Here is a 57,671-nt window from a genome sequence, read left to right as displayed (position 1 = left end):
AACTGCATAGTTATGACAGACGAACTGCATAGTTATGACAGGCTAACTGCGTAAGGTGACAGTCGGCGGAGCATAAGCTTTCTGCAATCCCCTACCCCATTAATATCTCTACCATTTGTCTTGCGGCATTGTCGGGTGCCGACTCGTTGCCAAGTCGTCGCCAGACTTCGGCATAACCTTCCTTTATGGCTTTGCGCTGAGGACTGTCGGCTATGATGGCATCGATCTCGCGTCGCACGTTTTCCTCGCGGTAGTCGGCGGCCACAAGCTCTTTCACCACCTCACGGTCGGCGATGAGGTTGACAAGCGAGACATACTTGACCTTCAGGAGGAAACGGCGGAGGAATGAGATGAGGCGGGAAAGAGGCGTGGCATAGCACACCACCTGCGGAACGTCGAATAGGGCCGTCTCAAGAGTTGCCGTACCGCTTGTGACAAGGGCGGCATGGGAGTTCTGGAGCAACGGATAGGTCTGGTCATAGACTATCTCTACCTTCCGGTTGCCAAAGAACTGGTTATAGTAGTCGTGCGGCACGCTCGGCGCTCCCGCCACCACGAGTTGGAAACGGTCGGCAAGATGGTCGGTAGCCTTCAGCATCAGAGGAAGATTGTCCTTTATCTCATGTAGTCGTGAGCCCGCGAGGATGGCGATGACCGGTTTGCCAAACGTGGGGAACTGCCCGTCGTAGGATGCCTTGAAGCGTCGCACCTCGTCGGCCGTGGGGTTGCCCACATAGTGTATGGGATAATGGTGTTTCTGTTCGAAGAACGGCACTTCGAAAGGCAGAATGGAGAAGAGTTGGTCGATGTCGCGTTTGATGTTTTTTATGCGATACTCCTTCCATGCCCATATCTTCGGCGAGATATAGTAAAACACCGGTATCGAGGTGTGCTGTTTCAGATATTTCGCTATCTTGAGGTTAAAGCCAGGATAATCGACGAGAACGACCACATCGGGTTTCCATTCCACGATGTCGCGCTTGCACAACTCCATATTGCGCAGTATGGTAGGCAGATGGAGCAATACGGGAATGAAACCCATAAAAGCGAGGTCGCGGTAGTGTCTTACGAGCGTGCCGCCTTCCTTAGCCATCATGTCGCCGCCAAAGAAGCGGAACACGGCATGAGGGTCGTGGGTCTTAATGCTATGCATGAGACACGAGGCATGAAGGTCGCCACTGGCTTCGCCTACGATAAGGTAATATCTCATAGGTTCCAGTCTTTAATATGTCCTATCATTTCGTGTGCTGTGACATCTATGGTGGTTGGTGTGATGGCCACATAACCATGAGAGAGTGCCCAATTGTCGGTATCGTCAGCATCAGGTTCGTCGTTAGTATATCCTCCAGTCATCCAATAGTAGTCATAACCATAAGGATGCGTGCATTTTACCGTTTCGTTGCCCCACGAGCCAAAAGCCATTCTGCACACCTTTACGCCCTTGAATCCGTCGGGGACGACGGGGAAGTTGACGTTGAGGCACACGCCCTTAGGCAGTCCTTCCTGTAGTACATGTCTTGTAATGGATTTTACATAGTCGGCAAGAGGCGTGAAGTCAGCCTCGGGGCTATGGTCGCAGATGGAGAACGCCACCGATGGGATATACTTCATGCACCCTTCTCGGGTGACGCCCATAGTGCCGGAGTAATGGCTGTTAACAGAGGCATTGTCGCCATGGTTGATGCCGCCGATGACCATATCTGGCCGCCGTCCGCCGCAGAGGTTTTCGAGAGCCATCTTCACGCAATCGACGGGAGTGCCGGTACACGACCACACGGTCACGCCTTCGCGCTGTCGTCTTAGTTTGAGGCGCAGAGGGTCGGTGGCAGAGAAGGCGCACGAGAATCCGCTGCGTGCCGATTCGGGGGCGCACACGATGATCTCGCCCAAGTCGCCCACCATATCGATGAGAGCCGCCAACCCCTTGGAATGATAGCCGTCATCGTTAGAAATTAATATCAAAGGCTTGCTGTTTTCCATAAAAAATGTTCTTTTGGCTGCAAAAGTACTAAAAAAATGAGTTATTTCGGCATTTTTTCGTCAAAAATGTGTATCTTTGCACGATAAAACGTGTGAATAGCGCCCGCACATGTGGGTGCGACCACAATTTAGAAGAAGAAAAATGGGAAAAATAATCGCATTAGCAAACCAGAAAGGCGGAGTGGGAAAGACCACCACCACCATCAATCTTGCAGCATCGTTAGCCACACTCGAGAAAACCGTGCTCGTGGTTGATGCCGACCCTCAGGCCAATGCCTCCAGCGGACTCGGCGTTGACATAAAGCAGATAGACTGCTCGCTGTACGAGTGTATCATCGACCATGCCGACGTGCGCGATGCCGTATATACGACAGACATTGAAGGGCTGGACATCATACCGAGCCACATCGACCTTGTCGGGGCGGAGATCGAGATGCTGCAGATAGAAAACAGGGAGAAGGTGTTGAAAAACATGCTTCAGCCCATACGCGACGACTACGACTACATACTCATCGACTGCAGTCCCTCGTTAGGCCTCATCACCGTCAACTCGCTCACAGCAGCCGACTCGGTGATCATCCCCGTGCAGTGTGAGTATTTTGCCTTAGAGGGCATCAGCAAGCTGCTCAACACGATAAAGATAATCAAAAACAAGCTCAATCCTGCACTGGAGATTGAGGGATTCCTGCTCACTATGTACGACTCGCGCCTGCGACTTGCCAACCAGATTTACGACGAGGTGAAACGCCACTTCCAGGAACTGGTGTTCAAGACCGTGATACAGCGCAACGTGAAGCTCAGCGAGAGTCCCAGCCACGGTCTGCCCGTGATACTCTACGACGCCGACTCCACTGGAAGCAAAAACCACTTGGCGCTGGCGAAGGAGATAATAAATAAGTGTTAACTATTTAACTCCCAACGACCAGAGGGAGCGACAACTCATTAACTCCTAAAAGTACAGCTACTGAGAGTTGAATACATGCGAAACATAAATTGAAGTACCATATGGCAGTACATAAAAGATACGACAGAAACGTCCTTGGACGAGGACTCGACGACATAGGCAATGGCCGTGGTCTCGATGCACTCATCGACACCGGTGAGGTGAGAACACAGGGGTCGTCGAATCTTAACGAGATACCATTGTCGCAGATATCTCCCAATCCCAACCAGCCACGTCGCGAGTTTGACGAAGAAGCCCTACAGGAACTCGCCAACAGCATACGCGAGGTGGGCATCATACAGCCTATCACGCTAAGACAGGTGGAAGACGGGAAATATCAGATCATAGCAGGCGAGAGACGCTGGAGAGCATCGCAGCTCGCCGGCCTGAGTTCTGTGCCGGCATATATACGCACCGTACAGGACGAGAACGTCATGGAGATGGCTCTCGTGGAAAACATACAACGCGAAGACCTCAACGCCATAGAGATAGCCTTGGCGTACGAGCATCTCGCAGAGACCACTGGCATGACACAAGAGAAAATCTCTGAAAGGGTCGGCAAGAGCCGCGCAGCCGTGACCAACTACCTGAGGTTGCTGAAACTGCCCGCACAGGTGCAGATGGCACTGAAAAACCGTGAGATAGACATGGGACATGCCCGCGCATTGCTCTCGATAGAGTCGCCCAGCGTACAGATAAAGCTGTTTAAGGAGATACAGAAATACAGCTACTCGGTACGAAAGGTGGAAGAGATGGTAAAGATGATAAACAGTGGCGACGACGTGCCGACGGCAAAGAAAGCAGTGACGGCGAAGGCGCAACTGCCAGAGGAGTTTAATGTGTTGAAAGACAGACTGTCTGCCTTATTTCAAGCGCCAGTTCAGATGACCTGCAACCAAAGGGGGAAGGGAAAGATAAGCATCGCCTTTGCCAACGAGGAAGAGCTGGAACGCATAATGAATGCAATAGACAGTATAGCAAACAGATGAAAAAAGAGACAATAAAAACCATGGATGCAAGACGGCTGTGTGGCAGGTGGATGGCGGCTATAGCCTTCTCCCTACTCTACTTCACGGGAATGGAGGCACAGAATATGTCCGACAGCATCGCAGTTGACAGTATCCGTCGCGAGATGGGCATTGGACAAAAGACCATCGACAAAGGCACGAAGGCCGTCGCCGAACTGCCCCTGATGCTCAACGACACCACCGTGGCGGGAAAGAAGAGAAAGGTGAAACGCGACTGGACCACCTGGAGCCCCGATCCGCAAAAAGCACTCTGGATGGCACTCGTCATACCCGGCGGAGGACAGATCTACAACCGCAAATACTGGAAGCTGCCGCTCGTCTATGGAGGCTTTATGGGCTGTCTCTATGCCATGAGCTGGAACAACATGATGTACAAGGACTATTCGCAGGCCTATCTCGACATCATGGATGCCGACCCAAACACACAGAGCTACAACCGCTTCCTCCATTTCGGCATGACCATCAACAGTTCTAATGAGGAGCGATACAAGAAGATATTCAAAAGCCGAAAAGACAAGTACCGCCGATGGCGCGACATGAGTTTCTTCTGTCTCATCGGCGTATATGCGCTCTCGGTGATCGACGCCTATGTCGATGCCGAGCTGTCACAGTTTGACATCTCCGACGACCTCTCGCTCAGGGTGGAGCCGACGGTGATAAACAACGGCAATGCGAACAATATCCTCGACGGAGCGTCGATAGGAGTGAATCTCGGACTGAGGTTCTGAAAACATTTAGATAATAAAGAAAAAAAACATAAATGAAGAAAAAGACAATACTGATGACTATCGCCCTCTTCTTAGCATCACAGGGAATAAGAGCCCAGGTGGTGAACGAAGAGGACTATGAAGAAGAAAATGAGATTACGGTAACTGACAGTCAGGGAGAAGAAGAGGTGATAGAGTTCCCTGAGGCAATGGCTTTCGAACTCGACAGTCTGCTCAACCACTACATGTCGAAAAACTACCTCACCGAAGACAACGACTGCAGAATGAAGGACGTGAACCCCGTATTCGAAAAGGAAGTGTATATAGAGAGACTCAGACGACTGCCGTCGGTCATCGAACTTCCATACAACGAGGTGGTACAGAAATTCATCGACCGCTATAGCGGACGTCTGCGCCACTCCGTTAGCTATATGCTGGGGGCTTCAAACTTCTATATGCCCATATTTGAAGAAGCATTGGAGACCTATGGACTGCCTCTCGAACTGAAGTACCTGCCCGTCATAGAGTCGGCACTCAACCCCACGGCAGTGTCGAGAGTGGGGGCGACAGGACTGTGGCAGTTTATGCTCACCACCGGAAAGCAATACGGCCTGAACGTCAACTCCCTCGTAGATGAGCGACGCGACCCGCTCAAGTCGTCGTATGCCGCTGCGCACTACCTCAGCGACCTCTATAAGATATATGGCGACTGGAGCCTCGTCATCGCGGCATACAACTGCGGACCCGACAATATCAACAAAGCCATACACAGGGCCAAGGGCGTGAAAGACTATTGGCAGATCTATCCCTACCTGCCCAAGGAGACAAGAGGCTACGTGCCTGCCTTTATAGCCGCCAACTATATCATGAACTACTATTGCGAACATAATATCTGTCCGATGGTGACACGACTGCCGGCAAAGACCGACACCGTGATGATAAACAAAAACCTACATCTCGAACAGGTAGCAGCCGTTTGCAATATCGATATCGAACAACTCAGGGCTCTCAACCCCTCATACCGTAGGGACATCGTACCAGGACTCACAGCACTCTCACCACTGCGACTGCCACAGACAGAGGTGGGACGGTTTATTGACCGCGAGGACTCGGTATATAACCACCGCGCCGACGAACTCTTCACACGCCGCGCCTTGGTGGCCGTCAACGACGACACACCCTCATACACATTCTCTAAACGCTCATCGAAAAAGAGTTCGAAGAAAAGCAGACGCTCGAGTGGAGGAAAGACCGTGACCATCAGACAAGGACAGACTCTCTCGGAGATAGCAAAGAAAAACCACACCACCGTAGCAAAGTTGAGGAGGCTCAACGGCATCAAGGGCACAAACATACGTGCAGGAAAGAAACTGAGAGTAAGATAGAATATTGTAATATATATTAATAAGGTATAGTTATGGATGACGAGCAGAAAAAAAGAGAGGAACTCGACGAGAAACTCATAGGCGATGCATACCAGCGCCTATTGGACACATACAGCGCGTCGAGACACCGACAAAAGGTAGATATCATAACAAAGGCGTTCAACTTCGCAAAACAAGCCCACAAGGGAGTGAGACGACTGTCGGGCGAACCTTATATCCTCCACCCCATCGCTGTGGCACAGATAGCATGCGAAGAGGTGGGACTCGGCTCGACAAGCATCTGCGCCGCACTGCTCCACGACGTGGTTGAGGACACCGACTACACTACCGAGGACATAGAAAACATCTTCGGCACGAAGATTGCGCAGATCGTAGATGGACTCACAAAAATCAGCGGAGGCATCTTCGGCGAACAGGCATCGGCACAGGCGGAGAACTTCAAGAAACTACTGCTCACCATGAGCGACGACATACGCGTCATTCTCATAAAGATCTGCGACCGTCTGCACAACATGCGTACACTGGCCAGTCAGCCGGCAAGCAAACAGTATAAGATAGCCGGTGAGACACTGTATATCTACGCTCCGCTCGCCAACCGTTTGGGACTGAACAAGATAAAGACCGAGTTGGAAGACCTTAGCTTCAAATACGAACATCCTGACGAGTATGCCGCCATAGAACGCAAACTACAGTCAACACAGACGTCACGACACGAACTCTTCGACCTCTTCACTTCACCCATCGAACAGGCACTCGACAAGATGGGAGTGAAATATGTCATCAAAGAGCGCGTCAAAAGTCCGTTCTCCATTTGGAACAAGATGCAGAACAAGCACGTCTCGTTTGAGGAGATATACGACATCCTCGCCGTGCGCATCATCTTCACGCCAAAGCATCGCGAAGACGAGATAAACGAGTGTTTCAATATATATGTAGCTATTAGTCAGATATATAAAGCACATCCCGACCGACTGCGCGACTGGCTCAACCACCCGAAGGCAAACGGATACCAGGCACTGCACGTCACACTGATGTCAAAACAAGGCCGATGGATAGAGGTACAGATACGCTCTGACAAGATGGACGAGATAGCCGAACAGGGATTTGCAGCACACTGGAAATACAAGGAAGGAGGAGAGATAGAGTTTACTGAAGACGAAGGTGAACTCAACGAGTGGCTGCACACCATCAAGGAGATACTCGACGACCCACAGCCCGACGCCATGGACTTCCTCGACGCCATAAAGCTCAACCTCTTCGCGTCGGAGATCTTCGTGTTCACACCTAAGGGAGAGATAAAGACCATGCCGGCAGGATGCACTGCACTCGACTTCGCCTTCTCCATCCACACCTTCCTCGGAAGCCACTGCATAGGAGCAAAGGTAAACCATAAGCTTGTGCCGCTGAGCCATAAGCTACAGAGCGGCGACCAGATAGAGATACTTACCTCGAAGTCGCAACACGTACAGCCCTCATGGATTAACTTCGTATCTACCGCCAAGGCAAAGGCGAAGATACAGGCCATACTGCGTCGCGACGGACGCGAGATACAGAAACGCGGCGAAGAAGAGCTGCGCACATTCTTCAAGAGTAATGACATCGAATATACGGCATCAGCCGCCGACCAGCTCGCCACATTCCACGACATCGCGAAACGCGAGGACTTCTTCCAGGCCATAGGAGAAAAACGAGTCATCCTCGGAGAGAGAGAGATCGACATACTCAGCGGGAAGAAGAAGGAGCACACCGGCGGACGATGGAGGCGATTCGTGCCTTTCCTCATGAACAATACCAAGGTAAAGCAAAACGAAAACGAGGAGAAACAGACGTTGCTCGTGGTGACCGACAAGCTCAACCGCAAGAAGCCCATCTTTATCACCGACGACAATATAACACAGTATAAGTTCATGCACTGCTGTCATCCCATTCCGGGCGACGACGTGTTGGGATTTATCGACAACAAGAAGCAGATAGAGATACACAAACGAGCCTGTCCCGTAGCAGCAAGGCTGAAGTCGAGTTTCGGCAACCGCATCCTAGACGCGAAGTGGGACATGCACAAGACACTCTTCTTCGATGCCACAGTGCAGATGAAAGGCATCGACCGCATCGGACTGCTCAACGAGGTGACCAACGTCATCTCACGCCAGATGAACGTCAATATCCATACGGTCAATATCACCTGCGACGACGACATCTTTGACGGAAAATTCGAGATTCGAGTCCACGACCGTGAAGACGTGAGAGTGATAATCGATAATCTCAAGAAAGTCTCCGGACTGCAGGAAGTAAGTCAGATTATGTAAATGAAGAGTTAAGAATGAAACAGATAATTATTTCCCTCCTGACATTGCTGTCACTGACAGCCACTGCCGCAAGCAAATACGACAATCCTGACACACTCGTCGTGGCACGCGACGGAACGGGAGAGTTCCGCAATATCGATGATGCCATAGAGGTGTGCAGAGCATTTATGGACTATCATAAGGTGATATTCGTCAAACGAGGCACCTACAAGGAGAAACTCGTCGTGCCCTCTTGGCTCACCAATATAGAAATATGCGGCGAGGATGTTGAGAACACCATCATCACATGGGACGACCATGCCAACATCAAGACACAAGAACGCCCAAGCGGTATGGGCACATTCCGCACTTACACCATAAAGGTGGAAGGAAGCCATATCACATTCAAGAATATCACGATAGAAAATAACTCCGCCCGACTGGGACAGGCCGTGGCACTGCATACCGAAGGCGACTGCCTCACGTTTGTCAACTGCCGTCTGCTCGGTCATCAAGATACGGTATATACCGGTGTGGCAGGTGCACGACAGTATTTTCACCATTGTTATATAGAAGGTACCACCGACTTTATCTTCGGACCCGGAACGGCATGGTTTGAACAGTGTACCATACATAGCAAGGCCAACTCCTATATCACCGCCGCCTCCACACCAGCCGACCAGCCCTACGGCTATGTCTTCCATGCCTGTCGGCTCACTGCCGACGAAGGCATCGACAAGGTATTCCTCGGACGCCCGTGGCGCGACTATGGCTACACGCTTTTTATGGAATGCGAACTCGGAGCGCATATTGTTCCACAAGGATGGCATCACTGGCAGAAAAACCGCGAAGAGACCGCCCGCTATCTCGAATATAACAACACCGGAGCGGGAGCCGACACCACTAAGAGGGTGGAATGGAGTCGTCAACTAAGCAAAAAAGAAGTTAAGAATATCACTTTAGAAGAGGTTTTCGGTGGGAACAAGCCCCCTTTTATGCAAAAAAATAAAGTTTTTTAAGCAAAAAACAAAAATTTTCCGAAAAAAACTTGATAAATATCAAACTATTGCTTAACTTTGCAGCCGGAATAGAACAAACTCCATATTGCTAAAACGAATAATAAATTTTTTATATACTAACTAAATAAAGACAAACGTATGAAACAACAGTTAAGAAGAGCCTCAATGGCTCTGGTAATGACGATGGTTTGTTTCCTCGCATTTGCGCAAAAAACAATCACCGGTACGGTAAAAGACTCCAGTGGAGAAGCCGTCATCGGTGCGAGTGTCCTTGAAAAAGGTACGCAAAATGGCGTCGTGACAGACTTCGACGGTAATTTCACCATCAAGGTTTCGGGCAAGAACCCGATCGTAGTGTCTTACATCGGTATGAAGACACAGACCGTCACGGTGGGAAACAAAACAAAACTCGACATCACTCTCGAGGACGAGGCAACAAGCCTTAACGACCTCGTGGTGATCGGTTACGGTACTGTACGCAAAAAGGACCTCACCGGTTCGGTTGCTACCGTAAACAACAAAGCTCTTGCAGAAGTGCCTGTGGCTTCGGCTTCAGAAGCTCTCACCGGTAAGATGGCCGGTGTGCAGGTGACCACTACTGAAGGTTCGCCTGACGCTGAGGTGAAGATCCGTGTGCGTGGTGGCGGTTCTATCACACAGAGCAACGATCCTCTCTACATCGTTGACGGATTCCCAGTGGAAACCATCTCCGACATCCCCGCTACCGACATCGAGGACATCACCGTCCTTAAGGACGCTTCTTCTACTGCTATCTACGGTTCGCGTGGTGCTAACGGTGTTATCCTCGTTACGACAAAGAGCGGTAAGAGCGGTAAGGTGAACGTGAGCTACAACGCTTACTACAGCTGGAAGAAGATCGCAAACACCTTCGACGTGCTCGACACCTACGACTACGCAAAATGGCAGTATGAGCTCGCCCTGTTGAAGAACGAGAACGACCTCGGCTCTTACACACAGTACTTCGGAGAGTATCAGGATCTCGACCTCTACAAGGACATCGAGGGCAACGACTGGCAGGACGTGATGTACGGCCGCACAGGTAACACCTTCAACCACAACGTGAATATCACCGGCGGTACTGACCAGGTGAAGTATGCCTTCAGCTATGCCCACATGAACGACAAGGCCATCCTTCTCGGTTCAAGCTACAAGCGCGACAACTTCAGCCTCAAGCTGAACACCAAGCCTACAAAGCGCACTACTCTCGACTTCCAGGCTCGTTACTCTGACACAGACGTATATGGTGGTGGTGCTCAGGATGCTGCCGGTGCTTACGACACCGACCGCCGTCTGAAGTACTCTGTAATCTACACCCCGATTCCTCTCGCAAACCTCGACGCCTCTGCCGGTGCTGCCGACGACGACCTCGGTAACCTCTACAACCCTGTTGAGGCACAGCGCGACAACGACATGGAGCGCGAGAAGAAGACTCTTAACATTGCCGGTTCGTTCGGATGGGAAGTTATTGACAACCTCCGTCTCAAGACCGAGTTTGGTTATGACGACTACAACCAATATGACAAGAAGTTCTTCGGTCTTACCACATATTATGTAAAGAACGTACCTGCAGGTGAAAACCAGAACATGCCGGCCATCCGTCTTATCGACACCAACCGTCATCGTTTCCGTAACACCAATACCATCAGCTACGACTTCAAGAAGCTTCTCAAGAGCGAAGACCACAGCCTTAACGTCCTCGCCGGTCACGAGTACATAATCACCAAGAAGCGTGTCAACACCAACGAGGCTCACGGCTTCCCAGTTGACTTCGATGCAGCTACTGCATGGAAGCTCACCTCTCAGGGCACTCCTTATCAGATCGACGACGTTTACAGTGCAGACGACAAGCTCCTCTCTTTCTTTGGCCGCGCCAACTATAACTACAAGGACAAGTATCTGCTTAGCGCCACATTCCGTGCCGACGCATCTTCAAAGTTTGCAGCCGGTAACCGTTGGGGGTACTTCCCTTCAGCAGCCGTAGCATGGCGTATCTCTTCTGAGCCTTTCATGAAGGGAACCAAGAAGTGGCTCGACGACTTGAAGCTCCGCTTCTCTTACGGTACTGCCGGTAATAACAACATCCCTGTTGGCCAGCTCTCGCAGACATATGAGCTCAAGACTTCTACCTGGGTGAATGGCTTCACCAGCTTCTGGGCTCCATCGAAGACTATGGCAAACCCAGACCTGAAGTGGGAGACCACCATCACACGTAACGTTGGTCTCGACTTTACACTCTTCGGCGGCAAGTTGAGCGGTAGCGTTGAGGCTTACCTCAATACAACCAAGGACCTTCTGATTGCCTTCCCTGTAGGTGGTACAGGATATGACAACCAGTATCGTAACATGGGTGAGACAGAGAACAAGGGTCTTGAAATCACAGCCACATGGCACGCTATCAACAAGAAGAATGTCGGTCTTGACATCAATGGTAACATTGGTTTCAATAAGAATAAGATCAAGGACCTCGGTGCTATGGAAGACTTCGGTTGGAACAGCCGCTGGGCTTCTACCGAAATCGGTCAGGACTACTGGCTCGCTGTTGGCCAGCCTGTAGGACAGATTCGTGGCTACCAGTGCGCAGGCCGCTACGAGGTTAGCGACTTCGAACGCTACGACGACAAGACCGGCAAGTGGATCCTGAAGGAAGGTGTTGCCGATGCTACTCCAGTTATCGGAACAGTACGCCCAGGATCGCTTAAGATTGTTGATCAGCCGGGTGAAGACGGTAAGGGCAACGGCACTATCGGTGAGGAAGACAATGTCATCATTGGCGATGTCAACCCAGATTTCTCAGGAGGTTTCGGAATCAATGCCCGTGCTTACGGCTTCGACCTTTCAGCACAGTTCAACTTCTCTGTAGGCAACGAGATATATAATGCCAACAAGATTGAGTTCACATCTACAGGTAAGTATCAGTATCGTAACATGATCACCGAGATGGCTGACGGCAAGCGCTGGACCAACCTCAATGCCGACGGTACACTCTGCAACGACCCTGTTCAGCTCGCCGAGATGAACAAGAACACCACCATGTGGTCGCCTTACATGAGCAAGATGGTGCTTACAGACTGGGCTATCGAGGATGCTTCGTTCCTCCGTCTGAACACACTCTCTCTTGGCTATACACTGCCGGCTGCCATCACCAAGAAGGCAGGTATCAACAGCCTCCGCTTCTACGTAACAGCATACAACGTGTTTACCATCACCGACTACTCAGGTGTTGACCCAGAGTCTGACTGTATCCGCACCACTTCGCTCACACCATGTGTTGACTACTCAGGTTATCCACGCAGCCGCTCATTCGTAGTAGGTATGAACTTGAACTTCTAATATATATAAATAAGGTACATATTATGAACAAATATATAAAATCATCAGTTTTGGCTATGTCTCTTGCCGCTGTGGTAAGCTCATGCGACATGGATGCGCCAACGATATCCACCTTGGATGAGTCATCGGTGTTCTCCACCTACTCTCTTGCCGAAGCTGAGGTGATGTCCATCCACATTTCTTTCGGCGAGACCAACTCTTACCGTGGTCGATTCCTGCCTTACTATGGACTTAACACCGACCTCGAGACCGGTAGTGGTACATATCCTTCACTCAAGGACCAGGCAACAGATAAGCAGGGCTTGTGGAATTACTCAACACTGCCCACCAACGGTCAGATGAATACCGACAACAATGCCTATGCAAAGTTCTATGAAGGCATTGAGCGTGCAAACCTCGCTATCGAAGGCATACGCAAGAATGGCAATATAGAGCAGAACAAGGATATGGCTCACCTCCTCGGCGAGGCTCTTACCCTTCGTGCCGTGGTTTACAACGACCTCGTGAAGGCATGGGGCGACGTGCCTGCCCGCTTCGAGCCAAACAATCCTACCAACGTTTATCTGCCACGTACCAGCAAGGACACAATCTACAAGCATCTTCTTGCTGACCTCGCTGAGGCTGAGAAGTATTGCTACTGGCCAAAGGAAAGCTCCATCACCAAGACGACAGAGCGTGTGAGCAAGTCTTTCGTCAAGGCTCTTCGCGCACGTATCGCTCTCTACGCCTGTGGTTATGCTCTCCGCAGCAACGGCTACACACGCTCTTCTGACCCTGAACTCACTCAGGACAAGATGATGCAGATTGTGAAGGACGAGTGTATTGACATCATCAACCAGGGCTGCAACAAGCTCGGCGACTTCAAGTCAAACTTCGTGAAGCTCTGTCAGGACAACGTCACAGCCGGCGACGAGTCTCTTTGGGAGATTCCGTTCTCTGACGGTCGTGGACGTGTGCTCTACACATGGGGTGTTAAGCACAATGCCAAGGACCAATATACTCAGCAGGCTCAGGGTGGTGTAAACGGCCCGATGCCTTACCTCTACTACGACTACGATGTTGACGACATCCGCCGCGATATCACCTGCGTACCTTACGACTGGAGCAAGGAACTCACCGAGGGCAAGTCTCACCAGCAGCTCCGCGCCATCAACAAGTGGTGCTTCGGCAAGCTCCGCTACGAGTGGATGAAGCGTATCGTCACATCTACCAACGACGACGGTGTGAACTGGCAGTACATGCGTCTTGCCGACGTTTATCTCATGGCTGCTGAGGCTGTCAACTATCTCGACGGACCTTCTTCAGCTTGGCAGTATATGAAGCCGGTGCTCGACCGTGCCCTTCCTGCTGAAAAGGTTGCTGCTCTTCAGGCAAAATATACCGCAAGCAAGGAGGCATTCCAGGCTGGTATCGTTGAGCAGCGTGCTTTTGAGTTTGCAGGCGAGGCTCTCCGCAAGGCAGACCTCGTGCGCTGGGGTATCATCGACGAGAAGATGGCCGAGGCAAAGCAGAAGCTTACTGACCTCGCAAACCGTCAGGGTGCATACGCCGACCTGCCAGAGAAGATCTACTGGAAGCTCGCCGACAATGGTGAGGACATCCTCATCTACGGTCTTAACCACGGCGACACCGACGACCAGGGATCTAACCTCAAGGAAGACGGTTACGCTGCAAAAGACTGGTTTGTGGCAAGCAAGGACGGCTCAAACATCATTACCGACGACTATATAGAAGGTATATACGTCAAGAAGCCAAGTCTCAACTACTTCTGGCCTATCTGGCAGACCTTCATCGACAAGAGCAATGGTATGCTCAACAACGATGGCAACCTCGGCCAGCTTTAATCCACGTTGAACAATAATCAATAACAAGAAAGATTATCATGAACAAAAAACTTATATATACAATGATGTTAGGGTTGGGTTCGCTCGCCCTTACATCTTGTGGCGACGCTTCTGAAGAACTCACCAGCGTACTGCTTGGCCGCGACTTCGCTCCTATCGGACTTGAGGCAAAGAGTGCCACAGAAAACAGCATCACTCTCGAATGGACAAAGTCGCACGATGACGTGACTTACACCATCGAGATATTCCAGGACGACAGCCTCACCTTCGAGGGAAGCCCAAGTAACACCTGGACTGACATTGAGTATGCAAAGGTAAAGGTGACAGGTCTCATATATGACACCAAGTATTCAGCTCGTGTGATGACCGTAGATAATAACGACGCAAGCCGCAACTCAAAGTGGAGCACCGTGTTCTTCCGCACGTCAGCCCAGCAGATATTCAACTCTGTCTCTGAGAGCGACATCGCCGACCGTAGCGTCATCCTCACATGGCCTGCCGGCGAAACTGCCACAGCTGTTCGAGTTTATTCTGACGAAGCACTCGTGAAGGAGCAGGCTCTCACTGCCGACGAAGTGGCTGCAGGCAAGGTGATCGTTGACGGACTCACTCCCGAGACAGCCTACACCGTTCGCCTCTACAACGGCGAGAAGCAGCGTGGTTCAAAATCGTTTACTACCATCGCCGACCTCAACGGCGCTACCCTTGTACGTCCGGGCGACGACCTCCGTACCATGATCGAGGCAGCTGAGGATGGAGAGGTGTTTGCTCTCTTCGGTGGCAAGTATGGATTCCCCGACTCTGAGGAAGAGGGTAAGACAAGTGCCGCCAAGGTTACGAAGAGCATCGTCATTAAGGGTATCTATCCGACAAACATCCCTGTTATCCAGGGTCGTTTCGAGATCTACGACGGTGCATCTCTTGAAATCAACCAGGTGATCATCGATGGTTCTACCAACTCAACCACCGACCAGGCATTCAACTTCAAGACAGCCGACGTGACATATCCACAGCTCCTCGTCCAGAACTCTGAGGTTTGCAACTTCGGCAAGGGTGTTTACTACCTCAATGTTGCTGCTACAGTCAGCAAGCTCGAGTTCAACAACACCCTCATCCATGGTATTGAGTGCGACGGTGGCGATATGTTCGACTGCCGCAAGGGCCGTATCGACGCTCTGAACTTCATCAACTGTACCATGTACAACAGCTGTGCAGCACGCGACTTCATCCGCTACGACGATGCTTCTTCGCTCGGCGGCTCACCTGTAGTCACTGTTGACGGTTGTACCATCGACGGCTGTGCCAACGGCGGCAAGCGTCTGCTCTATGTACGCTACAAGGGCAACTCTATCGTTTGGAAGAACAACCTCGTCACCAACACAGGTGCCGTATGGAGCAACCAGGCGAAGACTGGCGTTCCTGAGTTCCAGAACAACGCATACTTCAACTGCTCTAAGCTCAACGTCCTCGACGGTGCGGACGGTGGCAAGACCAACCTCTTCATCGACGAGCTGGGCAAGCCTGTTGACGATCCTAAATATAAGGATGCCGCCAACGGCGACTTCACCATTGGCAACGAAGATGTCAGCAAGCTCAAAGTTGGCGCTTCACGCTGGTATAAGTAAGACATAGTTTGTCTTTCGATAGTATAAAAACCGATAGCGGGTGGCATCGTGAGATGTTGCTCGCTATTTTTTTAGTGAGCAAGGCTATTTGTTTACGTAAAGGTTTACGTTTCTTTTTCTATAATTGTCATTGAAAAGTTTGTTGAAGTGCAAAACTTTTAGTAACTTCGCATCGGATAATATATAAAATCATCATTTATGAGAAGAGTTCTCGTTTCTTTTATATTTCTTGTTTGCTGCGTGGTGACCAACGCCCAGCAGTTTCGTCAGGAGTTTGGTTCTCCCAGGAAGACATTCGTTGAGGTAGTGGCAGTGCCTGACCATAGCGACAGTCATTACACAGAAGGGCAGCCTGCCACCTTACGTATTTATGCTCGCGAGGGAGGAGTGCCGCTCAATGGTGTCACCGTGAAGTATAAGGTTGGACCGGAGATGCTTCTGCCGGCCAACGCTGACTCCACCGTCTTTGTTGGAGGCGAGGCGGTAATACGTATGGGCACGATGGCTGAGCCAGGATTCCTCGCTTGTCAGTATGAGTTTATGGCAGGAGGGAAGCTACAGCGCGACCTCGTGAAAGTGGCGTATTCGCCAGAATCCATCCGTTCGTTTACAGTCATGCCGAAAGACTTCAGCAAGTTTTGGCAGCGTGCGCTGCGCGAAGCCCGTAAGGTGGAGCTCTCTCCTGAGTATTTTGACGTGCCTGACGCCACTGACGACAAGATAGAGACCAAGCTCGTCAGACTGCATGTAGGCAAAGAGAAGTGGATCTATGGCTATCTCTCCCGTCCGTTAGACGGCAAACAGCATCCCGTGGTGCTTGTTCCGCCAGGAGCGGGAAGTCAGAAGATCTATCCTTCCGACTATTTCCCAAAGGCAGGCATGACATATCTGAAGGTCGAGATCCACGACAACGACCAGCGTCTGCCTGACGATGAGTACAATAGTATGCGTGCAGGGAAATGCGCGGGATATATGCGTCGTGGAATGGCTTCCAAGGACACTTACTATTATAAAGATGTGTATGTAGGATGTGCCCGCGCCGTTGACTTCCTCTGTTCGCTACCCGACTGGGACGGCAAGAACGTCATCGTCACAGGAGGTTCGCAAGGCGGCGCTCTGTCAGTCATCACGGCCGCTCTCAACGAGAAGGTCACCATTTGCGCCCCGTTCTATCCGGCACTGAGCGACCTCACTGGTTTTCTTCATGACAGGGCGGGCGGTTGGCCGAAGTTTTTCTCGGGTACTTATGCTGACGGAGTCGTCGATATTCCAGTAGAGCAGGCGTTGGAAACTCTCCCTTATTTTGATGTGGTCAATTTCGCGCGCACGCTGCGTGTCCCCACCTTTATGAGTTGGGGGTACAGCGATGACACCTGTTCGCCTACGTCTATCTGGTCTGTATGGAATGAGATCGCCGCTCCCAAGCAGTTTGACATCACCCCAAGCAGCGGCCATTGGCGTTTCCCTAACAGTCAGGACAAATGTTTCAAGTGGATGATGTCCAATCTCGAATAAGAGGCCGCTTTGTTCATCTTCATGAGTTAACAGCCCTTGCTTGCTAAAGTAGAGTATATCACCTTTTTCTGAAACTATTCTAAAAAATATTAGAATTCTTGGTTGGACAAAAATAATGTTGTACTTTTGCAGACAATAAAAAATGAGCGATAATATGAAGAAGATGATACTTTCAGCCCTATTGGCACTATCGGTCAATATGGCTATGGCACAGGGCGATGTTCTGCAGACTGCAACGATGAAACGCGACCTTACGGCAAAGGTCAACGAACAGGTGTATTTCCCCGAGACAGTGCCACCTGGAAACTACAGCGGAATAACATGGCTTGGAGGCAGCCTCTATGCCGTCGTTAGCGACAAGTCGAAGCGCGACGGATTCTTTATCTTCCACATAAATATCGACCCCGACACCGGACAGATCTCACATGCCTATTCCAACGAGTTTCGTGGCGAGGACTATGCCTGCCGCGACAACGAGGGCATAGCCTTTGTGGCACAAGACTCCACCATATTTATCAGTGGCGAGACTGGTAACAGAATTCTTGAATACCGTCTCGACAATGGTCATCGTACAGGACGTGAGCTCGCCGTGCCCGACAGTTTCCGGCAGTCGAGACCAAACCTCGGCTTCGAGTCTCTCTCTTACAATCCTGTCACACGCAGGTTTTGGACTGTCAGTGAGAGCGTGTTGCCTATGGACGGAGAGGCATGCACCCAGAAGAACAAGAAGCAGAACAACCTACGCCTTCTCTGTTTTGACGAGAACCTGAAGTTTGTAGCTGAGTACCCTTATCTGATGGACTATCCTGTACTGAAGTCGAAAACGGCAAATGGATATGCCATGGGGGTGGCAGACGTATGTGCCCTTGACGACGGCCGAGTCATAGTGCTTGAACGCGAACTCTATGTACCGAAGATGAAGTTAGGGTCGTTTGTAAACTGTAAGCTGTATGTGGTCGATCCTTCTGAGGAAGGCTATTCGGTGGCTTTGCACAAGAAGTTGTTGACTCAGTTTAAGACCGTCATCAAGGGAGTGAAGAACGACTTTGCCAACTATGAGGGTATGTGTCTCGGTCCGAAGCTCAACGACGGTTCGCAGGTGCTTGTGATGATATGCGACTCACAAGACCAGAAAGCCAATGTCTTGCACGACTATCTGCGCACGGTGATCATCAAGTGAGTGATGGTTCAGAGGAGGCTATATCTACCAAGCTGCCGTTGCTCTTGGTGCGCATCTCGTTAAGTTGCAGAAGCATCAGCAGCTGTTCATGTGGCAGACGGCCCTGTTTAATGAGTTTCTTGTTGTATTTCCACCAGTTGAGCAGTCCCCGGTTTTCAACCTTCTTCTTGTCGGGCAGTTGATGATGCTCGGCTATGTAGGCTTTGAGAAGGTCGTAGTTCTGTTGCCATCGTAAAGCGTTTTTCATATAGATATTCTTTAACTTCTTTAACCTCCTTAACTTCTTTAACTTCTTTAACTTCCTTAACTTCTTTAACTTCTTTAACTTCCATTACTGAAAGGTAAGGATATTATTATTTCGTCACCAATGTGTCTTGGTACTAAAAACGAGAGGTAGGTCATTTGACCTACCTCTCGTGCGTATTGTATTGACGGGATTATTATGCCCAAGGATTCTCTGTTGGGTATGGCAGTGACTTTGGCTGGTTGTAAGCGATGTCCTGAATGCCGAGATACTTGAACACCTCGAAGAGAGTCTTGCCAATGTGAGAGAAGGCAACAGCTCCGTGGTGAGGATAACCCTTCTGGATGAGCACGTGGCGATAGAAGCGGCCCATTTCTGGGATAGCGAAGATACCGATACCGCCGAACGAGCGTGTAGGAACGTCGAGGACCTCACCCTCAGCGATGTAAGAGCGGAGGTTGCCTTGAGAGTCGCACTGCAAACGATAGAATGTGATGTCGCTGGCAGCGATATCACCTTCGAGAGTACCGCGTGTGAAGTCTGGTTCGCCGCCGTTCTCCAGCAGACGGTTCTGGATAAGCTGATACTTGATCTTACGGTTAGAGCACATCTTGCACTGTGGAGTGTTACCGCAGTGGAAGCCCATGAAGGTGTCGGTGAGCTTATAGCCGTACTTGCCGATGATATCCTCGTCGTAGATGTACTTTGGTACAGAGTTGTTGATGTCGAGCAGAGTGACGGTGTCGTCGCTTGCGCACATACCGATATACTCAGAAAGGGCGCCATAGATGTCAACCTCGCAAGCTACTGGGATGCCGCGGCTTACGAGACGGCTGTTGACGTAGCAAGGCTCGAAGCCGAACTGACTTGGGAATGCAGGCCAGCACTTGTCGGCGAATGCCACATACTGGCGAGAGCCCTTGTGCTCCTCTGCCCAGTCGAGCAGTGTAAGTTCGAACTGTGCCATGCGGCGGCTGAGAGAAGGATAGTAGCAGCCTTCGCCCATTTCCTTTGCCATATCCTCGCAAACAGCATCGATGCGTGGGTCGTTCTCGTGCTTCTTGTAAGCTACGAGCAGGTCGAGCTCAGAGTTCTCCTCTACCTCTACACCGAGTTCATACAAGCCCTTGATAGGAGCGTTGCAGGCGAAGAAGTCCTGTGGACGTGGACCGAAGGTAATGATCTTCAGCCCCTTCAGACCAAGGATGACGCGTGCTACTGGCACGAACTCAGCCATCATCTGAGCCACTTCCTCTGCTGTACCTACAGGATACTCAGGGATATAACCCTTAAGGTGGCGCATGCCGAGGTTGTAAGAGCAGTTGAGCATACCGCAATAAGCGTCGCCACGGCCATTGATCATGTCGCCGTCGCCTTCTGCAGCTGCAACAAACATGCAAGGACCATCGAAGTTCTTTGCGATAAGGGTTTCTGGAGTCTCAGGACCGAAGTTGCCAAGGAATACAACGAGAGCGTTGCAGCCAGCCTCTTTCACTTCAGCTACAGCCTTGAGCATGTCTTTCTCGTTTTCTACTGTAGTCTGGCAGTTAAAAAGCTCACCCTTGTAAGCCTTCACGATATTCTCGCGACGCTGTGTTGACAGAGCGATTGGGAAACAGTCACGGCTAACGGCGATGAGGCCGAGCTTCACTTGTGGAATGTTAGTACTTTGCATAATAAAGTTATTTGTTTATATTAATATTATAATTTGGTCACTATATCAGTTTTGTGCAGCAAAGGTAAGCATTTGTTGCGAAATGACCAAATCTTTTTGTGGTTTTTCTGTCATTTTTTTAATAAAATAAAGATTTATGGCTGTATTATTGATAATATAAGAGAAAAAATTTGGAGGAATAAAAGAAATATCCTATATTTGCAGTCGAAAGACAACATGTATGGTAAAGAGTTCTGTAAGATTATTGATAAGCCTGATAATGGCATTTGGCTTTGCTGACGCTGCTTTGGCTCAGGCAAAGAATGTAGTTGTATCCTTCGATCGTCAAGGCGAAGGAGTGGATGACGCACAGCTTTATGTACAGCCGATGACTGTAGGCGGCGATGTGAAGGCTGTGGAGATGTCTCGTGACGGACAGAAGTTCACGGCTACTGTTGAACCCTCACCCGATGGACTATATAACCTGGTTTATATTTGCAATCGCCTACAGACCATCGTACCTTTCTATGCCGATGGCAGCGGGAATAGTCTTAACCTCGGACTGACGTTCGACGGCACTATTCCTATGGCTAAAGACAATACCGACAACGAGGCTCTCTCAGCGATGGGAATGTATGTGGCGTCTGCCGACAGGATGCTGTGGGAGAAGCGCCCATCGTCAAAGGAGATGATTGCCAGTATGATAAAGGGATATAAGCATGCTGCCGATTCAATCAAGTCGATCTACGACTGCAATGAGGTGGTGACGCAATATATCAATATCTGGGGCTATACCGCCACATATAATGCCTTTGTATCGCTGCCAAATATTCTCGGCGTGCGCCCTGACTCTCTGCCTCTGAAGGCACACGAGGTGATGGAGCGCCCATACAAGGTGATTGATTCGCCCATGGCAGCCCTCTTCCCCATCACTCCCACGCTGATAGCCAACTTCCTGCCTCGCGGGGCTTCGCTTGAGGCAAGCATCGACTCGCTCTACGGCAACTATCGCTGTAGAGATATTATTAATAAGGTGGGAGCCAACGTGATGGAGAAATACCTCAGTCGGTTTGACTATCAGAACAACTACGACCGTGGCTTAGCGGAGTTAACTGCCGTCACAGAAAAATATAATCTCGACCGCAAGTATCTCAGCACGTTCGTCGCCAACCGCTCCACCATCAAGGGAAGTCCGTTCCCGACAGATGTGGTGCTGAAGGATAAGGACGGCAAGAGGATGGACTTCTCGCAGTTGCGCGGCAAATATGTGTATATCGACCTATGGGCATCGTGGTGTGTACCCTGTTGCCGCGAGGTGCCTCACCTGCAAAAGTTAGAAAAGGAACTGGAGAACAAGGACGTGGTATTCCTCTCCATTTCGATAGATCAGAAGGTGGAGGCTTGGAAAAAGAAGATGGCCGACCTGCAGGTGCATGGCAACCAATGGCACGACAGTGAGGGCACATTAGGCAAGGCTCTCAACGTGAAAGGCATCCCGTTTTTCCTCATCTACGACAAGGAAGGGAAACTCTATATGTACAACGCACCGCGTCCAAGTATGGGACTCGCCCTGAAGGAACTGCTTGAGGGGCTGAAATAAATTGTCTGCCATCGCAACGCATCGGTAACGCCGACGGCATCTATGGAATGCCAATATCTGCCGTTGTTGGGTCTTACCTCGTGTAAGACCGCCAGCCTCAAAGGCATCGAAATCCCATGCCTCAATGGCATTGAAACATGAATAATAATCAAACCAATTATCATAGGAGAGAATAACATGAAGAAAATTTACTCGTTAAGTATTGTATTATGCCTGATGCTGATAGGCACTGTCGGCGCGAAGGCACAGGTGGCATCAATGGCCGACCTTTTCGGAAAGTATAAGTTCACCGCCGACGTGGAAGTGACAGATGCAGGCAAGGCTTCTGAGGCTCATTTCGTCAAGGACGGCGAAGTGGTGATCACCAAAGATGCAGCCAAAATCTTTGAAGCACAGATAACAGGCTTCGCCGTGAACAATGCTACGGAGGCCATGAAGGTGAGCAATATCAACACCGAGACATGCAAATTCCAGGTAAAGAACCCCAGTGGTAACAGCTACGGCGCAATGGGTGGACTGTACTATTCGGACATCAATGGTACATATCCTTTCGGTGAAACACAAATAGAGTCGCTCGTCTTTGTTTATGACCCTAAGACAAAGGCTATGACCTGCAATGACTTCTCGCTCGTAGGCAACTGCAACTATGAAGCAAGCACATGCGAGATATTCGCGAAATATACTAATGTAAGGCTCACACTCATAGAGGCTGAGACCATCAACATCCCTGATATCAGCGGCGACTGGAAGGTGACGGGAGCTGGTGACTACGGCACTATGGAAGGCTCTGTCCTCCCTGACAATTACATGCTCACCCTTGTGCAGGATGGCAGCGCCGAGGCTTATAAGGCTACCGTGACCATCGAAGGCATCAGCCCATTCACTCTCGATGCCACCTTCGACGGCAACACCCTGGCCATACCGTTTGACAATGTGCTCATCGACGAGGCTAAGGCATACTATCTCGCAGACTTAAACGGCAACCTCACAGGTAAGTTTACATTCACCTATTCTTCAGAGAAGGCAATGCCCTCTGGCTCTGCACTCGTGATCATCACCAAGGCAGGCGAGGAACCAGCAACCGTACAGTGGTGGATGAACGGTAGCGCAAAGAAGCAGACCGATGCTCCTGAGTTCTCATGGGCCGGCAAGTTTAAGATGACAGTAGCCGACATGCTCGACTTCACAGAAGGCGCTGATCCGTTCCCCGCAGAGTCCGACTTCGAGATAACGTATTACGATGCCATCGACGCTTACTATCTTACATCAATAGTAGGATGCAATGTGGGTAATGTAAACAATGGCGGTCTTAAACTTACTATCTCTGACGAAGACCCGACCGTGGCTGAGATTTCGCTCACCGGTCCTTATGGAGCCGCTTATCTGAAGTCAAGCGATGACAATACTGTTTGGTACAAGATGGTGGATGCCAATGGTGGTCAGACTCCTCTTACCCTCAAGCGTAACGACGACGGCACGTTCACTCTGTCCAACTTCTTTATCTTCAAGGGAGCTTATGGAGTAGAAAACACACCTGTTGCAGGCATGCAAGACATCACCATCTCTACAGTAGCTCCTGTGGAACTGACATGGGACGGCGCATACCAGGCAACAGCCACCGTCACAAAATATGTTGACGGCGACTATCCAGAGACCTTCCCAATCGTCATCGAGCCTGCAGGCGACTACGGACAGTTTATCACTACCTTCATCACCGAGGACGCAAATGCTGCAAACTATGGCGGCATCCGCTTCACTCCTTCAGAGGAAGATGCCGACAAGGCAGAGATGGCAACTGACAAGTATGTCAAGACGGTGGAACCGGGTGCGAAATACTGGAAGATATACGACATGAACGGCTCTACCTCTCCACTCAGCATCACACGTAATGCCGACGGCACACTGAGCATCGCGTCGTTCAGTCTCTTTGAGATAACATACGACAGCAATTGGAACGAGGTGAAGAAGTGTCTTGCTCTTTATGAGAATGTGACTGCAACAAAGAGCTCTACAGGCATTGACCACATCGCCGTCAGTGACAAGGCACAGGGTGTGAAGATGTACGACCTCCAGGGACGCTGTCTCAGCGGCAAGGCGCTTAATGGCGGTATGAAGAACCGCATCGTCATCGTGAAGACCGCCGACGGAGCTAAGAAAATGATTGCACAATAATTTTTTCAGAGAGAATATAATTAGTTAACGAGGAGTTCTCTACGGTTGTCAGCCATGATCGTAGGGAGCTCTTCTTGGTTTAAGAACAAAATGAATAGTAAAAAAATGACAAGGAAAGACACTCGACACACTGTGGCAAAGGCCCTTTTCCTCGCTGCACTCACCGTGACAGGAGGAGGATGGGCGCCTGTCATGGCACAGGAAGCCACCCAACAGGGCGTAAAGGCTAAGGACGTCGTTGTCGTGGAAGGCGTAGTGCTCGAAAAGGCTACTGGCGAGATACTGCCAGGCGCCAGCATTGCCATCTACGTAAAGGACAAGCTGCTGACGGGTACCTCGGCAGACATTGACGGAAAGTTTAAAATAAGTGTCCCTGCAGGCAACTTTGACATAAAGGTGTCGTATATGGGTATGATTACCCAAACCATTTCGTCGAAAGAGAAAGGACTGAAAAACCTTAAGGTATTTCTCGAAGATGACTCGCACACCATACAGGATGTGGTGGTGACAGGATATGTGAACAAGAAGAAAGAGTCGTTCACGGGTGCCGTGACTCAGCTCAAAGGCGAAGACCTGAAGATGGTGTCAAACACCAATATCCTCACTGCCATCGCTGCCCTCACACCAGGTATGGCTGTGGTACAGAACTCGTCGCAGGGATCTAACCCTAACCATGTGGAAGAACTCGTGTTGCGCGGTACCAGCTCATTCTCCAACTCTGGGCAGGACGTAAACCAGCCTACCATCATCCTCGACGGTACGGAGATCACCATGCAGGAACTCTACGACCTCGACATGAACGAGGTGGAGTCGATCAACGTGCTCAAGGATGCCTCCGCCGCCGCCCTATACGGTTCGAAGGCTGCCAACGGCGTCATCGTCATCACACGTAAGCCAATAAAGAACTCTACAGTGCGTGTGCAGTATAACTTCACTGGCGACCTGCAGTTCCCGAAGCTCGGCGACTACAACGTGCTCAATGCTGCCGACAAACTCAAATACGAGCAGATGGCAGGACTCTACGATGCCAAGGGAGCCGTCAACTCTGTCACTGGCCTGCCCGAACAGTATGAACTCGATAAACTATATAACGAGAGATACAAGCTCGTGGCTGCCGGACAGAATAGCGACTGGCTCTCGCAGCCGGCACGTGTGGCTCTCTCCCACGACCACTCGCTGCGTGTATATGGAGGAGCGTCAAACATGCGCTATGAACTTACCGGACGATACGGCGACACAAGAGGTGTGATGAAAGGCGACTACCGCAAACGATACAGTCTCGGTTTCAAACTCGACTATTTCATAAAGAACACCGTGACGATTTCCAACCGTACAACATACTCCGAGGTAGATACAAAGAACACACCTTACGGTTCGTTCTCGCAATATACGAGGATGAACCCTTACGACCCGATGTATAATGCTGACGGATCGGTAAACACCAACCTCTCATGGGACATGAATAACCCACTCTACGAGGCCACACTCGGCAGCTATTCCAAGTCGGGCACTCACTCGTTCAACAACAGTACCGACGTGAGATGGGATATCAACAAGATGTTCCGACTTACTGGCCACCTGAATATCCAGAGCTCGTTAGGATGGGCAGACTCGTTCACCTCACCAAAGTCATTGAGCTATAAGAACGAGCCAGACCTCACAAAGCGCGGACAACTCGTCAAGGCCGACACCCGCACCACGAGCTATGATGCCAACGTGGTGGGAACATTCAATAAGATGTTCCAGGACGAGTCGCTTATCACGGCTTCGTTAGGCTGGGAGGTGATGCACGACAAGACACGTACAGAAAATACCGAGGCTATCGGCTTCTTCAACGACCAACTGTCGTTCATAGGCAATGCCTCGGGCTATCCTTCTGACCGCACGCCATACGGCACCCAGGGCGAGACGGCCACCGTGGGAGCATTTCTCACTGCCAACTATTCGTTTCGCAACAGGTACTTCGTCGATGGCACATGGCGTATCACCGGTTCGTCGCAGTTTGGAGAAAACAACAGATGGGGAAACTTCTGGTCGGCAGGTGCCGGATGGAATATCCTCAACGAGAACTTCATGAAAGGCATAAAGAAGAATATCGACCTCATGAAGGTTCGCTACAGCATGGGATATACAGGAAAGGTGAGCTTCTCGCCGTTCCAGGCTATGACCATGTACCAGTATCTCAACACTTACGAGTACAAGAACGGCATCGGAGCCGTGCCCCTTACAATAGGTAATGTCGATCTCGCATGGGAACGTACGATGAACTATAACGTGGGTTTCGACTTCTCGATGTTTAACCGCCGACTCAACTTCGTGTTTGATGCTTATATCCGCAAGACCACCGACCTGCTGCTTGAGAAGGCCATGGCTCCTTCTACCGGTGTCACCACCGCCACGTCAAACCTCGGCGAGATGGAAAACAAGGGTATAGAGTTCCAGGTGGACGGATATATCTTCCGTTCAAAGGACTTCTACTGGAAACTCGGTACGTCGGGATATATGAACCGCAACAAGATCACAAAGATTAACAAGGCCCTTGAGGAGATAAACAACAAGAACGAAGAGAACTCGTCGTCGTCGCTCGTGCCTCTGCCGCAGTATGCCGAGGGCGAGAGTACCACGGCACTGAAACTCGTGCGCTCAGCAGGTATCGATCCCGCTACCGGTCGCGAGATATACATTAAGCGTAACGGCGAACTCACCTTCATCTACGACTCAGCAGATAAGGTGCTCATTGGCGACACCGAACCACGATATACCGGCACCGTTAACACCAATGTTTATTGGAAGGGATTCAGCGTCTATGCCCTGCTAAACATGCGTCTCGGAGCATGGATATACAACACCACACGTGTCAGCAAGGTGGAGGGCAGCAACCCTAAATATAACGCTGACCAACGCGTGTTTGACGACCGCTGGAAACAGCCGGGCGACATCGCTCTCTACAAGAACATAGCCGACAGCTCGCGGCCCGAACAAACCGACCGCTTTGCCGAGAAGGAAAACACACTCACCCTCGGCACCCTCAACATCAGCTATGAATTTAGCGACGAACTATGTCGTCGCATGTATGTACGTAACCTGCGTTGTGGAGTCAACTTCACCGATATCCTCCGCCTCTCTACCGTGAAGATTGAACGAGGTACCGACTATCTGTATAGCCAGGGATTCGAGTTCTATGTGAATGTAACGCTTTAATTGGAAATGAGGAATTAGGAATGAGGGATTAGGAGTGAAGAATTAGGAGTGAAGAATTAGGAGTGAAGAAAGGATGGGATAAAAGTATTGTCTTTAACTTCCTTAACTTCTTTAACTTCCTTAACTTCTTTAACTTCCTTAACTTCCTTAACTTCTTTAACTTCCTTAACTTCTAAATATTCAAAAAATATGAACTATAAAAATATATTAGCAAAGACATTTATGGCAATAGGCTTGGCCTTTGCCGCCACATCATGCGACAGCTTCCTCGACATCACCCCCGACGGACAGGTGAAACGCGACGAACTGCTCGAGACTAACGAGGGCGTTGAGGACGCACTCTACGGAGTGTATGCCAAACTGCGCTCCACATCGCTCTACGGACAGGAACTCTACTTCTCGTCGCTCGAGATCATGTCGCAGACGCTATGGTGCTATGGCAACGAAAGCGTCACCGCACTGGGGAAATACAACTATGCCGACACTCGTGTAAAAAACGTATTCGCATCGGTATGGACCGACATGTATAACAATATCTCAAACGTCAACAGTGTCATCAACGCACCACTCGTGGCCAATGCCACTGAATATCCGGCAACGATATATAAAGGTGAGGCCCTGGCCCTGCGTGCGTTCATGCATTTCGACCTCATGCGTCTCTTTGCCGAGCAGATCACCGTCAATCCCACGGCTGACGGCATCCCTTATGCCACAGAGTTCTCGCTGAAGACTCCCGACTTTGAGTCGCTATCTGACAACTACGCCCATGTCATTGCCGACCTCACCGAGGCTGAACGTCTGCTCGCTGACGAGAAGCAGCATAGCGGACAGACGGCGTTTATGGCCGACCGCCAGATACATATCAATATCGATGCCGTTAGGTCTCTTCTCGCACGAGTCTATCTCACCAAGGGCGACAAGGCCAAGGCTCTCGAATATGCCGAGAAGGTCATCTCTACTTCAGGATATAAGTTGAAGACAAAGACCGAGGTGGTGAACGATGTGGCAGGAGTGCTCTCAAAGAAAGAGTGTCTCTTCGGTGTGTATTACGCTAAGTTCTACTCGCTCGTCAGTCCAAAACTGCAGCAGACCATCTCCTATTCGTCGCTCGACCTGAGAGACGGATTCATGGAGATGTATGAAAAGGGCGTCAGCGGTCTTGACTACCGCACCAACGCTTACTTCACCTCCGTGGATATGGGCGGAACGGCACGCTATCGACTCTGTAAGTTTACCGACATCTACGACCTGCAAAACAATGCCTCGGCACGTCCCGCCGACCTCATCCTCGGCATCAATCTCATCCGTTTGCCTGAGATGTACTACATTGCTGCCGAGTGTCTGCTCGACAATAACTACAACAAGGCCGTGGAATACTACAACGAGGTCATCACCAACCGTGGTCTCGACCCCATCAGCGGCGAGGGCGACGACAGCCTGACACAAGAGGTCATCAACGTCGAACGCTATCGTGAGATGATTGGCGAGGGACAGACTTTCTTCAACATGAAACGACAGAACCTCGATATCGTCTCGTACGACAACAAGACCACTTACCGTCCTGCTGACGGCATCTATGTGGTTCCCGTACCTGACTCAGAGAAGGAGAACAGAAATTAAAAAAAAGTAACTCAACTTTCGCAGGAGGGGGAAGTCAAGGACGTTAAGGACATATGTCCGAGCCTTGCAAACTCCCTTGATAGAAGCGTAGAAACTATTATTTAACTTCCTTAACTTCTGAGAGTTGAGCACATTCGAATCTTAAATGGAAAGTAATATTTGAAAACATGAAAATATCAAGGATATTAACAATAGCCATGGTGACGGCAATGACTGCCGTGTCGTGTAGCGAGACCGACTATATGACATTTGACACTGCCCGCAATGGCATCTATTTCACCAAGGACACACTCAACTACTCGTTCAGCGTGACTCCTATCGAGATAAAGACCCACACGTACAAGATACCGTTCCGTATCATGGGCTCTACCAGTAGCCAACCGCGCACTGTGGCATATACCGTCGTGGCAGAGAAGACTACGGCAAAACAGGGCGTACAGTATAATATCGGCGAGGCTGTAGTCGAACCTGACTCCATCAACGGATATATCCCCGTGGAGATACTCCGCAACGGACTCGAAGGCACTTACGCCACTGGCTACACCCGCTACACACTGCATATCGAACTGAAGTCTAACGACAACTTTGTCCCTACACTCAATGCGGCGGCACAAAGCCGTACCCTCACCTTCGACAATGCCGTCGAACAGCCTGAGTGGTATAGCGCACATGGCGACAAGGTGTGGGACAAGGCAACACTCGGCGTGTGGCATCCTTACAAGTTCATCAAGATGGTGGAATACTTCCATGCCATCAACGACATCCTGCCTGAGACATACAAGAAGATGGTGGCTGCCTATGGAGAGAACCTCGAGAACATCCCCTACGGCGACCCTTATGTATTCCGCTCTATCTTCAAGAAGTATATCTATCAGCCGATGTATGAGTTCTTCGGCGATCCAGCCAACCACGACATGATCGTTACGGCTTATCCCGACTTCCCCTTCGACTTCCCTAATCCATACGAATAAAAACGAATTACAATGAAACAGACAATAATTCAGCTCTTGAAGCTTTCTTTCTCCACACAATCCTGGAGAAAGACCGGCGGGATGGCTATCTCTCTCGCCTTGGCCACCATCGGGCTAACGTCGTGCTTCAGCGACGATACCACACTTGCCGAACGCGAGCTGTCGGAGATTGTCATCGACCAAAACTCGATGAAAGAGGTGTATAACATCAACAAAAACGAGACGCTCGTCATCACTCCGGTCTTCTCGCAGACACAAGCGCAACTCAACGTAAAGACGACATGGGAAATAGACCAGAAGGTTTATAGCAACGAGCCATCACTCTCTTTCACTGGAAAAGAACTCGGCAGTTGGAACTGTCGCCTCATCCTCGAAAACGAGGACGGACGTACATTCTATCCCTTCCGCCTCAACGTCAACTCGCCATACGAAGAGGGTATCACCATCATCAGCGCCGACAACGATGGACGCCCATGGCTCTCGTTTATGGCGGCTGACGAGAATGGGAACGACACACAGTTCTACGACTATGACTGTCTCTCGGTCAACAACAGCGACATTCAGTTCGCTTCTCATCCCGCCGACATGGTCCAGAGCGCCGGTAGCCTGATTCTCGTGTGTCAGGGCAACGGCACATCGGCCGACGTGCCAACACTTTACTATGTCAATGAGAAGACCATGACCGTCGAGAATATGCTCACCGTGACGGAGTATCCCGACTTCAAGCCCACCATCCTCGGCATTCCCTCGATGGACGCCTCCGGAGTGGCTTATCCCGTGCTCTGCGAAAACGGCAAGACCTATGAGTTCTCTACCACCGAAGGCGCACTCGTCAAACCAACAAAGCTGAAATATACTTATGCCCAAAACATGATTGTTCACGACAACGGCTCGGGATACAGCTACGAGCTGCTGGCATGGGACAGCGAGATTGGTGCCTTGGCACAGATATACAACGGCTACGGACCTTACTACTGCAGTAAGAACTATCATCAGACACGAGCCACATGTACCGGTCAGAACAACTATTTTGACGGACGCGAATTCTGTAATATGACCTACGTACGCATGACCGACGAACAGCTCGCTGCAGGAGGCGACCCGCAGGTACTGGTAATAGTTAAGAACGGACAGCTCGTCCAAAAGGTGATTCTCTCCACCTCGTTCTGGAAGTATAACTTCGATACTGCCGAGACCGTACTTAGCGATAACGGCGGAACAAAAGTCGCTGCCGTGGGAGCATGCCCGTTGACTGCTACCACACCCGCCATCGCCAACATGACGTACTACTCGCTCCTCTTTGCCGACGGCAACAAGGTGCGTCGTTGGAACTATACCACCTCGCAGCTCCTTACCAATGCCGACGTACTCCAGACCATAGGTTCTGCCGACGCCGTCATCACTGGTTTCGAGATGAGCGCCGACCACAAGAAGACCTACGTCGCATTCTACGAGCCATCGCAGACGGGCAAGAACGGCAGTCTCTGGGTGATAGATACCGACCGCGGCACCATACTGCAAAAGTACGACAATATCAGCTATCGTCCGGTAAAGATGATATACAAGAAGAAGTAGCCTCTTACCCCGTAATGGTTTCGAAAAAATCCTATACTTTAGCCAAATCGCGCGTATTCGCGTTGATTTGGCTAAAGTATTTTTAGATAATACGAAATTACACTTTATTTGAATTACTAAAAACTGAATGAAGTACGTTTAACCTATTACTGTATAACAATTAGATGTTGGTCTTTCGATAATATTGAGTTTCAGGTATCTGCGATGGGTTATGCAGGTATCTGCATAAATGTTAAAGTAATGTTAAATTCGGAAAAACGCTTGACTCGTACCTTAGGGCATGGTGTAACTTTGCACTCGCTTAGCAAAAACAACAAAAAAGAATCGCGATTATGAGTTACAAGACAAAGTTAAAAATCGGAGATTTCTCACAGATGATGCAGGTGACGGTAAAGACCCTGCGACATTATGAGCAGAAAGGACTTCTAAAGCCTGACGAGGTGGACGAATGGACTGGCTATCGCTACTACACGGTGGAACAGATGCAACGGCTGAACAATATACGTAAACTGCAGCAACTTGGCTTCTCGCTCGATGAGATCGGATTGCTCTACGAGGATGACTCGCACGACCCGACTGTAAGCCAGCTGTCAAGGAAGATACGTGAAACCGAACAGCAACTGCGCATGCTGATGGACCGCCATGAAAAACTGCTCAACTGGAGACGCTCCATTAAAGAAATCAAAACAATGGAAAAATTTTCAATTCAATCACTGCCCGAAATCATCGTGGCAAGTCACCGTGAGGTAATACCAAGTTATGAGGCCATCGGCGAGATGTGCTGCAATGTGATAGGTCCTGAGTTGCAGCGACTTGGCTGCAAGTGTCCGCCTCCAGGCTACTGTTTCACAGTGGAGCACAACGAGGAATACACGCCTACTAATATCGATATCGAATACTTTGAACAGGTGGAGGAGAAGGGACAGGATTCTTCCATCGTACAATTTAAGACACTTCCCGCAGTGCCCACAGCAATATGTATGAAGCACTATGGTCCTTACGACTGCTTCTACGAGTCTTATACCGAGCTGTTCAAGTATGTGGAGGAACAGGGATACCGCATAGCTGGCAAGCCGCGCTGCTCTTACGTTGATGGTATCTGGAACCAAGAGAATCCCGAACTATGGCTCTCCATCATCCAAGTGCCAGTGGAGAAGGATTAAGAAGGAAAAGTGGCGGTGTACATCGCAATGATTGTTAACGACAAGAAAAGAATCCCTGTAAGCCCATCGACTTGCAGGGATTCATTTTATTTCTAAAAACAGAGGTTTCCTCAAGAACGGGAATTTGATTAGCCAAAATAGTGGGGAAAGGTGTTTTTATAGCAATTCGTAACATAATCACCGAAAAAAATAGAAATAAATGTGTGTTTTGTTTGGTGATTTCATTCCTTTTGCATACCTTTGCAATGAAATATAAACAAAAGGAAAAATGGCAGAAAACAGCATATTCAACAAACAGTCGCTTGAGGCATTGGACTCAAAAGACGACATCATGGAGTCGGCAAGAGTGACACGGCCTTCGCTCAACGTGGTGCTCGGAGCCATGTTGGTGATGTGTGCCGTCACGGCGTACTGGTGTATCTTCGGTACTATAAACTATAAGGTGACGGCACAAGGCGTGCTGTTTCCGCATGGAGAAGCCACACCGCTAACACTGCCCTACGACGGTACCGTACAGCGCGTGCTCACCGCCCACGGCAGGGAGGTGAAGGTGGGCGAACCGCTCATGGAGGTGAGGACAGAGATGGCCGCCACCGACGTGAAAGCACCTGAAGACGGTGTGGTGCTGACATACCGTCAGGAAGGCGATGCCTTCAAGGCGCAGGAGGCCGTGGTATGGATGATGCCTCAGGAGAACGACCGTAAGGGTCACGAGATGCTCGTATATACCTCGTTTAATGATGTGAGAAAGCTGAAGATAGGGCAACAGGTACAGGTCACCCCCGCCAATATGGAACGCGAGAAATGGGGTTATGCCTACGGAAAGATCACCGGCATAGAGCGTTATCCCACCACCCGCGAAGAGGTGGCGAGACGACTGAAGATGGACGCCTTGGCAGCGTTCCTGCCCGAGAAAGATGCCATATACGAGGTGAAGGTGCTGATGGACAGCAGTTCGCAGCCGTCGGGACTGAGATGGAGCAGGGAGAAGGCCGAGAAAGTGGTAATCCCAACCGGCACATTCTGTAATGTGCAGATAGTGACTTCGAAGAAACGCGTTTACGAGGTTCTCATCGGGAATGTCGAAGACTGCATAAATGACTTTATGGGCGACTAACAAGAAGACGATGAAGCTGAAAAGGAGCAATATAAAGAAAGTGCCTGTAGTAATACAGATGGAGTCGGTGGAGTGTGGAGCGGCATCGTTAGACATGATACTGGCCTACTACGGCAAATGGCTTCCATTAGAGGAGGTGAGGACGGCATGCGGTGTGTCGCGCGACGGCAGTTCGGCGAAGAGCATCTTACGGGCTGCACGTGGATACGGACTCGACGCATCGGGCTATCGTGTGGAGCCGTCGGCCTTGGAAGGCATGCAACCATGTATCATCCACTGGAACTTCGAACACTTCGTGGTGTTCCGTGGCTTCAAGAAGAACAAAGCTTGTCTCAACGACCCCGCCACAGGTCCCGTGGAGGTGCCGATGGACGAGTTTGAGAAGGCCTTCACCGGCATAGCGTTAGAGTTTTACCCTACGGAAAAATTCACAAAGGGTGGACGGAAGACAAGCATATTCAGTTATGTAAAGAAACACATGCGAGGTGCCTCAAGCGCATTCTGGCTGACGCTGGTCTTCGGACTGCTCACTGCTTGTGTCACCATCGCCGTGCCAATGTTCACACGTATCTTTGCCGACGAGATACTCTCGGGACGCAACAGCGACTGGCAGACAATATTCCTCATCGCCCTCATGGCCGTAGCGTTGTTAAGCTTCGTTCTCACGCTCCTCAACGAGCGATACAGCAACCGTATAGCTGGCATGTTAGCAATAAAAGGGAACCTCAGCTTCCTGCGGCATCTGCTGACGCTGCCGATGACATTCTTCGCCATGCGATATGTGGGCGACCTGCAGCAACGCCAACATCTCAACCAGAGCGTCACCCACTCGCTCGTCAACGTCCTTGCACCACAGGTGATCAATATCGGATTGCTCGTGCTCTACCTCTTCCTTATGGTCACTTACAGCATGCCCCTGACACTGGTGGGTATCGTCGCCGTGGTGACCAACCTCGTCATGGTGCAGCACTATGCCGAGAAAAGAGTCAACCTAGTGCGCAGTCAGCAGCGTTCGTTAGCACAATACTATAACGCCACCGTGTCGTGTATCGATAATATAGAAAGCATCAAGGCGGCAGGCGCGGAGAGAGGCTTCTTCGAATACTGGAGCGGACTGTGGAGCAAGAAGTTTAACGTGGAAAGCGACGCCACCATACAAGAGCTGAAGATGGGACTCCTGCCCACTCTCGTTCTGACACTGGTGAACTCCATAGTACTTGTGCTCGGCGCATACTACATACTAAAAGGCGACCTCACAATAGGAATGCTCTTGGCGTTCCAGGGATTCATGTCGTCGTTTATGGCTCCCGTCAACGAGGTGGTGACGGCAAGTCAGAAACTCATAGAGATGCGCTCGGAGATGGAGAGCATTGAGGACGTGATGAAATACCCGGCCGACAAGCGTCAGGGCGACAGCACGACGGCAGAAGGGAAACTGGGCGGCGAACTGGAGCTGCGGCATGTCACCTTCGGCTATAACCCACTGCAACCGCCACTGATAGAAGACTTTAACCTTCACCTCATGCCGGGGAAAAGCGTGGCCTTCGTGGGATCAAGCGGGTGCGGTAAGTCAACACTGGCTAAACTCATCTCTGGACTGTACAAGCCTTGGAGCGGAGAGATACTCTTCGACGGACGGCCACTGCAAAGCATCAGCAACGAAGAGATGACAAACTCAGTGGCCGTGGTTGACCAAAACGTGGTGCTCTTTGACGATACCGTAACGCAAAACATAAAGATGTGGGACCAGTCGATAGAGGACTTCACCGTGATGATGGCATGCAACGACGCACAGATACGTGACGACATCATGAGCCGTCCAGAGGGTTTCTCCACACTACTCATCAAGGGCGGACAGAACTTCAGCGGCGGACAACGCCAGCGCATGGAGATTGCCACGGCACTGGCCAAAGAGCCAGTCATACTCATCATGGACGAGGCAACGAGTGCCCTCGATCCCACCACCGAGGAACACGTGATGGACGCCGTGAGGATGATGGGCGCCACACAGATCATCGTGGCTCACCGCCTTTCAACGATACGCGACTGTGACGAGATTATCGTGATGGACCAGGGCAAGATACTGCAACGCGGCACCCACGACGAACTCATACAACAGGAAGGAATGTACAAGGAGTTAATGAAGAACGTGTAATCATGTCAATATACTTAGACCAAATAGAAAAAAGGAAACGACTCGAAGAGGCCACACTCATAGAGACGTTTGAGAAAGCCACCAAACGACTGGGCATCAATGGCGGCAGTCACCGTCATAAGCCCAAGCCTACCGACAATACCGCGCTGCGCCAGGTGATAGACGCGCTTGGTGTGACAGGCTATGAGCTTACCAACGACGGTATTTCCACGCCACAGGAGCAGCTTGCCACCATACTGGAGCCTCGCGGCATCATGATGCGTAAGGTGAAGCTTACAGACGGATGGTGGAAGGTAACAATAGGACCGATGTTAGGATATGACAAGGACGGCGGGCTGACTGCCCTGCTGCCCACACGATGGGGATTCGGATACACCTTCACCGACAAGGACGGACATACCGTGAGCGTCAACAAGACCACGGCTAATACACTGAGCCGACACGCCGTATGCTTCTGCAAGCCCCTACCCGACCATAAACTCACAAACCGCGATCTCTTCATCTATGTGGCAAAAGCCATGTCGCTGACCAACTTCATGCTGCTGCTCGCGGCGGCACTGATACTCACGCTCTTCGGCATGTTTACACCTATGGCCAACAAGATGATCTTCGACATGGTGATACCAACAGGCGAGGCAAACGACCTGCTGCCCATCTTCGGGCTGCTCGTCGGCGCAGGCATCGGCACCATGCTCTTCTCGCTCACACGCAACCTCTGTACCGAGCGAATACGACGCACCGTGGAGATGCATCTGCAAAACGCCATTATGGCACGCGTGTTTTTCCTCAGTCCGAAATTCTTCTCTAAAAATTCCTCGGGCGAGCTGACATCGAGAATAAATAACGTGGCTACATTATGCAACCTTATGAACGATAGTATTGTTGGCACAATGCTGACATTGGCTTTCTCTGTAGCCTACCTCGTACAGGTATTCCTATACGCCCAGTCGTTGCTTGCTCCTTCGATCTGCCTGATGGTATTGCAGACCATAGCCATAGTCATATATTATCGCAGCATAGTGAAGGCAAGGTCGCACTACATTGAGGAATACAGCAAGCTCAGCGGCACGGAATACGGCATGCTGGCGGGAATACAGAAGCTGAAACTCACGGGAAGCGAACAACGGGCCATGACACTCTGGCTTGACAAATACACCAATGCAGTCCACCCGCTGTATAACCCTCCGTTCTTGCGCCGGCTGATGCCTGCACTGCTGAAGCTGTGTAACGTAGGCGGCACGGCATTGCTGTTCTACTTTATCCTGGTAAACAACGTATCCACAAGCGACTATATAGCGTTCTCGTCGGCATACGGCATGATCACCGCAGCCATAACGGCCTTAGTAGCCATCCTGCCCGAGATGGCGCAGATATCTCCTTCGCTCAACAGTCTCAAGCCATTGCTCGAAGCGGAACCGGAGATAGAGAAAAACGCGCCGCAGATAGATGACCTAATGGGAAGTATCGAGATGAACAACGTGTCGTTCAGATACTCAGACGACGGACCTTTGGTGCTCGACAACATCAGCCTGTCTATCGCTCCCGGCGAATATGTGGGTATTGTGGGCAAGTCGGGCTGCGGCAAATCGACACTGATGCGACTGCTCCTCGGTTTCGAACAACCGCTGAAAGGCGGTATCTACTACGACAACTACGACATCTCGAAGGTTGATAAGACCAGTCTGAGACGAAAGATAGGATGCTGTCTGCAGAACGGAAGCCTCTTCACCGGCGACCTGTTCAGAAACATCACCATCACCGCCCCATGGGCTTCACACGACGACGCATGGGAGGCACTGAGGATGGCCGACATGGAAAAAGACGTGAGACGGATGCCCATGGGACTGCACACCGTGGTGGTAGAAGGCGGCTCTGGATTCAGCGGTGGACAGAAACAAAGACTGCTCATCGCACGTGCCTTGATAGGACGTCCAAAGATCATCTTCTTCGACGAAGCTACGTCAGCCCTCGACAACATCTCGCAGAAACAGGTGAGCGACAACCTCGACACGCTAAACTGTACGAGAGTGGTCATTGCCCATCGACTGTCCACCATCAAGAACTGCGACAGAATAATTGTCCTTGACAAAGGACATATAGCCGAAGAGGGTAACTTCGATCAGCTCATGGAGCAAAAAGGCATGTTCTACGAGATGAGCCTCAGACAGATGTGATTAATCTTTATATATATAATAATGTATAGGAAACTTTTTTTCATAGCTACGGTAATAGCAGCAATGACAAGCTGCAGCAACGGCGGCAATGGAGCTGCCGAGAAAGACGCTGTAGATACAGTGAAGGTGGATACCCTGAAACGGGGCACCTTCGACGAACCCTTCACGGCACAAGGCAAGGTGAAGGCAAGTAAGTATGCTGATCTCGCTTTCGAGACTTCACTGCCAATAAAAGCCGTGTATGTAAGAAACGGCCAGTCGGTGACAAGCGGACAACGCATTGCCGAACTCGACATGTTTAAGATGAGCAATGCCATCGAACAAGCGAAGAAACAAGTAGAACAAGCAAGACTAAACATGCAGGACGTGATCATATCGCAAGGATATGACCCCGACAAGCCGCAGACAGTGCCCGAGAACATCAAACAGCTCGCACAGGTGAAAAGCGGATACAGCCTCGCACTCAGTCAACTCGATGCCGCAAAACACGACATAGGGTCGGGCACGCTCACTGCACCCTTCGCCGGCGTGGTAGCCAACCTCTCCATACAGCCTCATTCCATCTCTCAGGCAGGTACCACCGTTTGCCGCATCATAGCCACAGACGAGATGGAGGTGGAGTTTAAGGTGATGGAAGGCGACCTCTGCATTGTAAAGGTCGGTTCCATGGTGACCATCACGCCCATCGCCACCAAAGCCGCACAATATGAGGCACGGGTGATGGACATCAATCCTATGGTGGACGAGAACGGAGCCGTCAGCGTGCGGGCAAAGCTAAAGGCAGACCGCAACCTCTTCGACGGGATGAATGTAGAGGTGAGCTTCACTCGACACATAGAGAATGTGACCATTGTACCACGACAGGTCATCGTCATCAGAAACGGCAGACATGTGATATTCACCTACGACAATGGCGTGGCACGCCAACACTATGTGTCAATAAGACACGAAGCGAAAGGACAGTGTGTCGTGGAGACTGCTGACGACCTGAAAGGCAATAGCCTTCTCGTCGTGGCAGGACATGAGACCATCTCCGAAGGAGAGAAGATAGCAAGAAGTAAGTAACCACAAAATGGGACGCGAGAGATGAGACGACTTTTCTTCATAGTAACACTAACGGCCGCCACACTTGGCGTATCGGCACAACGCAAGGTGACGCTCGACCTCAACCGTACGGTAGCTCTTGCCACCGACAGCTCGCTGACGGCAGAGAAATACCGCAGCGTGCTCGACACTTACCGCTTTAGCTTCCTCGCATGGCAAGCCAGCCGCAAGCCACAGATAACCCTTGATGCCACCCCTCTGCAATACGAACAATATATGGTGCAGAGATATATAAGCGATGAGGACCGCGACACTTACCGCGAACAGCAGATGCTATACAGCGAGGCGGCAGTGGGAATGACACAGGACATTGAGGCTCTTGGAGGAACGCTCTACGCATCCACCGGATTAGGCTTCCTGCATACGTTCGGCGGCGACACTAACTACGACCAGTTCTCAACCGTACCCATAAAGGTCGGTTACCGACAAGACCTCCTTGGGTTCAATGCCCTGAAATGGAGCAAGAGACTCGAGCCATTGAAACTCAAGAAGGCAGAGAAGGCCTACGCCTACAACTTAGAGTCAACGGCAGCAGAAGCCGTCGATCTCTTCTTCCAACTCGCCCTGGCACAAGACCAGTTGCGTATGGCTGAAGAAAACCTCCAGACATGCGACACGATCTACGCCATAGGCTGCCGGCGCTTTAAGATTGCCAGCATCTCAAAGGCAGAACTGAGCATCCTCGACCTGCAAAGGACAAATGCCACGAACACCATGGAGAATGCGAAGATACTACGCGACAAAGCATCAAAACAACTCGCCACGTTCCTCGGCATGGAACGTGATACGGATATTGAACTCATCATTCCCACAAACCATTCGCCAGTGAAGGTGGACGCAGAAGAAGCTCTAAGATACGCGAGAGAAAACAATCCCGCATTCATCGAGACAAGGCAAGCTGTGGAAGAGGCACGCATGGAAATGGAAAAGGCAAAAGTGGAACGACGACTGAGCCTCAACATCGACGCCAGCATAGGTCTTAACCAGGTAGCGGACAAATTCTGGGATGCTTACCGCAGTCCCCTCAGACAAGAGAAGGCTATGGTGACCCTCTCGGTACCACTGAAAGACTGGGGAAAACGCAAAAACAACTATCTGCAGGCTCAAAGCCGACTCAGCACAGCAGAAAAGGAGCTGAGCGAAGCTACACGTGACACGGAGCTCGACGTAGTGACCAGTGTGGACGACTACAACAAACGGCACGACTTGACCGCAAACTCACGCAAGTCGCTCAACATAGCCCAGGAAGCATACGACGCCATGCTCACCCGATTTATCAAGGGTCAAGCCACCGTCAACGACCTCTCTCTTGCACAAAACTACTGGCAGACGGCACGCCAAAACTATACACAGAGCCTCCAAAACTACTGGACTGCTTTCTACAGGCTGCGTCAGCTCACTCTCTACGACTTCAACAAGCGGAAGACAATAGAACATAACAAACAATAAACACAAAACATAGATTATTATGGACATAACAGTTTACATAGCAGTAGCACTGGCACTATTGTCTGCCATAGCCATTCTTCTCGTGGTTCGCTCACGAAAAGTGTTTGAACAGAAAACAACAACACTTACCACCCTCGTTGACACCTGGGCAGAGCAAAAGCAACAGGAGAGCGAGACGGTGGCAAAAGAAGCAGCAGAAGAAGAGCCACAGACCGACACACAGGAAAAGTCAAATGAGCTATTCTCGAGAATAGTAAAACTCATGGAAGAGGAAAAACTATACACCAACGAAGAACTCTCTCGCGACATGCTTGCAGGTAAACTGTGCACTAACTACAAATATGTGGTGAAGGCAATAAAAGACTCCACCGGAAACTCCATAACCATATTTATCAACGACTACCGACTGGGGCACGCCAGCCGACTACTGCGTGAAACAGACGAAAGCATAGCAATAGTAGCGGAGCTTTCCGGTTTTTCCCACCGCTCGCTGACACGCCATTTTCAGGCAAAATTCGGCATCACCCCTTCTGAATATAGGCGAAACCACAGAAAATAGTGGCCAAAACGGGGAAAAAGCACTTTTTTCCCGAATTGACCATCATTTTTCCCGTTTTGTCTCGTCGATTTGAAAAAATAAGCATAATTTTGCAGCAGAATTCAAAACAACATGTCTAACATTTAAAAATTACAATTATGGAAAACAAAGAAAAGATCGTTCTCAACGAAGAACAGCTGAATGAGGCTAATGGTGGTACTGTGCTTGCTAAAAAAGCAGTTGCTAATGACGACGAGCTCGACAGCGTATGTGGTGGAGCTGGTAAAAGATGCAACATTAAGGCAGATGAACGCCAATTAGGCATTTTATAACAGACATCGACAAAAATGAAAAAGGTACATCTTCATTAAAAAAAGCATCAGTATGATTTCAGTCATTTTCATCTTATCATTCGTTATAGTGGCAGCTATCGCAACCTTTGCATACTACCAGAGGCGGATCGCACAGGCGGATAAGGCCATCAGGCGACTTGAGGCTGACATTGCAGAGATGGACGCCAAAACTGCAAAAAGGAAGCATGCTGATAGCTCGTGCAAGAAGATTTGCCTCAACGACTCGTCATTATCTATGGCTGCAGCTGCCGGCGTTTTCAACAAAGGCAAAGATTTTATTAACAACAACAATAAAACTATTTGATTATGACAGACCATAAGAATTTTGACGAGAAGAAAAAAGCTCTTGACGAGGAAGCTCTCGACGAAGTGTCTGGTGGTAAGTTTGTTTTGGCAGGACTTAACACAGGTGCAAAAAAAGTACCGGAACCAGAAATCCTCAAGACAATAAAAGTTTAACCATTTACACAAAGAAGCGGAAGGAATCACTTTCCGCTTCTTTTTTATAAAAAAACATTGCACAAAGAACAAGTTTTGTGCACAATTAATAATCAAATGTGCACAAAAAGATTGTTTTTCTTTGCCAATTGAAAAAAAAAGTGTAATTTTGCAACCTGTTGTATAAAAGCAAATAACAAATAACAATCAATATTTAAAAATGAGTTTGAAAATCGTTGTACTTGCCAAGCAAGTACCAGACACAAGAAACGTGGGCAAGGACGCCATGACAGCCGAAGGCACAGTCAACCGCGCCGCCCTTCCCGCCATCTTCAATCCAGAAGACTTGAACGCTCTTGAGCAGGCTCTCCGTCTAAAAGAGCAGAACCCTGGTTCCACCGTCGGTATTCTGACAATGGGACCTCCCCGTGCGGCAGAGATTATCCGCCAGGGGCTCTATCGTGGTGCCGACACCGGTTGGCTGCTTACCGACCGTCTGTTTGCCGGAGCTGACACTCTCGCCACTTCTTACGCCCTTGCTACAGCCATAAAGAAGATTGGTGATGTAGATATCGTCATCGGCGGTCGTCAGGCTATCGACGGCGACACGGCTCAGGTAGGTCCACAGGTGGCTCAGAAGTTGGGTCTCAACCAGGTGACATACGCTGAGAACATTGAGAAGTGTGAGGACGGCAAGCTCACCATCCGCCGTCTCATCGATGGCGGAGCCGAGACTGTGGAAGCGCCTATGCCTGTAGTAGTGACAGTAAACGGAAGTGCAGCTCCCTGCCGTCCATGCAACGCGAAGTTGGTGATGAAGTACAAGCGTGCCACAGCTCCTATGGAGCGCACCGAGGACATGCCATATAAGGAACTCTACGACGAACGTCCATACCTGACCCTCAATCAGTGGTCGGTGGCAGATGTTGACGGCGACCCACAGCAGTGTGGTCTGAGCGGTTCTCCCACGAAGGTGAAAGCCGTTAAGAACATCGTCTTCCAGGCAAAGGAGAGCAAGACTCTCACTGGCAGCGACACTGATGTTGAAGAGCTCATAAAGGAATTGTTGAACGAGAAGATTATTGGATAAAGAGGAGAAGGGATAAAGGAAGATTTAAGAAGTAGGATGTATTGGAAGTTAAAGAAGTTAAGGAAGTTAAAGAAGTTAAAGAAGTTAAAGACATTAGTTCTTGCGCTCCAGTTCCTTAACAGAAGGTGACATAACATTTGTCATTAACTTCCTTAACTTCTTTAACTTCCTTAACTTCCCCCAATCTACAAAAAAAAGAATATGAACAACGTTTTTGTATATTGCGAAATCGAAGGCACACTGGTGCAGGAGGTTTCACAGGAACTTTTAACAAAGGGCCGCAAACTGGCCAATGAACTTGGTGTTGAGCTGCATGCTATAGTAGCAGGAACGGACATAAAGGGCAAGGTGGAAGAGCAAATCCTACCATACGGAGTTGACAAGCTCTTCGTGTTCGACGGTGAGGGACTCTTCCCTTATACCTCTGCTCCACACACCGACATTCTCGTAAACCTCTTCAAGGAGGAACAGCCACAGATCTGCCTTATGGGAGCTACAGTCATCGGTCGCGACCTCGGTCCACGTGTGTCTTCTTCACTCACCAGTGGATTGACAGCTGACTGTACCGAGCTCGAGATTGGCTCTTACGAGGACAAGAAGTCTGGCAAAACCTACGACAACCTGCTCTATCAGATTCGTCCTGCCTTCGGTGGTAACATCGTGGCAACGATTGTCAACCCCGACCATCGTCCCCAGATGGCTACCGTACGTTCTGGTGTGATGCAGAAGGCTGTCTATGACGGACAGGCTAAGGGCGAGGTGGTATATCCAGAGGTATCAAAGTATGTATCTGCCGAGGCTTACGTCGTTAAGGTGCTCGACCATCACGTAGAGGCTGCCAAGCACAACCTCAAGGGTGCGCCCATCGTGGTAGCCGGAGGATATGGCGTAGGCTCAAAGGAAGGTTTCGACCAGCTGTTTCAGTTGGCGAAGGTTCTCCACGGTGAGGTCGGTGGTTCACGTGCCGCCGTCGATGCCGGATGGATAGACCACGACCGTCAGATAGGTCAGACTGGTGTCACCGTCCATCCTAAGGTATATATCGCCTGCGGCATCAGCGGTCAGATCCAGCACATCGCCGGAATGCAGGATTCAGGCATCATCATCTCAGTGAACAGCGACCCCGAGGCTCCAATCAACAAGATAGCCGACTATGTGATAGTAGGTACCGTTGAGGAGGTCGTTCCGAAACTGATAAAGTATTATAAGCAGAATAATAAATAAAAAAACATGGCAAACTATTATAGTGACCATCCGGAATTTGAATTCTATTTGAATCACCCGGAAATGAAACGTATCGTTGAACTGAAGGAACGCAACTTCGCCGATAAGGACCAGTACGCCGACGCTCCCGTTGACTTCGACGACGCTATCGAAAACTACAAGCGTATGCTCGAGATTACAGGCGACATCGCCGCTAACATCATCGAGCCTAACTCCGAGGACGTTGACCTCGAAGGACCACACCTCGTGGACGGACGCATGGTTTATGCTTCCAAGACTTTCGAGAACCTCGACGCTACGCGTAAGGCAGGCCTTTGGGGCGTGTCTATGCCACGCCGCTACGGCGGTCTCAACATGCCTATCACTCCCTACTCTATGGCTTCGGAGATCGTATCGGCTGCCGACGCTGGATTCCAGAACATCTGGAGCCTTCAGGACTGTATAGAGACCCTCTATGAGTTTGGCGACGAGGAGCAGCGCAAGAAGTATATACCTCGTGTGTGCGCCGGCGAGACAATGTCGATGGACTTGACCGAGCCTGATGCCGGTTCCGACCTCCAGCGTGTGATGCTGAAGGCGAGCTACGACGAAGAGAACAAGTGTTGGCGTCTGAATGGTGTGAAGCGTTTCATCACCAATGGCGACTCCGACATCCACCTCGTCCTTGCCCGTTCTGAGGAAGGCACCCACGATGGTCGCGGTCTGTCGATGTTCATCTACGACAAGCGCGACGGCGGCGTTACTGTTCGCCACATCGAGCACAAGCTCGGTATCCACGGCTCTCCTACCTGCGAGCTGGTATATAAGAACGCGAAGTGCGAGCTCTGCGGCAGCACACGCATGGGACTTATCAAGTATGTGATGGCACTGATGAATGGTGCTCGTCTCGGCATCGCCGCTCAGTCGGTGGGTGTATCGCAGGCAGCCTACAACGAAGGTCTTGCCTATGCCAAGGAGCGCCGCCAGTTTGACACCGCCATCATCGACTTCCCGGCAGTATATGACATGCTCTCACGCATGAAGGCGAAGCTCGATGCTGGCCGTTCGATACTCTATCAGACAGCACGTTACGTAGATATCTACAAGGCTCTTGACGATATCGCCCGCGAGCGCAAGCTCACTCCAGAAGAGCGTGCCGAGCAGAAGAAATACACCCGTCTGGCAGATGCCTTCACTCCATTGGCAAAGGGTATGAACTCAGAGTATGCCAACCAGAACGCCTACGACGCCATCCAGATCCATGGTGGTTCGGGCTTTATCATGGAATACAAGAGTCAGCGTCTCTATCGCGATGCACGCATCTTCTCTATCTACGAGGGAACGACACAGCTCCAGGTGGTGGCAGCAATACGTTACATCACCAACGGCACCTACCTCTCTATCATGAAGGAGATGATGGAGCGTCCTATCTGCGATTGCGCCGCACCTATGCGCGAGCGTATCGGCAAGCTCATCGCCCTCTATGAGGATGCCCTCAACTACGTGAAAGAGCAGAACGACCAGGCCCTTCAGGACTTCCTCGCACGCCGTCTGTACGAGATGACAGCCGACATCATCATGTCGCTCTTGCTGCTTGAGGACGCCACCCGTGCTCCTGAACTCTTCAAGAAGAGCATCAATGTCTTCGTTCGCCATGCAGAGGCAGAGTGCACAGCTCACCATGCATATATCAAGGCCATGAAGGCTGACGACTTGGAGAATTTCAAAGCATAATACCCATATCATAGTTGTTGGGGAAGTTATAGAAGTTAAAGACAAATGTCATGCAAATAGTTTTCTACGAACATCACTATTGTCTTTGACTCCTTTAACTTCCTTAACTTCTTTATCTTCACCAACCTCTTTGACGTCTTTAGCTCCCCCAACTTCTTTAATTTCAATTACTCCCCTCAAAAACATGGAATGCCTCAACTGTCACACCGACTTTATCGGCAACTACTGTCCCTCTTGCGGGCAACCTGCCTCCACGAAACGGTTTACGATAAAGAATACCTTGATGTCAACCCTTGAGGTTTGGGGCATGGGCAACCGCAGCCTTCCTCGCACCATTTTCCAACTGTTCACCCGTCCTGGAAAGATGATAGGTGAATATCTTGACGGTAAGCGTATTCCCTATTTCCCGCCAGTGAAGATGCTGTTTGTACTCTGTATCTTCATCTCCGTTGAGACGATGCTGATAGGCAGGACAACAGTGAAGGACGAGGTGGAAAAGGAGAACTGGATGGGTAACGACAACAAGGGGAACCCAAAGGCCAATGAGGAGATGAACCATACTATCATCGAGATCTTCGGGATAAAGGTGACGCCAGGCAGTGCCTTAAACGGCATAAAGAGCACGATAAAATGGTTTGACGAACACAAAGCCATCGAACTGATCTGTCTTCACTCGTTCTTTATGTTCGCCACATGGAGGGTGTTCCGCAAGGCTCCACTGCGTCCCAAGACGACATTGGCCGAAAACTTCTACTCGCAGGTGTTAATAAGCTCTCAGATGGTGGCATTGTCGATACTCTATCTTCCCTTTGCCAACAACGCGGTTTACACCTTCTATCCCTTACCCTCGCTGGTGCTTTTCGCCCTTTTGGTATGGGACTACAAGCAGTTGTTTGGCTTCCCTTGGCGAAAGACCATACGTCTGACTATTGTCATGCACATATTGTGTTTCTTCGCCTTTATCATCCTTCTTTCTATCACTATCGGAGTAGTAGGAATGATTACAGGACTATTTGAAAAAATGATACAAATTCACAATTAGCACTTAAAACTCGCGACTATGAAAAATAAGATTTTCGCTTTGATTTGCCTTTTGTTTGCAGCCATCCAGATGATGGCAGAGGGAAAGGCAAAGTATGTGTTCTACTTTATTGGCGACGGCATGGGAGTAAACCAGGTCAACGCCGCAGAGACATATCTCGGTGCTCTGGAAGGACGTATCGGCATCAAGGAACTCTGTTTCCCGTCCTTCCCTTATACAGCCCTCGTCAACACACAGAGCGCCACCAATGGCGTCACTGACTCTGCCGCCGGAGGCACCGCCCTTGCCAGTGGCAACAAGACGCGGAACGGCTGTCTTGGCGTACTGAAAGACAAGGAGACCCCGTTCTCTTGTATCGCCGACTGGGCACGCGATGCCGGTGCTGCCGTGGGCATAGCAACCAGCGTGAGCGTCGATCATGCCACACCAGCAGCCTTCTATGCGCATGTGGGCGACCGTGGCAGTTCGTATATCATTGGCCAGCAGCTCGTCAATAGCGGCAACGACTTCTATGCCGGTTCCGACTTCGTGTCGCCGAAGAACCCTCAGGAGGGCGGTCCCGACCTCTATCGCCAGGCAGCAGACAAGGGCTTTACCATTGCCCGCGGATATAAAGACTACCAGAAAAAAGCAGGCAAGGCAAGCCGCATGATACTCCTTCAGAGCGAGGAGGCAAGCAAGTTTGACCGCCACAGCATACCGTTCGCTATCGACCGCACGAAAAAAGACCTCACACTCACCGACATCACTCGCGCCGCCGTCAACTTCCTCACAAAGAAACAATCCGAGAAGGATGGTTTCTTCCTTATGGTAGAGGGAGGAAAGATAGACTGGGCATGTCATGGCAACGACCCTTCGTTCATCCACGAGGTGATAGACATGGACAATGCCATACGCGTGGCTTACGAGTTCTATCAGCAGCATCCCGACGAGACCCTCATCGTGGTCACTGCCGATCATGAGACTGGCGGACTGGTGCTTGGAAGAGGCAGGTATGAGCTTCATCTCGACCTTCTCAGCCATCAACGCATGAGCATCGGCAAACTCGGTTTCATGCTCCATGGCCTTCGTGAGAAACACGGAAATAATTATACATGGGACTTGGCAAAGGCCTTCCTGACCGAGAACTTTGGTTTTTGGGACAAGGTAAAGCTCACCGACAAGCAGACAGCACGTCTGAAAGAGGCTTTCGAGAAGGTGCTCGCCGGCAAGGGCAAAGACACCAAGACGCTCTATCAGAGCGACGATGAGTTTGCCTCGACCGTACGTGCCACAATATGCGAATGTGCTCATATCGACTGGGGAAACACCGGTCATAGCAACGGCTACGTACCTTGTTTTGCCATCGGTGCCGGAGCAGAAAAGATCCACGGACGTATCGACAATACGGAGATCTGTAAGCGTATTGCGGAGGCTGCAGGATGGGAAGGGGGGAAATGAAGGACACAATAATCTCACTGAAACACAATAAATCGCCTATTCCTGCGTTTTATTCAATGTATATTGAATAGAAAAGAGCACCATTGAATAGGGTGAAATACATAATACTATCGTTGGCTTGCATATGCGCCTTTGCGGCGCCACAAGTCAGGAAGACGTCACGACAAGTGAATACACAAAGAGATTCCCTTGTCGTGACGGATAGTGATATTGTGCCCGACTCAGCCGCAAAGTCCAGATGGAGGGTGAGAAGGACGGCACCCCTCACCGCAGATGACCTCGACTCCATAGCCATCGACCTCAAGACTCCCGACAACCTCTCGGAAGTGGCGGAATACAACGACTCCACCGGATTTTACTATATCGGTACGAAGATAGGCGACTCCTATCTCAACACCCCCATGCTGCTCACTCCCGAGGAATATCAGAAATGGACTGAGAAACAGGCTCTTAAAGAGTTCTTTAAGAAGAAAAATGCCGAAAACGTAGCAAACAAAGGCAAGGACAAGTTCTCTTTCACCGACATGCACTTTGACCTTGGACCCGCAGAGAAGATCTTCGGTCCTGGAGGCGTGCGCATAAAGACACAGGGAACGGCCGAGCTGAAACTCGGCGCCACCCTGAAGAATATCGACAACCCTTCGCTGCCGATACGTAACCGAAAGACGAAGTCAATTGACTTCGACGAGAAGATCAACCTCAACATGACAGGTAAGGTAGGCGACAAGGTGAACATGAACCTCAGCTACAACACCGACGCCACCTTCGATTTCGGCTCAAAGAATCTCAAACTGAAATACGAGGGCAAGGAAGACGAGATAATAAAGCTCGTGGAAGCAGGCAATATCTCGTTTCCCTCCAACTCGTCGCTCATCAAGGGCGCGTCGTCGCTTTTCGGTATCCGTACCGACATGCAGTTTGGAAAGCTGAAGCTGCAGACCGTGCTCTCACAAAAGAAGTCGGCCACCAAGAGCGTGTCGTCTAAGGGAGGCACACAACTCACTCCTTTTGAGATCAACGTGGCTGACTATGAGGAGAATCGCCACTTCTTCCTCGCCCACTATTTCCGCGACATCTACGACAAGGCCATGTCAACCCTCCCCAATATCACCACCGGTATAAAGATCACACGTGTGGAGATATGGGTGACAAACAAGACGGGAACGACAAGCAACTCACGCAATGTCATCGCACTCACCGACCTCGGCGAAGGGGCACACGTGAGCAAGCCCCTCTGGGGCGGCGACACCTCACTGCCTCCATCCAACACCGCCAACAGCGAGTATCAGCAGATGACCACCCAGTATGCCGATGCCCGCAATATCGACAAGACCTCATCGGTGCTTGCTACTATTCCCGACTTTGAGGGCGGAGTGGATTACGAGAAGGTTCAGAGCGCACGTCTTCTCACCTCGTCGGAATATACCCTGAACTCCGCACTCGGATACGTCAGTCTGAAGAGCACACTCCAGACCGACCAGGTGCTTGCCGTGGCATACGAATACACTCTTGGCGGACGCACATACCAGGTGGGCGAGTTCTCCACCGACCGTCAGGACGCCTCTGAGGCATTGTTTGTGAAAAGTCTCAAGAACACCAACAACAGTCCTGCCGCCCCTAACTGGCAACTGATGATGAAGAACGTGTATTACCTCGCCTCCTCGGTAGAGAAACAGAAGTTCCGTCTCGACGTGAAGTACAAGAGCGACACCACAGGTGTTTATCTCAACTATATCCCCGAACCCAACGTCAAGGAGCAGACCCTTGTCAGACTCCTCGGTGCCGACCGCCTCGACAACAACGACAAGCCGAACCCTAACGGCTATTTCGATTATGTACAAGGCTATACCGTGAGCAATGGCCGCGTGTTCTTCCCTAAGATAGAGCCGTTCGGACAATATCTCATCACCCAACTCGTCAATGCCGGCATGGACTCGGAAAAGGCAAAGGAGTATGCTTTCACCGAGCTCTATACCTCCACCCGCACCACGGCAAAACAGATGACGGCAAAAAACAAATACCTGCTTGCCGGACAGTTCAAGGGTTCGTCGGCAAACGTCATCTCGCTTGGTGCGTACAACGTACCACGAGGTTCGGTGGTGGTGACGGCAGGCGGACAGGTGCTGACAGAGGGCAGCGACTATACCGTTGACTACTCAGCAGGCGAGGTGACCATCCTCAACCAGAGCATCATCGATGCCGGCACGTCGGTAAACGTGTCGTTGGAGAGCGACACTGAGTATGGCATGCAGCGTAAGACTTTGATGGGTCTTAACTGGGAGTATGACTTCTCTAAAGATCTGCAGATCAGCGGTACGTTCCAGAAGCTCTCCGAACAGTCGCTGACCTCCAAGGTCACCATGGGAAGCGAACCGCTCAGCAATATGTTGTGGGGATTCAACCTCAACTGGAAACACGAGAGCCAATGGCTTACCGACATGCTCGACAAGCTACCACTGCTCCATCTCACCAAACCGTCATATATCTCCTTCACCGGCGAGTTTGCGCAACTCATTGCCGGACAGGCAGGAGGCACGCAGGATAACGCTTCTTATATTGACGACTTCGAGAACACGAAAAACAATATCAGTGTCAGCGACGCCAAGTCGTGGACACTCTCCAGCGTGCCCACCCTCTTCCCCGAACATAGCGACAAGAGCACCCTTGCCAGTGGCTTCAACCGCGCACAGTTAGCGTGGTACACCATCGACCCACTGTTCACCTACCGCAGTTCGTCGCTCACCCCGGCACATATCAAGAGCGACCTCGAACAGCTCTCCAACCACTATGTACGTGAGGTCTATGTCAGCGAGCTCTACCCCAACCGTGACCAAAGCACCTATAATGGAGCCACCTCCACCCTGTCGATACTCAATCTCGCTTACTACCCCAAAGAACGTGGCCCCTACAACTTCTCCACACAGATGAACACCGACGGCAGCCTGCGCTCGCCACAGACGAAATGGGGAGGAATGATGCGTAAGCTCGACACCAACGACTTCGAACAAGCCAACATCGAGTACATCGAGTTCTGGCTCCTCGACCCGTTTATCTACTCACGCGACAAAGCCGACGGCAACAACTATGGCGGCGACCTCTACATCAACCTCGGCGAGGTGAGCGAGGACATACTGCGCGACGGAAAGAAGTTCTACGAGAGTGGAATGCCCGTCGATGGCACCAGCAGTTTCACCACCACACAGTGGGGAAAGATCCCCGTGCAGGCCACACAGACCTACGCTTTTGCCACCTCTGCCGGCTCGCGCGAGAAACAAGATGTGGGCTACAACGGACTTACCGACGCCGAGGAGCAGACGTTCGACAGCTATGCCGACTTCCGCGCCTTTGCACAGAGCGTCACCAACGACAGCATCCGCAACGCATGGCAAAAAGACCCCGCCAACGACAACTACCACTACTATCGTGGAGCTGACCTCGACGAGCGGAAGGCTTCTATCCACGAACGCTACAAGCGTATCAACAACCCGCAAGGCAACTCGCCCGACAACGACACAAATACCGAGGGCTACGACACCTCGTACAAGACCACACCCGACGTGGAAGACATCAACCAGGACTACACCCTCAACGAGTATGAGCGTTACTATCAGTATCGTGTGAGCATCCGTCCAGAAGACTTTTCAGAGGAACGCGTCGGCCAGAACTACCTCTCAGAGATACGCGAATCGCTTGCCCCACTGCGCAACGGCAACAAGGAGAAGGTGAAATGGTATAAGTTCCGTATTCCGCTCTATGCCGCCGACCGCGAGAAGGTAGGCTCCATCAGCGACCTCACCTCCATACGTTTCATGCGTATGTTCCTCACCAACTTCGAACAGCCTATCATACTGCGCTTCGGTAGTCTCGACCTCGTGCGTGGCGAATGGCGGACATATGAGCAGGAGCTCGACGCACAGGCGGCAGCAGGCACCCTCGAGACCAGTGCCGTAAACATCGAGGAGCATACCAACAAGACACCGGTCAACTACGTGCTGCCTCCAGGCATCAGCCGCGTCACCGACCCCTCACAGCCACAGTTGGTTGAGAACAACGAGCAGGCTCTCAACCTCACCGTAAAGAACCTCCAGCACGGAGAGTCGAAGGCCGTATATAAGACCACCTCCCTCGACCTCCGCCAGTACAAGCGTCTGCAGATGTTTGTTCATGCCAACGCCCTCCAGCCCAACACCACCTCGCTGCAGGACGACCAGCTCGCCGTGTTCATCCGCCTCGGCTCCGACTATCGTAACAACTATTACGAATACGAGATACCGCTGAAGCTCACTCCCGAAGGTAACTACGAATACCTCTCGGCAGACAGCCGACGCAAGGTGTGGCCCGAAGACAACCTCCTCGACATAGAGCTCTCGAAGCTCACCGCCCTGAAGAAAGCACGCAACCAGGCACGTGCCAACGGAATGGCGTCATACAACAAGGCTTACACCGAATATGACAACGAAAAGCCTAACAACAAGATGACCATCATTGGTAATCCCTCTGTTGGAGAGGTGAAGACGATGATCATCGGTGTAAGGAACATCTCGCCTAACGCCAAGTCGGGAGAGGTGTGGGTCAACGAGTTACGACTATTAGAGTTTAACAACAAAGGCGGATGGGCGGCATCGGGAACACTCAACATGCAACTATCCGACCTCGGCACCGTCAACCTTGCAGGCCGCATCACCACCGACGGCTTTGGCGGCCTGGAGGAAGGCTTGTCACAACGCTCCACCGACGACTATAAGACATATAGCGTCACTGCCAACCTTGAACTCGGAAAGTTCTTCCCTGACAAGGCGAAGGTCACCGCACCACTCTATTACTCAGTGACAAAGGAAGAGACACGCCCACGGTATAACCCGCTCGACACCGACATGCTTCTCGACGATGCCCTCGAGTCGGCCCTCGACAGTCATGAGCGCGACTCCATCGAGTCGATAGCCGTGACTCGCAACACCACGACCAACTTCTCGCTCTCCAATGTCCGGGTGGGTATAAAGACTAAACGTCACCCCATGCCTTACGACCCAGCCAACTTCTCCTTTAGCTATAGCCATTCACATCGCTACAACACTGGCGAGACCACCGTATGGGAGCGCGAGGACCAGTGGCGTGGTGTGTTCAACTATAGCTATTCGCCCGTATATAAGACTTTCGAGCCGTTCCGCAACATGAAGGGGAAGAGCAAGTGGCTCGCCTTCCCTAAGGCTTTCGGTCTCAACTACTTGCCGCAAAGCGTCACCTTCAACAGCGAGATACTGCGCAACTACTATGAGATGCAGGAGCGCGACCTCGAGTCGTCTGCCGGCTCCAAGCTGCCGCTCTCGTTCAGTCAGCAGTTCCTGTGGAACCGTGAGTTCTCCATACGATGGGATCTCACCAAGAACCTGCGTGCCTCGTTCCAGAGCTCCACCCATGCAGAGGTGGAAGAGCCTTATATGGCAGTAAACAAAGACCTCTATCCCGACCAGTATGCCCAATGGAAAGACTCCGTAGGGCGCAGCCTCCGCAACCTCGGCACTCCGCTCGAATATCAGCAGTCGTTCACCTCGTCTTACCAGCTGCCGCTCAACAAGCTACCCATACTCAACTGGCTCAATGCCAATGCCACATATAACGCCACCTACTCCTGGGCACGTGGTTCGGAGATGGAGGATGGCACCTCGCTTGGCAACACCATCAGCAACAACCGCAACCTCAACCTCACGTCGGCTCTCAACTTCGAGTCGTTATACAACCTCTTCCCGTTCCTGAAGAAGACTAACGACCGTTTCAAGAAAAACAATACGACGACCAACAACAAGAACAGCAAAGCCTCGTCGCGGCGCCTCGCAGCAGGAAAGAAGAACGACGAAGACGCGAAGCAGAACGCCCTCTTGCCGCTAAACAAAAACACTTTCCAGAAGGAGGTGACCTTGAAGGCCGACACCACCGTCACCCTCAGACACAACAAGAAGAGCAAGCGTATCATCGTGACGGCAAAGACCGCCGACGGCCGCACCTATGCCATCAACTATAAGGTGAAGGACGACAACACCATCATAATACGCAATCAGGACACGACGAAGATCATGGTCAGCGTCACGCCTAAGCAACCGTTGGAAAAACAGTGGTGGTACAACTCGCTCCAGCATGTGTCGCGTTTCCTGATGATGGCGCGCAGCATGAACATCTCTTACCGCAACCAGCAGTCGATGACCATTCCAGGCTTCACCCCTACCATCGGCGACATGCTCGGACAGCGCACCGGCAATGCCATGGCACCAGGTCTGGGCTTCGCCTTCGGCTTCGTGGGAGAGAACTATCTCAACAAGGCACTCGACAACGGATGGCTGCTCTGTGCCGACAGTGTGGCAAGTCCTGCCACCATCAACAATACTGAAGACCTCCAGCTGCGCATGACGCTCGAACCCATACGCGACCTGAAGATAGACCTCAACGCCAGCCGCACGGTCAACAAGGCAAAGAGCATACAGTACATGTATGACGGCATGCCCACCACACAGAGCGGCTCGTTCAATATGACCACCATCAGTCTCAAGAGCGCACTTGAGGGTATGGGCAACGCCAACAACGGCTACAGGTCGAAGTCGTTCGAACAGTTCTGCTCATCGCTCGACGGGTTCCGCTCCCGCGTAGAGGCTCAGTATGCCGACGCCCTCTATCCTGCCGGCATGACCGATGCCAACGGAACGGTCATCGGCGGGTCGAAGTTCAATCCAGAGATAGGCACCGTCCGTCAGTATAGCGCTGACGTGCTCATCCCCGCCTTCCTCTCTGCCTACACCTCCAGCGGCGGTTCGTCGCTCGACATCTTCCCTGCCCTGAAACGCATGTTGCCTAACTGGTCGTTGCGTTATACGGGATTATCGCGCCTGCCTTGGCTCAGCGATCATTTCAAGACAGTCACCCTGCGTCACGCCTATAAGAGCGTGTTCGCCATAGGCAGCTACGCTTCCTTCAGCACCTTCCAGGAGTATATGAACGGTCGTGGCTTCATCACCGACGCCACCACAGGCAATCCCGTCCCCAATTCCATGTACAATATCAGCACGGTGAGCATCAACGAGTCGTTTGCACCGCTGCTCGGCATCGACCTTACCATGCACAACAACCTGACGTGCAAGCTCGAATACCGCACCACACGCGTGCTCAGCCTCAGTATGACCAGCATCCAAATCAACGAGGCTCTCAGCAAGGACTGGGTGGTAGGCGCGGCTTACAAGTTGACCAACTTCAACCTCTTCACACCTCAGAAGTCGCGCAAGGTGCGTCCGGCAAAGGGAAAGAAAAACACTCAGGACAATGCCTCCAGGCAGACCACATCGCGTAGCGGCACCAACCACGACCTCAACTTGCGTCTCGACATCTCGTTACGCAAGCAAGCCTCCATCACACGCGACATTGCCACCATGACCTCCTCTGCCAACAGCGGCAACTCGGCATTCAAGCTGTCGTTCATGGCCGACTATACTCTCTCGCGCATGCTCACCCTCAGTGCCTATTACGACCGTCAGACCAACACGCCTCTGCTCTCGAGCAGCAGCTATCCCACCACCACCCAAGACTTTGGTTTGTCGCTAAAGTTCTCGCTTACCCGTTAGCCGTGTCTTTCTAACGGGATAAATTTTCTGTGTCTTTGTCGCCATCGAGATACTTGGCTATGTCTTCTTGCAACTGCAAGAACTGCGGACATAGCATGTATCCCATATTCTTCTTCAGCATCGTCTTCACGTCAGCGAGGCTGTTTTCGTAGCACGACATCTCGTTATGCATCTGTGTCTTGTGTACGGCAGTACGGCTTATCTCCGTCTCCCTTTCCTGTCGAAGCATGTTGCACACCTTCGACATTATCGGTGCCACGATAGTGTCAAACACGTGGTGTCCATGCATATAGAGATAGGTTGTGGCAGGCTTCACGCCAAGGTCAATTAGCTCTTTTCGCAGTCCTTCCACCGCCATCCTATGCTTTGGATAATGCTGTTGGAAATAGTGCACCTTACGCTCCACCTTATGCCTTAGATGGTCGAGGGCCACCTGTGGCTGGCGCACGTTCAGTCCTCCCAACTCCACGAGATGGTCAAAGTCAGAGAGGGAGAAATCCATATATCGCTCCGTTCGGTATGCCCATACCGACCATACAAAGAGCGGAAAACAAATCTCAGAATACTCACGCATGAAACGTCTGAAGTCGAAGATGGCATGATCGTTGAGTGTCACCATCACCGCCACGTTATGCAGGCTCTCGGCATAACACTGGTAGTTCTCTATGGCATAGACGTAGGTATGGAAGACATACGGACTCGACAACACCTTCTTGGATGTCGGAGTACGGCCCTGTAGAAGGTAGTCGTAGTCGGCATCCACACAGGCTATCATGTCGGGGCCCACACGGTTGCCAATGAAGTTCATGAGCACCGGCTTCTTTCCCCTCGCAAGTGCCTGCTTCGAGGGCAGCATCACCTCGAAGTAGCGTGTGTCGTCTTCAAAGCGGTTCAGCACAGTCCGCCAAAACAGCACGTCGTCGTAGCTCTCCACGTAAGCAACAATCTTACGTCTCGCCTTCTTCGACGTCATCCTGTTTGCCGCCTCCACATAACGCGAATTGATATTATCACTCAGTTTTTTTGCCATGGTCTTGTCATCCTTAATTCCGCAACACTATAGTTTAACATTATTTATAAGTGCCTGAGCAACAAAAAGTTGCCCAGGATTTTGCCATGTCAGAATTTTCACTTACCTTAGTGTTGCGAAAAGAAGACAAGCAAAACT

The 57,671-nt window shown here is 50.9% G+C and carries 39 protein-coding genes; 33 read left to right on the top strand and 6 right to left on the bottom strand.

From position 1 onward, the window contains the following. Window positions 1-91 precede the first annotated feature (91 nt). Window positions 92-1,210, bottom strand: coding sequence for a lipid-A-disaccharide synthase (gene lpxB / locus CIK99_RS01815; RefSeq protein ID WP_094379175.1), 1,119 nt, complete (start codon window positions 1,208-1,210; stop codon window positions 92-94). Beyond that, on the bottom strand, window positions 1,207-1,980 hold the full coding sequence (gene surE, locus CIK99_RS01810) for a 5'/3'-nucleotidase SurE (RefSeq protein WP_094379173.1): 774 nt from the start codon (window positions 1,978-1,980) through the stop codon (window positions 1,207-1,209). The genes lpxB and surE overlap by 4 nt, the downstream gene beginning before the upstream one ends. A 142-nt stretch (window positions 1,981-2,122) precedes the next feature. Between surE and CIK99_RS01805 the strand changes: the two genes are divergently transcribed. The 11 genes from CIK99_RS01805 to CIK99_RS01755 all read left to right on the top strand — a co-directional run bounded on the left by CIK99_RS01805 (window position 2,123) and on the right by CIK99_RS01755 (window position 18,862). Further along, window positions 2,123-2,884: a ParA family protein gene (locus CIK99_RS01805; RefSeq protein WP_094379188.1), complete on the top strand. Its 762-nt coding sequence runs from the start codon at window positions 2,123-2,125 to the stop codon at window positions 2,882-2,884. Window positions 2,885-2,985: 101 nt separating this feature from the next. Beyond that, complete coding sequence (locus CIK99_RS01800) at window positions 2,986-3,912, top strand: ParB/RepB/Spo0J family partition protein (RefSeq protein ID WP_094379171.1); 927 nt, start codon at window positions 2,986-2,988, stop codon at window positions 3,910-3,912. Then, window positions 3,909-4,679 carry a DUF5683 domain-containing protein gene (locus CIK99_RS01795; RefSeq protein WP_254047686.1) on the top strand — a complete coding sequence of 257 codons (771 nt, stop codon included), beginning with the start codon at window positions 3,909-3,911 and terminating at the stop codon, window positions 4,677-4,679. The genes CIK99_RS01800 and CIK99_RS01795 overlap by 4 nt, the downstream gene beginning before the upstream one ends. A 32-nt stretch (window positions 4,680-4,711) precedes the next feature. Continuing rightward, window positions 4,712-6,043: a lytic transglycosylase domain-containing protein gene (locus CIK99_RS01790; RefSeq protein WP_094379169.1), complete on the top strand. Its 1,332-nt coding sequence runs from the start codon at window positions 4,712-4,714 to the stop codon at window positions 6,041-6,043. Between the two features lie 32 nt (window positions 6,044-6,075). Then, window positions 6,076-8,349, top strand: coding sequence for a bifunctional (p)ppGpp synthetase/guanosine-3',5'-bis(diphosphate) 3'-pyrophosphohydrolase (locus tag CIK99_RS01785; RefSeq protein ID WP_094379167.1), 2,274 nt, complete (start codon window positions 6,076-6,078; stop codon window positions 8,347-8,349). Between the two features lie 14 nt (window positions 8,350-8,363). Then, entirely contained in the window at window positions 8,364-9,347 is a 984-nt protein-coding gene (locus CIK99_RS01780) for a pectinesterase family protein (RefSeq protein WP_094379165.1), read from the top strand. 138 nt (window positions 9,348-9,485) lie between these two features. Then, complete coding sequence (locus CIK99_RS01775) at window positions 9,486-12,698, top strand: TonB-dependent receptor (protein WP_094379164.1); 3,213 nt, start codon at window positions 9,486-9,488, stop codon at window positions 12,696-12,698. Window positions 12,699-12,721: 23 nt separating this feature from the next. Beyond that, complete coding sequence (locus CIK99_RS01770) at window positions 12,722-14,542, top strand: RagB/SusD family nutrient uptake outer membrane protein (protein ID WP_094379162.1); 1,821 nt, start codon at window positions 12,722-12,724, stop codon at window positions 14,540-14,542. Between the two features lie 38 nt (window positions 14,543-14,580). Further along, window positions 14,581-16,167, top strand: coding sequence for a fibronectin type III domain-containing protein (locus tag CIK99_RS01765; protein ID WP_254047685.1), 1,587 nt, complete (start codon window positions 14,581-14,583; stop codon window positions 16,165-16,167). 198 nt (window positions 16,168-16,365) lie between these two features. Next, window positions 16,366-17,682 (top strand): acetylxylan esterase, encoded by a 1,317-nt coding sequence (locus CIK99_RS01760; protein ID WP_094379160.1) that lies wholly within the window; start codon window positions 16,366-16,368, stop codon window positions 17,680-17,682. 154 nt (window positions 17,683-17,836) lie between these two features. Further along, window positions 17,837-18,862 carry an esterase-like activity of phytase family protein gene (locus CIK99_RS01755; RefSeq protein ID WP_254047684.1) on the top strand — a complete coding sequence of 342 codons (1,026 nt, stop codon included), beginning with the start codon at window positions 17,837-17,839 and terminating at the stop codon, window positions 18,860-18,862. Here the strand turns inward: CIK99_RS01755 and CIK99_RS01750 are convergent. Together CIK99_RS01750 and CIK99_RS01745 are read right to left on the bottom strand one after the other, a co-directional pair. Then, window positions 18,855-19,109, bottom strand: coding sequence for a helicase associated domain-containing protein (locus CIK99_RS01750; RefSeq protein ID WP_094379158.1), 255 nt, complete (start codon window positions 19,107-19,109; stop codon window positions 18,855-18,857). The two genes, CIK99_RS01755 and CIK99_RS01750, sit on opposite strands and share 8 nt — an antisense overlap. Before the next feature lie 193 nt (window positions 19,110-19,302). Then, a complete protein-coding gene (locus tag CIK99_RS01745; RefSeq protein ID WP_094379156.1) occupies window positions 19,303-20,781 on the bottom strand; it encodes an L-fucose/L-arabinose isomerase family protein in 1,479 nt (492 codons plus the stop codon). Between the two features lie 220 nt (window positions 20,782-21,001). Here CIK99_RS01745 and CIK99_RS01740 point away from each other — a divergent pair, with 220 nt between their 5' ends. The 19 genes from CIK99_RS01740 to CIK99_RS01660 all read left to right on the top strand — a co-directional run bounded on the left by CIK99_RS01740 (window position 21,002) and on the right by CIK99_RS01660 (window position 46,417). Beyond that, window positions 21,002-22,360 carry a redoxin family protein gene (locus CIK99_RS01740; RefSeq protein WP_094379154.1) on the top strand — a complete coding sequence of 453 codons (1,359 nt, stop codon included), beginning with the start codon at window positions 21,002-21,004 and terminating at the stop codon, window positions 22,358-22,360. Window positions 22,361-22,537: 177 nt separating this feature from the next. Further along, a complete protein-coding gene (locus tag CIK99_RS01735; RefSeq protein ID WP_144007860.1) occupies window positions 22,538-24,532 on the top strand; it encodes a hypothetical protein in 1,995 nt (664 codons plus the stop codon). A gap of 90 nt (window positions 24,533-24,622) precedes the next feature. Next, window positions 24,623-27,733 carry a SusC/RagA family TonB-linked outer membrane protein gene (locus CIK99_RS01730; protein WP_158215870.1) on the top strand — a complete coding sequence of 1,037 codons (3,111 nt, stop codon included), beginning with the start codon at window positions 24,623-24,625 and terminating at the stop codon, window positions 27,731-27,733. A 189-nt stretch (window positions 27,734-27,922) separates the two neighbouring features. Further along, window positions 27,923-29,353 (top strand): RagB/SusD family nutrient uptake outer membrane protein, encoded by a 1,431-nt coding sequence (locus tag CIK99_RS01725; protein WP_094379148.1) that lies wholly within the window; start codon window positions 27,923-27,925, stop codon window positions 29,351-29,353. A gap of 167 nt (window positions 29,354-29,520) precedes the next feature. Then, the gene (locus CIK99_RS01720; protein WP_094379146.1) at window positions 29,521-30,324 is read left to right on the top strand and encodes a DUF4843 domain-containing protein; all 804 of its coding nucleotides are present in this window, start codon (window positions 29,521-29,523) and stop codon (window positions 30,322-30,324) included. 12 nt (window positions 30,325-30,336) lie between these two features. Beyond that, window positions 30,337-31,899, top strand: a complete 1,563-nt coding sequence (locus CIK99_RS01715; RefSeq protein ID WP_094379144.1) for a PKD-like domain-containing protein — start codon at window positions 30,337-30,339, stop codon at window positions 31,897-31,899. A 332-nt stretch (window positions 31,900-32,231) separates the two neighbouring features. Continuing rightward, on the top strand, window positions 32,232-33,062 hold the full coding sequence (locus CIK99_RS01710) for a MerR family transcriptional regulator (RefSeq protein ID WP_094379142.1): 831 nt from the start codon (window positions 32,232-32,234) through the stop codon (window positions 33,060-33,062). Between the two features lie 268 nt (window positions 33,063-33,330). Next, entirely contained in the window at window positions 33,331-34,179 is an 849-nt protein-coding gene (locus tag CIK99_RS01705) for a biotin/lipoyl-containing protein (RefSeq protein WP_094379140.1), read from the top strand. A gap of 10 nt (window positions 34,180-34,189) precedes the next feature. Then, window positions 34,190-36,334, top strand: a complete 2,145-nt coding sequence (locus tag CIK99_RS01700) for an NHLP family bacteriocin export ABC transporter peptidase/permease/ATPase subunit (RefSeq protein WP_094379138.1) — start codon at window positions 34,190-34,192, stop codon at window positions 36,332-36,334. Between the two features lie 2 nt (window positions 36,335-36,336). Continuing rightward, on the top strand, window positions 36,337-38,508 hold the full coding sequence (locus CIK99_RS01695; RefSeq protein ID WP_094379136.1) for an ATP-binding cassette domain-containing protein: 2,172 nt from the start codon (window positions 36,337-36,339) through the stop codon (window positions 38,506-38,508). Window positions 38,509-38,529: 21 nt separating this feature from the next. Then, window positions 38,530-39,573, top strand: coding sequence for an efflux RND transporter periplasmic adaptor subunit (locus CIK99_RS01690; protein WP_094379134.1), 1,044 nt, complete (start codon window positions 38,530-38,532; stop codon window positions 39,571-39,573). Window positions 39,574-39,594: 21 nt separating this feature from the next. Continuing rightward, window positions 39,595-41,061 (top strand): TolC family protein, encoded by a 1,467-nt coding sequence (locus tag CIK99_RS01685; RefSeq protein ID WP_094379132.1) that lies wholly within the window; start codon window positions 39,595-39,597, stop codon window positions 41,059-41,061. Window positions 41,062-41,080: 19 nt separating this feature from the next. Continuing rightward, on the top strand, window positions 41,081-41,620 hold the full coding sequence (locus tag CIK99_RS01680; RefSeq protein ID WP_094379130.1) for a helix-turn-helix transcriptional regulator: 540 nt from the start codon (window positions 41,081-41,083) through the stop codon (window positions 41,618-41,620). A gap of 137 nt (window positions 41,621-41,757) precedes the next feature. Beyond that, the gene (locus CIK99_RS15115) at window positions 41,758-41,931 is read left to right on the top strand and encodes a hypothetical protein (protein WP_158215869.1); all 174 of its coding nucleotides are present in this window, start codon (window positions 41,758-41,760) and stop codon (window positions 41,929-41,931) included. A gap of 52 nt (window positions 41,932-41,983) precedes the next feature. Then, the gene (locus CIK99_RS01675; RefSeq protein ID WP_094379128.1) at window positions 41,984-42,256 is read left to right on the top strand and encodes a hypothetical protein; all 273 of its coding nucleotides are present in this window, start codon (window positions 41,984-41,986) and stop codon (window positions 42,254-42,256) included. Window positions 42,257-42,258: 2 nt separating this feature from the next. Then, window positions 42,259-42,411 carry a hypothetical protein gene (locus tag CIK99_RS15110; protein WP_158215868.1) on the top strand — a complete coding sequence of 51 codons (153 nt, stop codon included), beginning with the start codon at window positions 42,259-42,261 and terminating at the stop codon, window positions 42,409-42,411. A 199-nt stretch (window positions 42,412-42,610) separates the two neighbouring features. Further along, window positions 42,611-43,480, top strand: a complete 870-nt coding sequence (locus CIK99_RS01670; protein WP_094379126.1) for an electron transfer flavoprotein subunit beta/FixA family protein — start codon at window positions 42,611-42,613, stop codon at window positions 43,478-43,480. 201 nt (window positions 43,481-43,681) lie between these two features. Then, window positions 43,682-44,704, top strand: coding sequence for an electron transfer flavoprotein subunit alpha/FixB family protein (locus tag CIK99_RS01665; RefSeq protein WP_094379124.1), 1,023 nt, complete (start codon window positions 43,682-43,684; stop codon window positions 44,702-44,704). 6 nt (window positions 44,705-44,710) lie between these two features. Next, window positions 44,711-46,417 (top strand): acyl-CoA dehydrogenase family protein, encoded by a 1,707-nt coding sequence (locus tag CIK99_RS01660; RefSeq protein ID WP_094379122.1) that lies wholly within the window; start codon window positions 44,711-44,713, stop codon window positions 46,415-46,417. Window positions 46,418-46,465: 48 nt separating this feature from the next. On the opposite strand, the gene CIK99_RS15855 is transcribed toward CIK99_RS01660, so the two are convergent. Beyond that, a complete protein-coding gene (locus tag CIK99_RS15855) occupies window positions 46,466-46,597 on the bottom strand; it encodes a hypothetical protein (protein WP_256387380.1) in 132 nt (43 codons plus the stop codon). Between the two features lie 4 nt (window positions 46,598-46,601). Between CIK99_RS15855 and CIK99_RS01655 the strand changes: the two genes are divergently transcribed. The 3 genes from CIK99_RS01655 (at window position 46,602) to sprA (ending at window position 56,503) form a co-directional block, all read left to right on the top strand. Then, window positions 46,602-47,459 carry a DUF3667 domain-containing protein gene (locus CIK99_RS01655; protein WP_094379120.1) on the top strand — a complete coding sequence of 286 codons (858 nt, stop codon included), beginning with the start codon at window positions 46,602-46,604 and terminating at the stop codon, window positions 47,457-47,459. Window positions 47,460-47,477: 18 nt separating this feature from the next. Beyond that, window positions 47,478-48,899 carry an alkaline phosphatase gene (locus tag CIK99_RS01650; RefSeq protein ID WP_094379118.1) on the top strand — a complete coding sequence of 474 codons (1,422 nt, stop codon included), beginning with the start codon at window positions 47,478-47,480 and terminating at the stop codon, window positions 48,897-48,899. 83 nt (window positions 48,900-48,982) lie between these two features. Further along, window positions 48,983-56,503 carry a cell surface protein SprA gene (gene sprA, locus CIK99_RS01645; RefSeq protein ID WP_094379116.1) on the top strand — a complete coding sequence of 2,507 codons (7,521 nt, stop codon included), beginning with the start codon at window positions 48,983-48,985 and terminating at the stop codon, window positions 56,501-56,503. Between the two features lie 10 nt (window positions 56,504-56,513). Here sprA and CIK99_RS01640 read toward each other — a convergent pair whose 3' ends face one another. Continuing rightward, window positions 56,514-57,533, bottom strand: coding sequence for a DUF4435 domain-containing protein (locus CIK99_RS01640; protein ID WP_094379114.1), 1,020 nt, complete (start codon window positions 57,531-57,533; stop codon window positions 56,514-56,516). Between the last annotated feature and the right edge of the window lie 138 nt (window positions 57,534-57,671).

It is taken from the genome of Prevotella sp. P5-92 (genome assembly GCF_002251245.1).
Taxonomy (GTDB): Bacteria; Bacteroidota; Bacteroidia; order Bacteroidales; family Bacteroidaceae; genus Prevotella.
The sequence above is the reverse complement of the archived record's forward strand: the minus strand, read 5'-3'. Positions and strand labels throughout refer to the sequence as shown.

Bases quoted from the DNA above. Each gene is read 5' to 3' on its own strand.
- lpxB (WP_094379175.1), bottom strand. From the start codon at position 1,210: ATGAGATATTACCTTATCGTAGGCGAAGCCAGTGGCGACCTTCATGCC.
- surE (WP_094379173.1), bottom strand. From the start codon at position 1,980: ATGGAAAACAGCAAGCCTTTGATATTAATTTCTAACGATGACGGCTAT.
- CIK99_RS01805 (WP_094379188.1), top strand. From the start codon at position 2,123: ATGGGAAAAATAATCGCATTAGCAAACCAGAAAGGCGGAGTGGGAAAG.
- CIK99_RS01800 (WP_094379171.1), top strand. From the start codon at position 2,986: ATGGCAGTACATAAAAGATACGACAGAAACGTCCTTGGACGAGGACTC.
- CIK99_RS01795 (WP_254047686.1), top strand. From the start codon at position 3,909: ATGAAAAAAGAGACAATAAAAACCATGGATGCAAGACGGCTGTGTGGC.
- CIK99_RS01790 (WP_094379169.1), top strand. From the start codon at position 4,712: ATGAAGAAAAAGACAATACTGATGACTATCGCCCTCTTCTTAGCATCA.
- CIK99_RS01785 (WP_094379167.1), top strand. From the start codon at position 6,076: ATGGATGACGAGCAGAAAAAAAGAGAGGAACTCGACGAGAAACTCATA.
- CIK99_RS01780 (WP_094379165.1), top strand. From the start codon at position 8,364: ATGAAACAGATAATTATTTCCCTCCTGACATTGCTGTCACTGACAGCC.
- CIK99_RS01775 (WP_094379164.1), top strand. From the start codon at position 9,486: ATGAAACAACAGTTAAGAAGAGCCTCAATGGCTCTGGTAATGACGATG.
- CIK99_RS01770 (WP_094379162.1), top strand. From the start codon at position 12,722: ATGAACAAATATATAAAATCATCAGTTTTGGCTATGTCTCTTGCCGCT.
- CIK99_RS01765 (WP_254047685.1), top strand. From the start codon at position 14,581: ATGAACAAAAAACTTATATATACAATGATGTTAGGGTTGGGTTCGCTC.
- CIK99_RS01760 (WP_094379160.1), top strand. From the start codon at position 16,366: ATGAGAAGAGTTCTCGTTTCTTTTATATTTCTTGTTTGCTGCGTGGTG.
- CIK99_RS01755 (WP_254047684.1), top strand. From the start codon at position 17,837: ATGAAGAAGATGATACTTTCAGCCCTATTGGCACTATCGGTCAATATG.
- CIK99_RS01750 (WP_094379158.1), bottom strand. From the start codon at position 19,109: ATGAAAAACGCTTTACGATGGCAACAGAACTACGACCTTCTCAAAGCC.
- CIK99_RS01745 (WP_094379156.1), bottom strand. From the start codon at position 20,781: ATGCAAAGTACTAACATTCCACAAGTGAAGCTCGGCCTCATCGCCGTT.
- CIK99_RS01740 (WP_094379154.1), top strand. From the start codon at position 21,002: ATGGTAAAGAGTTCTGTAAGATTATTGATAAGCCTGATAATGGCATTT.
- CIK99_RS01735 (WP_144007860.1), top strand. From the start codon at position 22,538: ATGAAGAAAATTTACTCGTTAAGTATTGTATTATGCCTGATGCTGATA.
- CIK99_RS01730 (WP_158215870.1), top strand. From the start codon at position 24,623: ATGAATAGTAAAAAAATGACAAGGAAAGACACTCGACACACTGTGGCA.
- CIK99_RS01725 (WP_094379148.1), top strand. From the start codon at position 27,923: ATGAACTATAAAAATATATTAGCAAAGACATTTATGGCAATAGGCTTG.
- CIK99_RS01720 (WP_094379146.1), top strand. From the start codon at position 29,521: ATGAAAATATCAAGGATATTAACAATAGCCATGGTGACGGCAATGACT.
- CIK99_RS01715 (WP_094379144.1), top strand. From the start codon at position 30,337: ATGAAACAGACAATAATTCAGCTCTTGAAGCTTTCTTTCTCCACACAA.
- CIK99_RS01710 (WP_094379142.1), top strand. From the start codon at position 32,232: ATGAGTTACAAGACAAAGTTAAAAATCGGAGATTTCTCACAGATGATG.
- CIK99_RS01705 (WP_094379140.1), top strand. From the start codon at position 33,331: ATGGCAGAAAACAGCATATTCAACAAACAGTCGCTTGAGGCATTGGAC.
- CIK99_RS01700 (WP_094379138.1), top strand. From the start codon at position 34,190: ATGAAGCTGAAAAGGAGCAATATAAAGAAAGTGCCTGTAGTAATACAG.
- CIK99_RS01695 (WP_094379136.1), top strand. From the start codon at position 36,337: ATGTCAATATACTTAGACCAAATAGAAAAAAGGAAACGACTCGAAGAG.
- CIK99_RS01690 (WP_094379134.1), top strand. From the start codon at position 38,530: ATGTATAGGAAACTTTTTTTCATAGCTACGGTAATAGCAGCAATGACA.
- CIK99_RS01685 (WP_094379132.1), top strand. From the start codon at position 39,595: ATGAGACGACTTTTCTTCATAGTAACACTAACGGCCGCCACACTTGGC.
- CIK99_RS01680 (WP_094379130.1), top strand. From the start codon at position 41,081: ATGGACATAACAGTTTACATAGCAGTAGCACTGGCACTATTGTCTGCC.
- CIK99_RS15115 (WP_158215869.1), top strand. From the start codon at position 41,758: ATGGAAAACAAAGAAAAGATCGTTCTCAACGAAGAACAGCTGAATGAG.
- CIK99_RS01675 (WP_094379128.1), top strand. From the start codon at position 41,984: ATGATTTCAGTCATTTTCATCTTATCATTCGTTATAGTGGCAGCTATC.
- CIK99_RS15110 (WP_158215868.1), top strand. From the start codon at position 42,259: ATGACAGACCATAAGAATTTTGACGAGAAGAAAAAAGCTCTTGACGAG.
- CIK99_RS01670 (WP_094379126.1), top strand. From the start codon at position 42,611: ATGAGTTTGAAAATCGTTGTACTTGCCAAGCAAGTACCAGACACAAGA.
- CIK99_RS01665 (WP_094379124.1), top strand. From the start codon at position 43,682: ATGAACAACGTTTTTGTATATTGCGAAATCGAAGGCACACTGGTGCAG.
- CIK99_RS01660 (WP_094379122.1), top strand. From the start codon at position 44,711: ATGGCAAACTATTATAGTGACCATCCGGAATTTGAATTCTATTTGAAT.
- CIK99_RS01655 (WP_094379120.1), top strand. From the start codon at position 46,602: ATGGAATGCCTCAACTGTCACACCGACTTTATCGGCAACTACTGTCCC.
- CIK99_RS01650 (WP_094379118.1), top strand. From the start codon at position 47,478: ATGAAAAATAAGATTTTCGCTTTGATTTGCCTTTTGTTTGCAGCCATC.
- CIK99_RS01640 (WP_094379114.1), bottom strand. From the start codon at position 57,533: ATGGCAAAAAAACTGAGTGATAATATCAATTCGCGTTATGTGGAGGCG.